General features: G+C 60.4%; 54 protein-coding genes, 5 pseudogenes and 1 riboswitch (1 of these 60 only partly in view). Of the genes and pseudogenes, 35 read left to right on the top strand and 24 right to left on the bottom strand.

Annotated features, from left to right (window positions below; translation table 11 throughout):
* The 3 genes in view from WOC76_RS22100 to WOC76_RS22090 are tightly spaced (at most 11 nt apart) and all read right to left on the bottom strand, a layout consistent with a single transcriptional unit that may run on beyond the window.
* Nucleotides 1-511 carry the 5' portion of a Fe2+-dependent dioxygenase gene (locus WOC76_RS22100; protein ID WP_341431594.1) on the bottom strand. The gene continues 173 nt to the left of window position 1, outside the view, so the window shows 511 of its 684 coding nt (coding positions 1-511); it begins with the start codon at nt 509-511; its stop codon lies beyond the left edge, outside the window.
* 4 nt (nt 512-515) lie between these two features.
* Nucleotides 516-1,196 (bottom strand): Fe2+-dependent dioxygenase, encoded by a 681-nt coding sequence (locus WOC76_RS22095; protein WP_341431593.1) that lies wholly within the window; start codon nt 1,194-1,196, stop codon nt 516-518.
* An 11-nt stretch (nt 1,197-1,207) separates the two neighbouring features.
* Nucleotides 1,208-3,283: a TonB-dependent receptor gene (locus WOC76_RS22090; protein WP_341103400.1), complete on the bottom strand. Its 2,076-nt coding sequence runs from the start codon at nt 3,281-3,283 to the stop codon at nt 1,208-1,210.
* Nucleotides 3,284-3,509: 226 nt separating this feature from the next.
* Here WOC76_RS22090 and WOC76_RS22085 point away from each other — a divergent pair, with 226 nt between their 5' ends.
* Both WOC76_RS22085 and hemP read left to right on the top strand, forming a co-directional pair.
* On the top strand, nt 3,510-3,755 hold the full coding sequence (locus WOC76_RS22085) for a hypothetical protein (RefSeq protein WP_341103397.1): 246 nt from the start codon (nt 3,510-3,512) through the stop codon (nt 3,753-3,755).
* Between the two features lie 1,118 nt (nt 3,756-4,873).
* Nucleotides 4,874-5,137 (top strand): hemin uptake protein HemP, encoded by a 264-nt coding sequence (gene hemP / locus WOC76_RS22080; protein WP_341103395.1) that lies wholly within the window; start codon nt 4,874-4,876, stop codon nt 5,135-5,137.
* 93 nt (nt 5,138-5,230) lie between these two features.
* On the opposite strand, the pseudogene WOC76_RS22075 reads toward hemP, so the two are convergent.
* The 5 genes and pseudogenes from WOC76_RS22075 to kdpF all read right to left on the bottom strand — a co-directional run.
* Nucleotides 5,231-5,767, bottom strand: a pseudogene (locus WOC76_RS22075) (IS481 family transposase); the annotation flags it as partial.
* A gap of 239 nt (nt 5,768-6,006) precedes the next feature.
* Entirely contained in the window at nt 6,007-6,657 is a 651-nt protein-coding gene (gene kdpC / locus WOC76_RS22070; protein ID WP_341103393.1) for a potassium-transporting ATPase subunit KdpC, read from the bottom strand.
* A 9-nt stretch (nt 6,658-6,666) separates the two neighbouring features.
* On the bottom strand, nt 6,667-8,763 hold the full coding sequence (gene kdpB / locus WOC76_RS22065; protein ID WP_341103390.1) for a potassium-transporting ATPase subunit KdpB: 2,097 nt from the start codon (nt 8,761-8,763) through the stop codon (nt 6,667-6,669).
* A 14-nt stretch (nt 8,764-8,777) separates the two neighbouring features.
* Nucleotides 8,778-10,487, bottom strand: a complete 1,710-nt coding sequence (gene kdpA, locus WOC76_RS22060) for a potassium-transporting ATPase subunit KdpA (protein WP_341431592.1) — start codon at nt 10,485-10,487, stop codon at nt 8,778-8,780.
* Nucleotides 10,488-10,520: 33 nt separating this feature from the next.
* Nucleotides 10,521-10,607, bottom strand: coding sequence for a K(+)-transporting ATPase subunit F (gene kdpF, locus WOC76_RS22055; RefSeq protein WP_341103610.1), 87 nt, complete (start codon nt 10,605-10,607; stop codon nt 10,521-10,523).
* A 740-nt stretch (nt 10,608-11,347) separates the two neighbouring features.
* Here kdpF and WOC76_RS22050 point away from each other — a divergent pair.
* Together WOC76_RS22050 and WOC76_RS22045 are read left to right on the top strand one after the other, a co-directional pair.
* Nucleotides 11,348-14,047: a sensor histidine kinase KdpD gene (locus WOC76_RS22050; RefSeq protein ID WP_341431591.1), complete on the top strand. Its 2,700-nt coding sequence runs from the start codon at nt 11,348-11,350 to the stop codon at nt 14,045-14,047.
* Nucleotides 14,044-14,736 (top strand): response regulator, encoded by a 693-nt coding sequence (locus tag WOC76_RS22045; protein WP_341103387.1) that lies wholly within the window; start codon nt 14,044-14,046, stop codon nt 14,734-14,736. The genes WOC76_RS22050 and WOC76_RS22045 overlap by 4 nt, the downstream gene beginning before the upstream one ends.
* 411 nt (nt 14,737-15,147) lie before the next feature.
* On the opposite strand, the gene WOC76_RS22040 is transcribed toward WOC76_RS22045, so the two are convergent.
* The gene (locus WOC76_RS22040) at nt 15,148-15,819 is read right to left on the bottom strand and encodes an IS6 family transposase (protein ID WP_341103384.1); all 672 of its coding nucleotides are present in this window, start codon (nt 15,817-15,819) and stop codon (nt 15,148-15,150) included.
* A 576-nt stretch (nt 15,820-16,395) separates the two neighbouring features.
* Between WOC76_RS22040 and WOC76_RS22035 the strand changes: the two genes are divergently transcribed.
* Nucleotides 16,396-16,614, top strand: a complete 219-nt coding sequence (locus tag WOC76_RS22035) for a hypothetical protein (protein WP_341103382.1) — start codon at nt 16,396-16,398, stop codon at nt 16,612-16,614.
* 233 nt (nt 16,615-16,847) lie between these two features.
* A complete protein-coding gene (locus tag WOC76_RS22030) occupies nt 16,848-17,231 on the top strand; it encodes a hypothetical protein (protein ID WP_341103380.1) in 384 nt (127 codons plus the stop codon).
* Nucleotides 17,232-17,259: 28 nt separating this feature from the next.
* Here WOC76_RS22030 and WOC76_RS22025 read toward each other — a convergent pair whose 3' ends face one another.
* Together WOC76_RS22025 and WOC76_RS22020 are read right to left on the bottom strand one after the other, a co-directional pair.
* The gene (locus tag WOC76_RS22025; protein WP_341103378.1) at nt 17,260-17,979 is read right to left on the bottom strand and encodes a hypothetical protein; all 720 of its coding nucleotides are present in this window, start codon (nt 17,977-17,979) and stop codon (nt 17,260-17,262) included.
* A 162-nt stretch (nt 17,980-18,141) separates the two neighbouring features.
* Nucleotides 18,142-19,591, bottom strand: a pseudogene (locus WOC76_RS22020) (NRAMP family divalent metal transporter).
* A 958-nt stretch (nt 19,592-20,549) separates the two neighbouring features.
* On the opposite strand from WOC76_RS22020, the gene WOC76_RS22015 reads away from it, so the two are divergent.
* The 4 genes from WOC76_RS22015 (at nt 20,550) to WOC76_RS22000 (ending at nt 24,679) form a co-directional block, all read left to right on the top strand.
* Nucleotides 20,550-21,263 (top strand): MgtC/SapB family protein, encoded by a 714-nt coding sequence (locus WOC76_RS22015; protein ID WP_341431590.1) that lies wholly within the window; start codon nt 20,550-20,552, stop codon nt 21,261-21,263.
* A gap of 42 nt (nt 21,264-21,305) precedes the next feature.
* A complete protein-coding gene (locus WOC76_RS22010) occupies nt 21,306-23,402 on the top strand; it encodes a SulP family inorganic anion transporter (RefSeq protein ID WP_341390201.1) in 2,097 nt (698 codons plus the stop codon).
* 198 nt (nt 23,403-23,600) lie between these two features.
* On the top strand, nt 23,601-23,834 hold the full coding sequence (locus tag WOC76_RS22005; RefSeq protein ID WP_341103368.1) for a hypothetical protein: 234 nt from the start codon (nt 23,601-23,603) through the stop codon (nt 23,832-23,834).
* A gap of 488 nt (nt 23,835-24,322) precedes the next feature.
* Entirely contained in the window at nt 24,323-24,679 is a 357-nt protein-coding gene (locus WOC76_RS22000) for a hypothetical protein (protein ID WP_341103366.1), read from the top strand.
* Between the two features lie 386 nt (nt 24,680-25,065).
* On the opposite strand, the gene WOC76_RS21995 is transcribed toward WOC76_RS22000, so the two are convergent.
* Together WOC76_RS21995 and WOC76_RS21990 are read right to left on the bottom strand one after the other, a co-directional pair.
* Nucleotides 25,066-25,404 (bottom strand): hypothetical protein, encoded by a 339-nt coding sequence (locus WOC76_RS21995; RefSeq protein ID WP_445730585.1) that lies wholly within the window; start codon nt 25,402-25,404, stop codon nt 25,066-25,068.
* A 19-nt stretch (nt 25,405-25,423) separates the two neighbouring features.
* Entirely contained in the window at nt 25,424-25,777 is a 354-nt protein-coding gene (locus tag WOC76_RS21990; RefSeq protein ID WP_341103364.1) for a hypothetical protein, read from the bottom strand.
* 219 nt (nt 25,778-25,996) lie between these two features.
* Between WOC76_RS21990 and WOC76_RS21985 the strand changes: the two genes are divergently transcribed.
* Nucleotides 25,997-26,305 carry a hypothetical protein gene (locus WOC76_RS21985; protein ID WP_341103362.1) on the top strand — a complete coding sequence of 103 codons (309 nt, stop codon included), beginning with the start codon at nt 25,997-25,999 and terminating at the stop codon, nt 26,303-26,305.
* A 144-nt stretch (nt 26,306-26,449) separates the two neighbouring features.
* On the opposite strand, the gene WOC76_RS21980 is transcribed toward WOC76_RS21985, so the two are convergent.
* On the bottom strand, nt 26,450-26,659 hold the full coding sequence (locus tag WOC76_RS21980; RefSeq protein WP_341103359.1) for a hypothetical protein: 210 nt from the start codon (nt 26,657-26,659) through the stop codon (nt 26,450-26,452).
* Between the two features lie 177 nt (nt 26,660-26,836).
* On the opposite strand from WOC76_RS21980, the gene WOC76_RS21975 reads away from it, so the two are divergent.
* The 5 genes and pseudogenes from WOC76_RS21975 to WOC76_RS21960 all read left to right on the top strand — a co-directional run bounded on the left by WOC76_RS21975 (nt 26,837) and on the right by WOC76_RS21960 (nt 30,352).
* Nucleotides 26,837-27,043, top strand: a complete 207-nt coding sequence (locus tag WOC76_RS21975; protein WP_341103356.1) for a hypothetical protein — start codon at nt 26,837-26,839, stop codon at nt 27,041-27,043.
* 137 nt (nt 27,044-27,180) lie between these two features.
* Nucleotides 27,181-27,470, top strand: a pseudogene (locus tag WOC76_RS24435) (ArdC-like ssDNA-binding domain-containing protein); the annotation flags it as partial.
* 36 nt (nt 27,471-27,506) lie between these two features.
* Complete coding sequence (locus WOC76_RS21970; RefSeq protein WP_445730590.1) at nt 27,507-28,025, top strand: zincin-like metallopeptidase domain-containing protein; 519 nt, start codon at nt 27,507-27,509, stop codon at nt 28,023-28,025.
* 1,272 nt (nt 28,026-29,297) lie between these two features.
* On the top strand, nt 29,298-29,849 hold the full coding sequence (locus tag WOC76_RS21965; RefSeq protein ID WP_341431589.1) for a hypothetical protein: 552 nt from the start codon (nt 29,298-29,300) through the stop codon (nt 29,847-29,849).
* 305 nt (nt 29,850-30,154) lie between these two features.
* A complete protein-coding gene (locus WOC76_RS21960) occupies nt 30,155-30,352 on the top strand; it encodes a DUF3768 domain-containing protein (protein ID WP_341103350.1) in 198 nt (65 codons plus the stop codon).
* A gap of 85 nt (nt 30,353-30,437) precedes the next feature.
* On the opposite strand, the gene WOC76_RS21955 is transcribed toward WOC76_RS21960, so the two are convergent.
* Complete coding sequence (locus WOC76_RS21955) at nt 30,438-31,529, bottom strand: two-component system sensor histidine kinase NtrB (RefSeq protein WP_341390207.1); 1,092 nt, start codon at nt 31,527-31,529, stop codon at nt 30,438-30,440.
* A gap of 110 nt (nt 31,530-31,639) precedes the next feature.
* Nucleotides 31,640-32,059: a response regulator gene (locus WOC76_RS21950; protein WP_341103347.1), complete on the bottom strand. Its 420-nt coding sequence runs from the start codon at nt 32,057-32,059 to the stop codon at nt 31,640-31,642.
* 295 nt (nt 32,060-32,354) lie between these two features.
* Here WOC76_RS21950 and WOC76_RS21945 point away from each other — a divergent pair.
* Nucleotides 32,355-32,426, top strand: a pseudogene (locus WOC76_RS21945) (multicopper oxidase domain-containing protein); the annotation flags it as partial.
* 41 nt (nt 32,427-32,467) lie between these two features.
* A complete protein-coding gene (locus WOC76_RS21940) occupies nt 32,468-32,638 on the top strand; it encodes a hypothetical protein (RefSeq protein WP_341103344.1) in 171 nt (56 codons plus the stop codon).
* Here the strand turns inward: WOC76_RS21940 and WOC76_RS21935 are convergent.
* The 3 genes from WOC76_RS21935 to WOC76_RS21925 form a co-directional block, all read right to left on the bottom strand.
* Entirely contained in the window at nt 32,580-32,945 is a 366-nt protein-coding gene (locus tag WOC76_RS21935) for a TfoX/Sxy family protein (RefSeq protein ID WP_341103341.1), read from the bottom strand. The two genes, WOC76_RS21940 and WOC76_RS21935, sit on opposite strands and share 59 nt — an antisense overlap.
* Before the next feature lie 291 nt (nt 32,946-33,236).
* Complete coding sequence (locus WOC76_RS21930) at nt 33,237-34,433, bottom strand: adenosylcobinamide amidohydrolase (protein ID WP_341103338.1); 1,197 nt, start codon at nt 34,431-34,433, stop codon at nt 33,237-33,239.
* A gap of 310 nt (nt 34,434-34,743) precedes the next feature.
* Nucleotides 34,744-34,942, bottom strand: a riboswitch (cobalamin riboswitch).
* Nucleotides 34,943-35,240: 298 nt separating this feature from the next.
* Nucleotides 35,241-36,374: a bile acid:sodium symporter family protein gene (locus WOC76_RS21925; RefSeq protein ID WP_341103336.1), complete on the bottom strand. Its 1,134-nt coding sequence runs from the start codon at nt 36,372-36,374 to the stop codon at nt 35,241-35,243.
* Nucleotides 36,375-36,670: 296 nt separating this feature from the next.
* Here WOC76_RS21925 and WOC76_RS21920 point away from each other — a divergent pair, with 296 nt between their 5' ends.
* From WOC76_RS21920 to WOC76_RS21865, 12 genes are all read left to right on the top strand, one after another.
* Nucleotides 36,671-37,867, top strand: coding sequence for a DUF932 domain-containing protein (locus tag WOC76_RS21920; RefSeq protein ID WP_341103335.1), 1,197 nt, complete (start codon nt 36,671-36,673; stop codon nt 37,865-37,867).
* A gap of 166 nt (nt 37,868-38,033) precedes the next feature.
* Complete coding sequence (locus WOC76_RS21915) at nt 38,034-40,172, top strand: ParB/RepB/Spo0J family partition protein (RefSeq protein WP_341103332.1); 2,139 nt, start codon at nt 38,034-38,036, stop codon at nt 40,170-40,172.
* Between the two features lie 70 nt (nt 40,173-40,242).
* The gene (locus tag WOC76_RS21910) at nt 40,243-41,286 is read left to right on the top strand and encodes a DUF7146 domain-containing protein (protein WP_341103329.1); all 1,044 of its coding nucleotides are present in this window, start codon (nt 40,243-40,245) and stop codon (nt 41,284-41,286) included.
* A gap of 333 nt (nt 41,287-41,619) precedes the next feature.
* Nucleotides 41,620-42,558, top strand: a complete 939-nt coding sequence (locus tag WOC76_RS21905) for a DUF2493 domain-containing protein (protein WP_341103327.1) — start codon at nt 41,620-41,622, stop codon at nt 42,556-42,558.
* Nucleotides 42,559-43,552: 994 nt separating this feature from the next.
* Nucleotides 43,553-43,876, top strand: a complete 324-nt coding sequence (locus WOC76_RS21900) for a DUF736 domain-containing protein (protein ID WP_341103323.1) — start codon at nt 43,553-43,555, stop codon at nt 43,874-43,876.
* Nucleotides 43,877-44,369: 493 nt separating this feature from the next.
* Complete coding sequence (locus WOC76_RS21895; protein ID WP_341431588.1) at nt 44,370-45,263, top strand: ParA family protein; 894 nt, start codon at nt 44,370-44,372, stop codon at nt 45,261-45,263.
* 68 nt (nt 45,264-45,331) lie between these two features.
* Nucleotides 45,332-46,246 carry a ParB/RepB/Spo0J family partition protein gene (locus WOC76_RS21890; protein ID WP_341390302.1) on the top strand — a complete coding sequence of 305 codons (915 nt, stop codon included), beginning with the start codon at nt 45,332-45,334 and terminating at the stop codon, nt 46,244-46,246.
* 148 nt (nt 46,247-46,394) lie between these two features.
* Nucleotides 46,395-46,913 carry a plasmid mobilization protein gene (locus WOC76_RS21885; RefSeq protein WP_341103316.1) on the top strand — a complete coding sequence of 173 codons (519 nt, stop codon included), beginning with the start codon at nt 46,395-46,397 and terminating at the stop codon, nt 46,911-46,913.
* Between the two features lie 188 nt (nt 46,914-47,101).
* Nucleotides 47,102-47,986, top strand: coding sequence for a relaxase/mobilization nuclease domain-containing protein (locus WOC76_RS21880; protein WP_341431587.1), 885 nt, complete (start codon nt 47,102-47,104; stop codon nt 47,984-47,986).
* 457 nt (nt 47,987-48,443) lie between these two features.
* Entirely contained in the window at nt 48,444-48,773 is a 330-nt protein-coding gene (locus tag WOC76_RS21875) for a hypothetical protein (RefSeq protein WP_341103312.1), read from the top strand.
* Between the two features lie 684 nt (nt 48,774-49,457).
* The gene (locus tag WOC76_RS21870; protein ID WP_341103311.1) at nt 49,458-50,483 is read left to right on the top strand and encodes a GTPase family protein; all 1,026 of its coding nucleotides are present in this window, start codon (nt 49,458-49,460) and stop codon (nt 50,481-50,483) included.
* 10 nt (nt 50,484-50,493) lie between these two features.
* Nucleotides 50,494-50,685 carry a hypothetical protein gene (locus WOC76_RS21865; protein ID WP_341103310.1) on the top strand — a complete coding sequence of 64 codons (192 nt, stop codon included), beginning with the start codon at nt 50,494-50,496 and terminating at the stop codon, nt 50,683-50,685.
* 191 nt (nt 50,686-50,876) lie between these two features.
* Here WOC76_RS21865 and WOC76_RS21860 read toward each other — a convergent pair whose 3' ends face one another.
* Together WOC76_RS21860 and WOC76_RS21855 are read right to left on the bottom strand one after the other, a co-directional pair.
* Nucleotides 50,877-51,098: a hypothetical protein gene (locus WOC76_RS21860; RefSeq protein ID WP_341103307.1), complete on the bottom strand. Its 222-nt coding sequence runs from the start codon at nt 51,096-51,098 to the stop codon at nt 50,877-50,879.
* A 64-nt stretch (nt 51,099-51,162) separates the two neighbouring features.
* The gene (locus WOC76_RS21855; protein WP_341103304.1) at nt 51,163-51,372 is read right to left on the bottom strand and encodes a hypothetical protein; all 210 of its coding nucleotides are present in this window, start codon (nt 51,370-51,372) and stop codon (nt 51,163-51,165) included.
* A gap of 448 nt (nt 51,373-51,820) precedes the next feature.
* On the opposite strand from WOC76_RS21855, the gene WOC76_RS21850 reads away from it, so the two are divergent.
* From WOC76_RS21850 to WOC76_RS21835, 4 genes are all read left to right on the top strand, one after another.
* Nucleotides 51,821-52,324, top strand: coding sequence for a sulfatase-like hydrolase/transferase (locus WOC76_RS21850; protein WP_341103607.1), 504 nt, complete (start codon nt 51,821-51,823; stop codon nt 52,322-52,324).
* A gap of 32 nt (nt 52,325-52,356) precedes the next feature.
* Nucleotides 52,357-52,722 carry a hypothetical protein gene (locus WOC76_RS21845; protein ID WP_341103302.1) on the top strand — a complete coding sequence of 122 codons (366 nt, stop codon included), beginning with the start codon at nt 52,357-52,359 and terminating at the stop codon, nt 52,720-52,722.
* A 67-nt stretch (nt 52,723-52,789) separates the two neighbouring features.
* Nucleotides 52,790-53,284, top strand: a complete 495-nt coding sequence (locus WOC76_RS21840) for a hypothetical protein (RefSeq protein ID WP_341103301.1) — start codon at nt 52,790-52,792, stop codon at nt 53,282-53,284.
* Nucleotides 53,281-53,880, top strand: coding sequence for a hypothetical protein (locus tag WOC76_RS21835; protein ID WP_341103298.1), 600 nt, complete (start codon nt 53,281-53,283; stop codon nt 53,878-53,880). The genes WOC76_RS21840 and WOC76_RS21835 overlap by 4 nt, the downstream gene beginning before the upstream one ends.
* A gap of 101 nt (nt 53,881-53,981) precedes the next feature.
* On the opposite strand, the gene WOC76_RS21830 is transcribed toward WOC76_RS21835, so the two are convergent.
* Nucleotides 53,982-54,377: a hypothetical protein gene (locus WOC76_RS21830; protein ID WP_341103296.1), complete on the bottom strand. Its 396-nt coding sequence runs from the start codon at nt 54,375-54,377 to the stop codon at nt 53,982-53,984.
* A 281-nt stretch (nt 54,378-54,658) separates the two neighbouring features.
* Here WOC76_RS21830 and WOC76_RS21825 point away from each other — a divergent pair.
* Nucleotides 54,659-54,817 (top strand): annotated as a pseudogene (locus tag WOC76_RS21825) (helix-turn-helix domain-containing protein); the annotation flags it as partial.
* Nucleotides 54,818-54,836: 19 nt separating this feature from the next.
* On the opposite strand, the gene WOC76_RS21820 reads toward WOC76_RS21825, so the two are convergent.
* Nucleotides 54,837-55,856: an LPD7 domain-containing protein gene (locus tag WOC76_RS21820; protein ID WP_341431586.1), complete on the bottom strand. Its 1,020-nt coding sequence runs from the start codon at nt 55,854-55,856 to the stop codon at nt 54,837-54,839.
* The coding region (locus WOC76_RS21815) for a type IV secretory system conjugative DNA transfer family protein (protein WP_341431585.1) at nt 55,840-56,487 on the bottom strand (648 nt) is incomplete at its 5' end. The genes WOC76_RS21815 and WOC76_RS21820, both read right to left, overlap by 17 nt.

Genomic DNA, 56,487 nt, shown 5'->3' with positions numbered 1-56,487 from the left:
CGACGCGTTCACCACGCGTCACTTCTCGGACGAAGTGAAGGCTCGTCGACGGGTAGAGGACGAGATCGCCAGCGGCAAGCTTGACCTCCTGCTGCCCCACGCGGTCCTGAATGACCAGTTCGCCGCCGTCGTAATCCTCCGCTTCAGAAAGAAATAGCGTGCAGGAAAGGTCGGTGCGAATGCGAATCGCCGTGCCCGGAATGCCGCGGATGGCGTTGTCGACGTGAAGACCGAAGTCTTGCCCGACGCCATATCGGTTGAAGAGCGGCGGAAAGATTTTCGCGGGCAAGGCCGCCGATACGAAGTTCGGGCATTGGGCAAGAGCCTGTAAAACATGCTCTCCTAGCTCCCTTGCGGTGGCGCCGTCTTGCGGAAGCTGCAGATTGTTCTTCACGAGCGACGATTGCGAACCGGCCGTGGTCCGCCCATCCTCCCAATCGGACGCCGCCATGGTCTCGCGAAAGAAGGCAACCTGCTGTTTTGTCAGAACCTCGGGGATGCAGATCAGCATGGGCCTACGCTTCTCCCCAAAAGCGGATGAGATTGTGGTAGACGGTCGTCAGCTTACGCAGGTCCGCATCGTCTCCGTCGACGCGGGGAGAGAGGTCCCGTATCGCGGCGTCGAGATCGCAAACGAGGTCGCGTGCTTCATCGGACTTGATCATGCTCTGCAACCAAACGAACGAGGCGAGACGCTCGCCTCGCGTGACGGGAGTCACCATGTTCAGGCTGCCAGCGGAAAAAAGGACAATGTCGCCAGCTTGCGGCTTGAATCTCCTCGACCCGAAAACATCCTCCACGATCAGCTCACCGCCTTCATATTCCGCGGATTCTGTCAACAGTAGCGTCGCCGCAAGATCCACGCGAATCCGGGCCCCCGTCAGGGCGTCGCCGCGCACCGCATTATCGACATGCGGATCGTACCGGTCCCCCACCTCGTAACGTTCAAAAAGCGGAGGAAAGATCCTAAGCGGGATGGCAGCCGAGACGAAAGTGGGGCTTGAGAGAAGCGCCGAAATCACCGCCGCTCCGAGCTGGCGCGACAGGTCAGAATCTGGGGCTAGTTGAATGCTCCGCTTAGCCGACTTGCTCGCTCCCGCCGACGACGCGCCGTCCTCCCACGAGGCGCCCGCGAGCGCGTGGCGCAAGCGCAGGACGTCGGCCTTTCCGAGCGCGGAGGGAACATGAGCGAGCATGGTGAGATCCTCTAGAAATTCACGTGGGCTTCGAGGTAGGCGGCGCGGCCCGGAGCCATTTGCGTGAAGGGAGTCGCCGTCTGGTAGAAGGCGTCATAATATGTGCGGTCGAAGAGATTCATGACGGTCAACTTCAGACCTACATTTTTCGACAGGTTTGCCTCGGCGAACACGTCGAAGCGCCAATAGGAGGGTAGGATCGTTGGAACATTGACGAAGGGGTTTGCGACGGTAGGAGCCGGCCAGCCGGACGAATTTATAACGGTCGCGCCATTCGCAATAAGGTTGTTGCCGCCGTATATTTTCGAGCGGTAAATCGCCTGCCCGCCGATCTCGAGGCCATCCAGATCCAGGCCGATTAGATCCTCGAATTTATACTTCGACAGCAAGCTAAAGGATTCGTGTGCGACATTGGCTAGCTGAAGACCGATATTCGAATAGGCGAAGGAGTTGGTGACCTTCGACTGCATGACGACGAGTCCGCCAATCACGCTCCACCTATCGGTGATATTACCGGCGACCTCAAGATCCGCGCCCTGCACATAATAGGCGGCGTTGCCCGTTGTAATGCCCGAGTTCACCTCGCGGGCGCCGGAAACGTCGGTCCTGAAGAGCGCCGCCGTCGCGAGCAGATGGCCGAAAGCTTGCCATTTCACGCCGATTTCCTTGGCGCGGTTGTATTGCGGCGGGAAAATCTGCACCGCGGTCGTTAAACCACCATAGTTGGCCGCGCCCCCGTCGAGTTCCGCGCCGACTGGATTTGTCGAAGTGGCGTAGGCCGCGTAAAGGCTAACGTCCTTCAGTGGCTTCAGGACAAGACCGCCATTGTAGTTGGTCATGAACGAATGGCTTTTGGCGGTCGTTGTGCCGAAAGTGTCGCGGTTCCAGATATTGTAGTCGTCAAAACGCACCCCGCCGTTCGCCAGGACAATGTCCTGATAATTCGCCGTCTCGATCACATAGCCGGATGAGGTGTTGACGCCGATATTGGTGGCATTTGGGTTGCGATAGGGGTTGCCGAAAAATGGCAGATAGTTACAGGGCAGATAAAGGTTGCAGGTCAGGCGTCCGCCGACGGTTGGAATTCCGTTTAATTCGGAATTCAGACCGGCGTAGGTCGTGCGCGACACCCCCTCCCGGGCGAATTCGACGCCCACAACGCTTTCGTGCTTGATGGGACCGGTATAAAAATTGATGTTTGCTTCGGTCTGATTGTCGAGAACATTCGTAACTTGGTAGCGACTCTGTGCCCCAAGCGTCACGGTTCCTCTGAGGAAGTCTGAGCTCTGCGCAAGCGAACCGATGTAATCGATCACCGAGGTCCCCTGGCGTAGGCGGCTCGTCAGCATCAAATTTTCGCTATAGCGATACTGTGCCACGAACGTGCCGAAATCCTGGGAATACGACTGGCGGTCACGGTTCACGAACCCGTACCACACATAGCGTGGCACGACGCCTTCGGGGTAAGGCCGGTTATAAATGCGATTGTAAGGCACGCCAAAATCAGGCAGGCCATTGAGGTAGACATGGGTGTATTGCGCGGTGAGGGTCAAATTGTCGAGCGGCTTGAAAACAACCGAACCTGCGGCGCCGTTCCGATCGTCGGTGACAAAGTCCCGCCCGGCGACATTTGCATTCTGGAACATGCCATTCGCGCGCACAGCCAGAATCGGACTGATAACCTTGTTAACATCGAGGGTGACGCGCTTCGTCTGGTCCGAAACGCCGCCTGTCGTCTTGAGATCGACGAAATCTGAGATCGTGTTTGCTTGCTTGGTGACGATGTTGATGGCGCCGCCTGTGGTGCCGCGCCCCGCGAATGTCGATCCCGGGCCGCGCAGGATTTCTACCTGCTCGGTGTAGAAATTTTCCCGCACATTGACCCCCGGGTCGCGAATGCCGTCGACGAAAATGTCGTTGCGCGCATCGAAACCTCGGATGAAGAAGCGATCGCCGAAGGCGTTACCGCCTTCGCCCGTGCCGAGCGTGACGCCGGCGGTGCTTCGGCCGATTTCGCGCAAGTTCCAGGCGTTCTTGTCGTCCAGCGCTTCCCTCGTCAGCACAGTCACCGTGCGCGGCTGGTTCAAAATCGGCTGCGTGAATTTGTTCGACGCGAGCCGGACTGCCCGATACGGCGCGACCGGATCCGCATAAGGGTCTGCTTCCGCCTGGATGAAAAGCGGGACGCTCGGCGCGCTCGCGATTCCCTGGCCGCCCGGTCCGCCAGCGGTTGCCGCGCTCGCCGAAGTGGCGCCAGCGCTGTGTTGCCCCGCCGACGAATTTATCTGCGCCGTATGGTGAGCAGGCTGCGGCTTGGCGACCGCGACGGGCGTCGGTTTCGGCTTCAAAGGCGAGACCGGGCGAGGCTTCTCGCGCGGCGCATCGACTTTGACCGGCGGCAGGGTCGTCGACGAGTCTTGGGCGAGGGCGACAGTCGAACTGAGAATTGCGGCCACGCCCAGTGCGGTAGCCGCCGATCCATCCCGGGCCGTGCTCGGTAGCCGCAAAGTTCTTAGGGAAATCGGGGATTTGATCGAGATCGGAACACGTCTCACCTGAGTTCTCCTGCCATGCAGACTTTGCTACGCTGCTGGCTGGCTAGGCGAGTCGCCGTGGCTGGCTTGCTGATCGCTTCAATAAGTCGTGTTTAGAATCCGCTTGTGCGCACACTCAAGAAGAAAGTCGAGTTTGAAAGTTAGAAGACTTCCATGTGTGTGGCGGTGCAGACAGCAAAGTAAAGTCCTAAAGCGAAGATCAGCAAGGGGGGAATGAACTGTTTCCTACAAGGAAGCCCACTGCAAACCTGGAAGGCTTCCAATCAAGATCGCCCCCGGTTAGCCCCTGGTTGACGGGTCGCTGGCATCGTTGGATCTCTCACGGAGGATCAACTGTGGCTCTTTCGATCCGATCTTGCCGACGACGCGGAGAGGACCTTACGCTGGCCGTGCCGGTCGGCGCCTTCATTGACGCGCGAAGCGGCTGCGCTGATACTTTAGGCCCAAGGGTCGCCGACAAGCGGCGGCGCGTCAACTTGGGTGTCCAAATGATTCCTCTTACAGCTACGAGCATAAGTGTTTGCATGATCACCTTCATTGCTGGCGCGCTTGCAACGCCATACAATGCCGGCCGGAAGGTCGTGGGCCAGCCCCAATGCCAGGCTAGCGAGCGTGGTTATTCCGCCACTTGCGCGACTGGACCGACTGGCGAAAAGAAGCCAATCATGGAAGTGCCCGGCAGCGTCACGGTCTTACCTCACCGAGCGCTGAATGACCTGAGTCCGACGTCGATTAGTCGGGCTCTGAGAAGCGCCGCCGGCATCAACGGCTCCGGACGGTAACGAGGCTTTGACTCGGGTCTACGTCGCCGATAGCGTTCTGCTGGAAGGCAGGTTCGACGGCTTCGCTGATATTCTCGCGCTCTCTCATTTCGCTTCATCCGTTCTAATTTCGACGTCGCGGTCGGCTTCAATAGCGCGATCGTTGCGGGCTTCGCCTCAGGCAATCTGGCGCCGATCGCCTCGCGTTTCTCCACAATAGCGCGACGATTGCAGTGCTGCTACGCGCGCTTTTCGCTGCGCGCTGATAGCGTGCGCATCCAAATTTCAATAAGATATTTAAATCCGATTCCTTTTTCCCGGTCTTGCCTGGATCCGCTGCAGAATTGGAACGATTTGAAAATTGCTCGACTTCCAATCAACGCTATTAGGTGTTGACGATGCGACTGACTTGCTTCAGCGTGCCGGTAAAGCGAGACGAGAGGCAATGTCAGAAACACAGGACGAAGAACTGCCCGCCTTACCAGCTGGGTCGCCGGAGTTTCTCCCGAGAGAATATGTTGCACGCGAACTCATCGCGGACGCCGTAGAGGCAATCATTTTCCATGATGGAGAGCGGTATCGTCTGCGTATCACAACCAAGAACAAACTCATCCTGACGAAGTGACTTGGACGCGGCGCTGCCCTTCCGATCGCAAGAAAATGACACAGAATGTATGACGCAGCGCAAGAGGCCTTTGATCGGCCTTGATCAACGCGACAGGAAATCGGCAGCGATCCGCGTCGTGGCCTTCTCGTGCAGCTCGACGAAGGCAAATTTCGACGTGCGGTCGATCGACACTAACATGTAGAGTTTGCCTTCGGCCGTGCGAACTTCGGCGATGTCGATATGGAAATAGCTGATTGGATAGGCTTTGAACTTCCGCTTGGCGGAAACCTCGCCCTCGACATTGGGCAACCGTGAAATGCCGTGGCGCTGGAAGCAGCGATGCAGCGACGAACGCGTCAGATGCGGAAGCGTCGCCTGAAGCGCATAGAGGCAGTCGTCCAAAGGCGGCAGCGTGTGACGGCGGAAGGCGACAATGATTGCCTCCTCCTCGATCATCAGAACCGTCGATTCGGCCTCTTTCGGCGCGGTCCGTTCATCGCAAACCGAGGCCCGCTTCTTCCATTTGGCGATCGTCTTCTGGTTGACGCCATACCGCTTGGCGAGGGCTCTCAGGCTCTCTTGACTATGTTGTATCGCTCGACGCACCGCCTCTGTCGTGCGGGCGCTCCCGTGGAGAACCTGGCCCATAGCGCATCCTTCCAGCCGCTGGATAAGATTGCACCACCAAACCCCGGGATCAAACATCTAGCGCCTGCCGCCCCGTCGTCGCGTTGATTGTTTCATGTGCGCAAGATTCCAGAGCCGGCCTTAAAGGCGATGGATTCCTGGTTCGTTGTCGATGACGAGAATCCACGGCTGACTTGCAAGTTTTCTCTTCCGGCTGTCAAACTCGTTCGAGTTGGGAGCGGAAAAGGCCCTCGAGCGACCTAATCACTGGGACCTTCGGAGTTTTTCCGCCTGCGTGTCATCGAGATCGAACAGTGTACGCCGTCCAGGGCCAGGTTCAGCTGCAGCACATTTACGCGCGGCTCTCCGATGACGCCGGCGACGCGCGCTTCCGTGTATTCCTCGACGAGGAGGCGCACCTTCTGTTCTGGCAGATCGCGCGCTTTCGCGACAGAAGGAACCTGAGCCAACGCATATTGCGGCGAAATGTGCGGATCGAGACCGGAGGCGGAGGTCGTCACCGCGTCCGCTGCGACCACGTCGATGCGCCCTGCCGCGAACTCTGCCTCGATCGATGCATTCACCCGGTCAACTAGCTTCTTCGAGGTTGGGCCAAGGTTGGAGCCCATAGAATTCGACGCATTGTAAGGCGCGTCGATGATCTTCGCGGGGTCCGCCGGATCCGGGCCGGTCGTTGCCGAAGGACGCCCATGGAAATAGCGATCGGAGAGGAAGTTCTGACCGATCAGGCTCGAGCCGATGACGGCGCCATCACGCTCAATGAGGCTCCCATTAGCCTTTCCCAACATCGTCAGCTGAGCGATGCCGGTAATCGCGAGGGGGTAAGCAAGTCCCGTGAGGGCAGTGAACAAAACGATCATGACGATCGCGGGTCGAATTTGTGAGAGCATGATCGATCCTCACGCAAGATGCAGGAAGGAGACGGCCACATCGATCACCTTGATTCCGATGAAGGGCACGATGACGCCGCCGAGACCGTAGATGAGGAGGTTGCGGCGCAAGAGCTTCGCAGCGCCGACCGGACGATAGGCGACCCCTTTCAGGGCCAGGGGGATCAACGCGATGATAATCAGTGCGTTGAAGATCACCGCGGACAGGATCGCCGACTGCGGCGACGCGAGCTTCATGATGTTGATGGCCTCAAGCTCCGGATAGGTGACGACGAACAGCGCCGGAATAATCGCGAAATATTTCGCGACGTCATTGGCGATGGAAAAGGTCGTCAGAGATCCGCGCGTCATCAGCAGCTGTTTGCCGATTTCGACGATCTCGATGAGCTTGGTCGGATCGCTGTCGAGATCGACCATGTTTCCGGCCTCGCGCGCCGCCTGCGTCCCCGTCTGCATGGCGACGCCGACGTCCGCCTGCGCGAGGGCCGGGGCATCGTTGGTGCCGTCGCCGCACATGGCGATCAGACGGCCGCCCTGCTGCTCCTTTCGGATATAGGCGAGCTTGTCCTCGGGCGTGGCCTGAGCAATGAAGTCGTCGACGCCGGCTTCGCCGGCGATGGCCGCGGCCGTGACCGGATTGTCGCCCGTGACCATTACGGTCTTGATGCCCATGGCGCGCAAGGCGGCGAAACGCGCCTTGATGTCCGGCTTGATAATGTCCTTGAGATGCACGACGCCGAGCAGCCGTCCGTTTTCCGACACGGCGAGAGGCGTGCCGCCGGCGCGGGAGATACGATCGACAGTACGGGTGAAGTCCTCCGGGACGTGCGCGCGGTCCAGAACGTCGTTGGCTGCGCCCGCCATCTCCGACTGGCCAATGGTCTGCTTCACAACCGCGTCGACAGCGCCTTTTCGCAGCGAGCGGCCGAGAAGATCGACCCCGGAAATCCGCGTGTGCGCCGAAAAGGGCACAACCCGCGCGTCTGCGGCAAGAGTCGGCGCGGGCAATGCATAGCGGCTCTTCGCCAAACCGACGATGGAGCGGCCCTCAGGAGTTTCGTCGGCAAGCGACGCAAGCATCACGGCTTCAGCCAGAGTATATTCCGACACGCCGCCGACCGGGATGAATTCATCCGCCATGCGGTTGCCGAAGGTGATCGTCCCGGTCTTGTCGAGCAGCAGCGTGTCGACGTCGCCCGCCGCCTCGACGGCGCGGCCGGAGGTGGCGATGACGTTGAACCGGATGAGCCGGTCCATGCCGGCGATGCCGATCGCGGACAGCAGGCCGCCGATGGTCGTCGGGATCAGGCAGACGAGCAGGGCGATGAGCACGCTGAGGGTCAGCGTCGTCCCGGAATAGGCGGCGAGCGGCCACAGGGTCACGCAGACGATGAGAAAGATGATCGTCAAGCCGGACAGCAGGATCGAAAGGGCGAGCTCATTGGGGGTCTTCTGGCGCTGCGCGCCCTCCACGAGAGCGATCATGCGATCGATGAAGGTTGATCCGGGCGCGGCGGTGATCTTGACCCTGATCCAGTCGGAAAGCACGGTCGTGCCGCCGGTGACGGCCGAGCGGTCGCCGCCGGCCTCGCGAATCACAGGCGCGGACTCGCCGGTTATCGCGGATTCATTCACGGAGGCCACGCCCTCGATGATCTCGCCGTCGCCGGGGATCAGGTCGCCAGGCTCGACAAGGACGATGTCGCCGACCCTTAAATCGAGCGCGGATACGCCCTCGACGACGTCCCTCATGCCGCTTTTGCCCTCGGGATCGACCAGGCGCTTCGCATGCGTGTCGGTCCGGGTCTTGCGCAGCGCGTCGGCTTGCGCCTTACCGCGCCCTTCGGCGACAGCTTCGGCAAAATTGGCGAAAAGCCCCGTGAACCACAGCCAGGCCGCAATCTGCCCCGTGAACAGAGCGGCTCCATTCCCGGCGGCGACATCGCGGATGAAAATCAGGGTGACGACCACTGACACCACTTCGGTGACGAAGATCACCGGATTGCGCGCCAATTGGCGTGGATCGAGTTTTCTGAACGCGTCGATGGACGCGCGCTGGATAATTGCCCGATCGAAGAGGCCGGGAGCGGCGACTTTCGAAGACATGAGTGTCGACTCCGTTAAAAGACCTTGCCTGCATCCATCGCGAAATGTTCGACGATGGGTCCGAGCGCGAGCGCCGGAAAATATTGCAGAAGGTAGAGGATGAAGATCACGCCGATGAGCAGGCCGACGAACAGTGGACCATGCGTCGGGAAGGCGCCGGCGGAGGGAGCCGCCTTCTTCTTCGCCGCAAAGGATCCCGCCATCGCCAGCACCGGGACGACAAAGGCGAAGCGACCGAGCAGCATGGCAATGCCGAGCGTGGTGTTGTACCACGGCGTATTGCCAGTGAGGCCCGCGAACGCGGAGCCATTATTATCGTTCGTCGACGCAAAAGCGTAGAGGATCTCCGACAAGCCGTGCGGACCGGCGTTGTTCAGGCTGGCAAGGCCGGTCTGCAACATCACTGACGCGGCGGAAAAGCCGAGCACCGTGATCGGATAGATGAGGACGGCAAGCATCGCGAGCTTGATTTCGCGGGCTTCGATCTTTTTGCCCAGATACTCCGGCGTGCGCCCGACCATCAGGCCGCCGACGAAGACGGCGACGACCGCCAGGACCAGGAAGCCATAAAGACCGGCGCCAACGCCACCAGGGGCAATGCTGCCCATCAGCATGTTGAACATGGGCACCAGACCGCCGAAAGGCATGAAGGAGTCATGCATTGAATTGACGGCGCCGGTGCTCGTTCCGGTGGTCGCAGCGGCGAAGAGGGCGCTGGTGGCGACGCCGAAGCGGACCTCCTTGCCTTCCATATTGCCGGGAGACGGATCGACGCCAATCGCGGTCAGCAACGGATTCCCGGCGCCTTCGGCCCAATAGGCGATGAAGACGCCCGCGACCAGGACAATCCCCATGGTGATGGCGATGGCGCGGCCCTGCCGAAAGTCGAGCACGGCTCGCCCGAACGCAAACACAGTCGCGAAGGGGATGACCAGAAGCGCCCAGATCTCGAGCAGATTGGACCAGGCGTTCGGGTTCTCAAACGGATGCGCTGAGTTGGCGTTGAAGAAGCCGCCGCCATTGGTGCCGAGCTCCTTGATCGCCTCCTGGCTCGCCATGGGACCGAGGGCGATCACCTGTTTGGCGCCTTCGAGGGTCGTGGCTTCCACCGATCCGGTCAGCGTCTGCGGGACGCCGAGCGCGACGAGGAGAAGAGCCATTACGATGGAGAGGGGGAGCAGCACATACAGCGTCGATCGCGTCAGATCGACCCAGAAATTGCCGACAGTTGGTGATTCCGCGCGCGAAAATCCCCGCACCAGCGCAAAGGCCATGGCGAGGCCAGTCGCGGCGGACAGAAAATTGTGAACCGTCAACCCGAGCATCTGGCTGAGATGGCTCATGGTCGATTCGCCGCTGTAATTCTGCCAGTTCGTGTTGGTGAGAAAACTAACAGAGGTGTTGAAGGCGAGATCAGACGGCACGCCGCTGAACCCTTGAGGATTCAGAGGCAAGTACCCCTGCAAGCGCTGTATGGAATAAAGAGACACGAAACCTGCGATGCTAAAGGCGAGCATCGCCATTGCATAGGCGAGCCAACCCTGTTCGCGCGACGGGTCGACCCCGGAAAACTTGTAAAAGATGCGCTCCACCGGGGCGAGGATTGGCGACAAGAAGGTACGTTCGCCCCCAAGCACGCGCGCGATATAAGCGCTGAGCGGGATCGCCGCCGCGATGACGGCCGCGAGCACAAGGGCGATTTGCGCCCAACCGACGAAAGTCATGGATTTGATCTCGGGCAAGCCCGAGCCTTCTGATTAGAACTTTTCCGGATGAAGCAGGCTGTAGACGAGGTAAGCGCCGAGCAACAAGGCGACGCACAGGCCGATGATCGGTTCCGACACGGCGAAACTCCTTTAAAGCCGCCCGCAGGCACGGGCGTAGGCGCCCATGATGATCAAGATGACGACGCCAAGGGCGAGGTAGATAAGGTCAAGCATGTTTGGCTCCGCTTGGAAAATCGCTTCACTATGGGCGTAAAGTCCGTAAGCAGGCCATACTGAATCTGGCAGTTTGGCATAAAGGTTTCATAAAGACGGTCCCGGAGAGCTCCCGGGGAGATCGGCTGAATGACGCTTGGCGGTGAAACGGAACAAAAGCGCCAAAGCGCGCTATTTTTCGAAATGGTTGTGCCGCTTTTGCGCTCGTCTCGCCCGCAGTTCATCGCGAATATTTAGGGTCGCGATAAAGCAGATTGTGGCGAGGCCTAAGATATATATTCCGGTCATGTATTCCTCCTTCACCGCATCCGGCCGGCCCACAAGATAACGCCGAGCAGAACCCCAACCGTGAAGGCTGGCAGCGCCACAGAGTGAGGCTCGAACATGTGTGCTTTTTCCTCTTCGACGGATCGACGCGAATATGGATTGGGGGGCCGTCAAGAAGCTATTCGAATGTTGTGTCCTTGGCGTAGGGGCTCAATTAGGGGCGCGGGAGTTCCTGCTGGAAGCTCGCAAAAAATCCTTTTGTCCTTTTCCATTTTACGCTTGCCATAGTCGTGGCCGCGTACCTTTTATTGGTCTATTCTCCCGGGTTCGAGCGTCTTCTCAGCAGGTTCGCATCGAGCAATTCGAGGCAAGAAAAAATGGCCGAACCAGAGACAGACTTTGATCGGCGGCCCGACCCGGAGGCGCTCCTTGCGCTCGCCGAGCAGGAAAGGTCGGGCAGACTCTGCGTCTTTCTCGGCGCGGCCCCCGGCGTCGGCAAAACCTACGCCATGCTCCGTCGGGCGCGCGCGGCTCGAGACGAAGGAATGGATATCGTCATCGGACTTGCCGAAACCCACGGCCGTCGCGAAACGGAAGAATTGATGGCCGGTCTCGAGGTTTTGCCCAGGCGCAAGGTTGACTATCGCGGCCGGACGATCGAGGAATTCGATATCGACGCAGCGCTGGCCCGCAAGCCGCAATTGATCATTGTCGATGAACTGGCGCATACGAACGCCCCGGATAGCCGGCACCCCAAGCGCTGGCAAGATGTTGACGAACTGCTCCGCGCTGGCGTCAACGTCTGGACAGCCCTCAACATCCAACATTTGGAGAGCCTGGCGGACGTTGTTTCAAAGATCACCGGCATTTCAGTTCGCGAGACGGTTCCCGATCGTGTTCTGCATCAAGCGGCGGATGTCGTTCTAGTGGATATTACGCCCGACGAACTTCTCCAGAGATTGAAGGAAGGAAAGGTCTACGTCCCTGAGACCGCCCAGCGGGCCCTTCAAAACTTTTTCACCCCACGAAACCTCACCGCTTTGCGTGAACTGGCGTTACGTCGAACGGCGGATCGGGTCGACGACCAAATGGTCGACTTTCTCCGCCAGGGCGCGATTGAAGGGCCTTGGGCGACGACTGAACGCCTACTGGTTTGCGTGGGAGCAGATAGCTCCTCTCAGAAGGTCGTGAGGGCCGCGGCCCGGCTGGCGACCGGACTGAACGCGCCATGGGTCGCGCTTCACGTCGCGAGGTCAGGCAACGACGAACAGAGTGCGGAGACCGTCAAAAAAATTTATGACGCCTTGCACCTCGCCGAACAACTCGGCGCCCAAATCGAACGCCTCACGGGAAGCGATCTCGCCGGTGAGGTGCTGAAATACGCGCATCGGGAAAACATCACGCAGATTGTCATCGGCCGCTCCCGCGCAAGCCTCTTTGGCCGACTCTTTGGTTGGTCTTTGACAGACGAGATTGTAAGGCGTTCCGAGGACGTGGCCGTCCAGGTTGTGATGGGGGCCGAGCGTAAGCGAGTTGCCGAAAGACCAGGCTGGCTTCGGCTGGGAGATGGCCATTACTGGCCGGGAGCGACGGCAGCCCTTTTTTCAGTCGCGCTTACGGTTGCCATCGGCTATCTGCTGGATCGTTGGCTAAGCCTTCCAAACCTCTCGGTCATATTTCTCGTTCCGGTCGTGCTCTGCGCCGCGTGGTTTGGATTGTGGCCCGCGATTACGGCTTCGGTCCTTGCGTTTTTAGCCTGCGACTTCTTTTTCATCGATCCGCGATACCAGTTTACAATCCGAGATCCTTCCGAATTCCTGGCGCTGGTCGTCTTTTTGATTGTCGCTTTCGTCACGGGAATGCTTGCGAGTAGAGTTCGCGAGTACTCCAATTTTATGCGCACTCGCGCAGAAACCGCGCAATCCTTATTTGAATTTTCGCGTAACCTTTCCGGGGCGTCGAATCTCGACGAGGTGCTGTGGGCCGCGGTTGGCCAGATCCAAAAAACTTTGGACGCACGCTGTGTCGTCCTTCTCGTTCCGAATGATGGCGAGCTCACGCTTTCTGCGGCGTGGCCGCCTCTGGACGAACTGGATGCGGGAGAAACAAGCGCCGCCCGCTGGGTCCTTGAGAAATGCGAACCAGCTGGGTGGAGTACCGGGACGCTGCCAAACGTTCGCTTTCAATTTCGACCGCTCTCCACCTCACGGGGCGTGCTAGCTGTCGCGGGCGTTGAGTTCAAGAAAGCAGATGAACCCTTATCCGCTCAGCAGGAAGGGACGTTGACCACTTTGCTCGAACAGACGGCGATCGCGCTCGATCGCTCCATGCTCGTTGGGGAGGCTGTCAAGGCCGCAGCGTTGGAGGAGAACGAAAAACTGCGTATGACTCTCCTTTCGTCCTTGTCTCACGATCTGCGGACGCCGTTGACGTCGATCACCGGCGCTGTGACGAGTCTCAGACAGCTCGGCGAAAAAATGAGCGCTTTTGACCGCCAGGATCTACTGGCGTCAATCGAAGAAGAAGCTGGACGGCTGTCTCGCTTCATCTCCAATCTCATCGAGATGTCTCGGATCGAAGCGGGCGCCATCGCGCCTCGCCGGGAATTCATTGAGGTCGGCGACGCCGTCAAGACCGCCGTCGAACGAAGCCGAAAGGCGTTTCCGGAGTTAAAGGTGTCAGCAAGCTTGTCGCAAGATCTTCCGCTCATAAAGGGGGATGTCAATCTCTTGAGCAATGTTCTCTTCAATCTGCTGGACAACGCCAATAAATATGGGGATGGGACCGTGGCCGTGTACGCCCGGCGCGAGGGCGCGGATCTCGTCGTCTCGGTGACGGACGAAGGGCAGGGCGTCAAACCAAGCGATCTCGAGCGGATCTTTGAGAAGTTTTATCGGGGCGGGAGGGTAGACGGCCGCAAGGCAGGAACGGGCCTCGGTCTTTCGATCTGTCGGGGATTGGTCGAAGCGATGGGCGGAAAGATTGCCGCCCAAAGCCCCGCCGTCCGAAGACGCGGAACCCGCATCGTCATGAGGTTTCCCATTCCGCAGCAGCCGGGACAAGGCGGATCAGCATGAGCAACATTCGAATTCTCGTCGTTGACGACGAGCCTCAGATTCATCGCGTTCTTAAGCCGGCTTTGACAGCATGCGGCTACGACGTCCTGGAGGCCTTAACGGGTCGGCAAGCCCTGAAAATGATCGCTGCGTCCGCGCCGGACGCCGTTATACTGGATCTGGGATTGCCAGACATCGACGGCAGGGAGGTGCTCACTCAAGCCCGAACCTTCTCAAAGACGCCAATCCTGATCCTCTCGGCAAGGGATCGAGAGAGCGAAAAGATCGCTGCATTGGATGCGGGGGCCGACGATTACGTTGAGAAGCCCTTCGGGATCGGCGAACTTTTGGCGCGACTGCGAGCAGCCCTTCGTCATACCTTGCAGGGCAAGGCGGAGGTTACAAGGATTGAGAGCGGCGCACTATGTGTCAATCTCTCCGACCACACTGTCACTAAGAATGGCAAGCCTGTGAAATTGACGCCAAAGGAATATGACGTTCTCACAACATTGGCTCGCCACGCGGGACGGCTACTCACCCATCGACAAATTCTCACCGCAGTTTGGGGGCCCGCGCACCAGGAGGATACCCAATACCTGCGCGTTTTCATCGGGCAATTGCGCGGAAAAGTCGAAGATCACGCCGCCGTCCCGCAGATAATTGTAACAGAGCCTGGCGTCGGTTACCGTTTCGTAAAAGTGACCAACTAGGCGCCTGGCGTTGAAAGAAAGTGCATTCAGCCACCATCCAGTCATCGGTGCCCTCGTGTCGCGGCAAGAGCAGCATCAAGCAAAGGACGCGCTATATCATTAAAGATGCGGTGAAAAAGTTCCCGTGGTATAGGCCCATTCTGGTTATCGGACAGCGATGCGTCGACCGTACGGCTGACCGTGCGTGCGATCGCTTTTCGGCTGCCTACTTCGAGCTTCGCGCTGAGAGGTTCTTTCTTAGCGATGACAAAGCATCCTTGTTGGGCAAGTTTATCATCAACAGTTATCGCGTCGATTGTCTCGGCTAGGCACAAAACGGCGAGACGACGCGTGAAGCTGCGATGCTCTCGAGAGGGTTCTGTCGCAAATTTTGCCCGAGGGCGAGATTTCTGGCAGCAGGGTTTTCGAGGCTTACGCCGCGAGAGCGTAGAACTGCTTCGCTGGGCGCACGTAGCCCGTCGTTTGCAACTGCCCCTTTCGGATCATGTGCATGAGCTCGACGCCGGCGAGCGTCGCCGCGGCCGAGCGAAAGGACTTGAACCCGAGAGACGGCCGCGTCACCCGCTTGATCGCTCGGTGGTCCTGTTCGACGATGTTGTTGAGATACTTCCTTCGCCGGATTTTGATATCCGCCTTGTGCTCCGCGTTGTAACTCTCGATTGCCGCGGTGTTGGCGCCGCTCTTATCGATCGTGATCTTCGTCGGTGCGCCGTTTTGATCGATCGCTCGGCGCAGAAACCGCAACGCCGCTTTGCGATCCCGCTTGGCCGTCAGCAGAAAGTCCACCGTGGCGCCCGCTTTATCGACGGCCCGATAGAGATATTCCCAGGTTCCCTTGATCTTCACATAGGTCTCATCCAGCCTCCAGCTGGAGCCGACCGGACGCTTGCAGGAACGGAACTGACGGTCCAGCTCGGGCGCGTATTTGACGACCCAGCGATTGAGCGTCGAATGGTCGACCTCGACCCCGCGCTCTTCCATCATCTCCTCAAGCTGTCGGTAGCTAATCGGGTAGGCGACATACCAGCGTACGCCCCACAAGATCACGTCACGCTCAAAATGACTGCCCTTGAAATCGACCATCGTGCAATACGTCCGCCTCGCTCCCCGCCAGCATAACCCAAGCCAGCCCCCCCGAGTAAAAATTTGCGACAGAACCACCACTCGATGTTCGCCCGCTCCGCCGCAAATTAAGAGCTGCGCGCGAGCTGGGCTGAAAGTCGCGAAGGAATAATGGTTTCCCTATCAGGACATTGTGAACCTGCGATGGCGTCGCGAGCACAATCATTTAAAAATTCAATCGAGTTGCAGTGAAACACGTTGAACTGCCCTACAGCGACCTGAAACGTTCGAATGGGAGGCCACATGAGACGAAGTTTCGGCCTTTTGGTGCTTTGAGCGGGGTCGCCGCTCCCGAAGACGCTTCCTGGAGGCTGTTGCTCAAGGGGCTTAATAACCAACTATCCACCTGAGTCTTGCGGATCTCGACGCGCTGCCACGTGTTAAAATCAACGCGCGGCGGCTTGGGGCCGTGCATGTGTTCGAGGGCGCGCTGCTCGGCGACGTGCTAACGAAAATCGGCGTTCCCTCTGGCAAGGCGATCCGTGGCGTGGACTTTGCCGATATGTCAATCCTCGAAGCCCCGACGGCTATAAAGTTGTGCTCGATCTCGCGGGTACCGATCCAATGATGCGCCGGGAGCGTGTCGTCGTGGCGGATCGCGTAGACGGCACCTCATTAGATCCCGCCCAAGGGCCGTTCGAACTCATTGTCGAGGGCGATCTACGGCCGGCACGGGCGGTTCATTCTGTATCAGCAATCCGCCTGAACCCCTGCGATGAACAGGAAGAGGAAGAGAACCTCTTTGGAGAGATTTAGGAAACGGTATGCTGCGGCCGTCGCTGGCAATTTGCGAAGGCATCCACGCTACAAACAGATGGCGCGGAAGCGACGTTGGGGGCGAGAAACCCAACCGCGAGCGACGGCGGCCGCCGGCGAAACGCAAATTCAGATTCTGTTCAGTAGAAATGGAAAATTCTGAGGTAGGCCATGGTTGAGCCCTATTGCGAGTGGAAACAGGCCGTCTGGTTCGGTCGAACAGGAAAAGGCACATGAAGAAAAAAGCAGCTGGCCTTGTAAGCGCGATCTCGGCTTTGGCCCCGGTCGCCGCCGTGCCTGCGCCGACGACCGGCGCGCTTACTGATCTGATGGCGCCAAGCTCATACGGCGAGCTTCTGCAGCCCATACCTGACGCAAGCCGGCTTTTGAACGAGGCTATGGCCGCAGAGCCAGCCCCCGATCCGCAAGTGCAGAGGGTTCAATATTACGGCGACCCCTATTACTACCCTCAGTACAACTACTATTACGGGCGGCGCTGGCGGTACCATCATCATCACCATAATAACTATGGTTGGGGACAAGGCTGGGGTCCTTACTACCACCACCACCACCATCATCACCATCATCATCACGACTATTATTGGCGACCCTATTGAAGCGCCTTGCGCGGACTACGCTCGCGGTTCAATCTTCGGCGGCGGTTCGCGCAGCGCCATGTATGTGGCGGTAAGTTCCATCGAAAACCGTGTTTGTCGTCGAAAGCCAGTGCGAGTCTGCCCCGAGCGTCTCTCTACTGGCGTAAATGCGCCGCGACTGCAGCTCCCGCTCCGCCGCCTCCTCCTCCGTCATCGGAACAAGTTCGAAATCTGGGTCGGCGGGGATCATCGAAAACTGTGCTATTGGCGTCCGCTGACGAAAGACATGAGCGTGTCCCTCCGCCGGTGACTTGAAGACGATAAAATAGAGCATCGGCCACCATTCGCGGATGAGCGCCGGCACAGCGATGGGCGTTGTTCCGCTTGCGTCCGTATAGAAGCTTGGATGGGTTTCAACCTTGACCGCAAACCCTGGTTCGGGCTTTAGGTCGAGGAGGATTTGGTAGGTGTAGTATTCGTCGCCGAAGTTCCTGAACGGCGGCCAGCTTCGGCCGGGCGCCGGCGGCGGGCCGAAATCGCCCCGAAACGTCAAGCGGCCGCCGTCCCGGCGGACTTCAAGTTCATTTTCGTACGGATAGAATACCTCGATTCCATATTTGGCGGCTTCTGAAAACGGAATGCAGTGCCAAGGTTGTTCCCGCGATCCGTCAGCCCGGCGCTCGGGACTTCCCGCCCAGCCAGGGATCTCGAGTTTCGTGCGGCGGGGGCGCAGATCGTCGCCGCTCATTCGATATTTCAGTTTACGCACTTCAGCCTCCTTGTGCGAAGAGGCGGACAATAGGCTGGAAAAAGGGTGAAATTCGGATGGATTTTCCGGCACAAGGTCAGGCGCGTTCATCAAGATAGTATCGGAACGAGCCTTGAGTAATCTGATGCGATTTTGGCGAGCCTCTCCGTCGCGGTGATTAATTTAGGCCCTGAAGGCGAGCATGACGATCCGCGCAAGAACCAGCCCGACCGCAGCGACGAGGTAGATTCGCAATGCGGCCATCCAGGCTCGACTGGCGACGGAAAGCTTGGCGGGCGGCAGTTCATCCAATGGCGGCATCCGCCAGGATTCGCATGTGTGGATCCTCACGGCGCTCTTGCGCTTGCGGCGCCCCCCGCCGCCAAGAGCCTTGGTCGCAAAGGCCGCAAGCACCGTCACGACGCCGCCGCCTATGAGCATAGACACTATCACGGGCTCGTCAGTTGCCTGCGGAAACAGCACCGACACCGTCAAGATGATCGACAACAGGACAAGAACCGCGATGACCGCCCCAGTGAAAAGGTTCATCCCGCGCGTATTCACCCAAGGCCCCAGCACCGCCTTATCGTTGCAGAGCAACAACAAAAAAACGGTCGCGCTTGGCAAAAGCACCCCCGCGAGCGTCTGCACAGCGTTCGTCAGCAGCCCCAGTGGCGTCCCGGGGGTGAGGACAAGCCCAGCGGAAACTGCAACCAGCGCGAAATAGACGCCGTAGAAGCCCTTTGCTTCAGCGGGCTTGCGGTGCAGCGAGTGATTCAGCGACAGCACGTCCCCGAAGCGATACCGCCGACGCGCCGATAATGCTTGCGTCGAGCAACGCCAACGCAAATAGCGCGCCAGGCAAGCGCCCCGCATAGTGATCGAGCCCAGTCGCGACGTCGCCAGCGTCGACGAAGCGCCCGGCTTCCGGAGTTCCCGCGAAAGCCGCTGAGGTCACCGCCACGATCACCGTCGCGCCGATCAGCACCAGGATGATCCCGAGCCAAAGGTCGATCTTTTCGTAGCTGATGAAGCGCGGGGTGATGCGCTTGTCGATGACATAGCTTTGCTGGAAAAACAGCTGCCAAGGGGCAATCGTCGTCCCTACGATCGCGATAATCAGCAGCATGACCTCGTTCAGCTTCGCGCCTTTGGGAAGCTGCACGACGAGCATATTGCGGGCGATCTCGGTCAAGGGCGGATGAACCATCAGAAAGACCGGGACGAGGAGAAGGCTCCCCGCGCAAAGAGCCAGCGCGAAACGCTCGAAGCGGCGAAAGTCTCCCGTGCTGACCGCGCCCATGATCACCGCGGCTGAGATGGCGACGCCGAACTCCTTGGAAACGCCCAGGTAAGAGAGAGCGAAGGAGACGCCAATGAACTCCGTGACGATCGTGAGCGCGTTGAGCAGGACGAGATCAAGGACGCTGAAGGTGCCCCAGAACTTACCAAAACGTTCCAGGATCAACCGCGCATGGCCGACGCCTGTCACGGCGCCGAGGCGCAGGACCATCTCCTGATTCACGTAAAGGACCGGGACGAGCAGCAGGAGCGTCCACAGAAGCGTGGTTCCGTAATTCTGACCGGCCTGGGTGTAGGTCCCGAATGCGCCCGCATCATTATCGCCGACCATGACGATCAGGCCGGGGTCGAGGATGGCAAGCAAAGTCTGCCATCGGCGCTTCCAGGTCCCGTAATGGCCCTGATCCTCAGGCGAGATCGTGCCGGGGGCGCCGCGAATCTGACCCCCATGCGCTTCGTTCAGAACGGCGCTGCGTGTCGTCTCGGAAGGTTTGAGATGCAACGTCATGGCTCGCCTCTTTTCGGGCACGGGGCGAGCTTTTGAAGGCCGTGACCTTCAACTTGCGCGCGCCCGCGCTCTTGAGACCGGTGTGATTTGCAATAGGGGGCATGGCGCGCCCATCGGCGGGTCTTTGAACGCGCCAGTGGGCCTGCTCGGGCCGTCGCTATGCATGAGGTATTCCCTTTACGCCGCCATCTGGAAGGCTGGGGGAGGTTCCCCGGCGACCGCCGCCGGGGAGTTCCCCTCTTCCGTTGGCCGGCGCCAGGTGCAGACCAGGCGGCCTGTTTCTGGATCGGGCGTCCAGACGCTGATCAACCGCTCGCGGCGCCCGACTCTGTCCCGCTCAGCGGCACAGTGCGCCGAGGCGGCGGTTGGCCGCGCCGGGCGTGGCGCAAAGAAAGTCGTTATGAGCTTGTTCATCGCTCATCTCCTTAGCCGGTTAGGTCCGCGGCCCGGAGCATGAGCGGCAGGCAGGAGCTAGGCTCTCGCGTCGCCTCTCACGCAGCCTGAGAGGCCGCGCGTGGGTTCGATTTCGAATGGCGTCAAGCGCGCGAACATCGCCGCGAGCGGGTCGCCGAAGCTGCTACAGCCCATGTGTCTTTCGTTGGTTCCCGACGCCGCTGGCGGCGAAAGTCGCCGGCGTCTTTGGTTGAAATCGTCCTTGTTCAGTCGCTTGTCAAGCGGAAACAAAGGGTCCCGCAGGCGCCTTAAAAACTTGTAATCTTGGGACAGACACGAAGGTCGGGTTCAAGCTAACCCAGATCCGTCTCGTGTTTTGGAGGGCGTTATGGCCGCTCTGTTGCACTGGGATCCCGATGAGTTCCTCAACACATTTTTGTCCCTCTTCGTTGCCCTGCTGCTTGGCGCGATTATCGGCGCCGAGCGCCAGTATCGCCAGCGCAATGCGGGTTTGAGAACGAATGCGCTCGTCGCTCTGGGAGCCTCGGCCTTCGTCGATCTTGGCATGCGGTTGACCGGCAACGAGGGCGCGACGCGGGTCCTCGCTTACGTGGCTTCCGGCGTCGGCTTCCTGGGCGCCGGCGTCATTCTGAAGGAGGGCGCGAATATTCGGGGTTTGAACACGGCCGCTACGCTTTGGTGTTCGGCCGTGACGGGGGGATACGCCGGCGCCGACCATGAAGTGGAAGCGATCCTGCTCGCTTTGTTCGTCCTTGCCGGAAACACATTCCTGCGCCCCTTGGTCGCCTTCATAGAACGGCGGCCGATCGACGCAAGCGCAACCGAAGCGACCTTTGAGGTGCGTCTGGCGGTCTCCGAGTGGGAGCGCGATGCAGTTCGCGACCTGCTCTACGAAAAGCTCGAAGCGGCAGGTTACCCTGTTCGGCGAATCGAGGAATTCGAACGCGAAGGCGGATTGGAGTTGGTTGCAACCCTTTCGCCAACGAGTGTCGTGGCCGATGAACTCGATGCGGTTCTTCGCGACCTTGAACAGAGCGCGGAGATCAGCCACGCTGCGTGGTCGAGCCGTGCAAGCGACTGATCCTTCCGCCCCCGTCTGGCCCAAACCGGAAATGGACTGACTGTGCACAGACTTCCAGGAATGTTCCGCGGCGTCGACTGGCGGAGCGACCTCGTCGCGGGTTTTACGCTCGCCGCGGTCGCTGTTCCCGAACAGATGGGCAATGCCCGGCTGGCGGGCTTTCCACCCCATGTGGGCTTCATCGCATTCATCGCGGGATCGCTGGCCTTTTCCATTTTCGGGTCGAGCCGGACTGTCTCCGTTGGCGCGGACTCGACCATCGCGCCGATTTTTGCCGGCGCGCTGGCGCTGCTCGCCGTCTCTGGAACGCCGCATTACGCCGCGCTCGCCGGCCTTCTCGCGCTCCTTGTTGGGGGGACGCTGATCTCGGCCTCTCTGCTGCGCGCGGGCTGGATTTCGGATCTTTTATCGATTCCCGTGCTCACCGGCTTCCTGGCCGGCGTCTCCGTTCATATCGCATTGTCGCAAGCCCCTGCCTTCCTCGGCCTGCCGCCGGTCGAGGGCGGCGTGCCGGCGCGGATCCTTGCGCTTGCGCATGGGGTGAGCCGCCTTAACGGGCCGACGACCCTCCTTGCCGTCCTCTGTCTCGTCCTCATCGTCGCGACGGAGCGGATGAATCCCCGTATCCCCGGCGCGCTCATCGGTTTGGTCGGCGCCGGCTGGGCAGTCGAGCATTTTGACTTGACTGCGAAAGGCGTGGGGGTACTTGGCGATATTTCCCATGCTGCGCCGCATATAGAGGTTCCGGCCTTCAGCCCGGACGATGTGACGCATGTTTTCGGACTCGCCGTCATCGTCTCGCTCGTCGTGATGGTGCAGACAGCTGCGACGTCACGAGCTTTCCCTGCGAAGGGCGTTGCGCCCGACATAGACCGTGACTTCCTTGGGGTCGGCGCCGGTAGCGTGCTCGCGGGCGTGTGCGGAGCCTTTCCCCTCAACGCCAGCCCGCCGCGCACAGCGCTCGTCGTCGAGTGCGGCGGGGCGAGCAAGTTATGTGGCGTTTTCGCCGCCGTGATCGTGGCCGCCATCCTGTTCTATGGCGACGCCCTTATCGCGAAAGCGCCGACTGCGGCGCTCGCCGCCGTGCTGATGTTTATCGCTGGCCGCATTTTCCGCTGGCGTGACATGATCGCAATCTTCCGCGCAACGCGCACTGAGTTCGGACTCGTGGTCGTCACGATGCTGACTGTAACGTTGCTGCCGCTGCAGACGGGAGTCGGGCTCGCGATCATCCTGTCGCTGCTTCACAGCATGTGGATTACGACTCGGACGCGGATGGTGGAGCTCGAGCGGATCCCCGGCACGACCATCTGGTGGCCGAGAAGCGCGGGCTCCATGGGCGAGCGCGTACGAGGCGTATTGGTCGTTGCGTTCCAGGCGCCGCTGTCCTTTATCAACATGGAGCTCTTTCGCCATGACCTGGCGACAGCGGTTGCGACCGCCGGCAGTGGTCTCAAGCTGGTTGTGGTCGAAGCGAATAGCGTTGCAGAAATCGATTATTCAGCGGCGCTCATGGTGCGTGAAGAGATCGCAAACTGTCACCGGCGCGGCGTCGACTTTGCGATTGCGCGGCTCGAGTCGGTGCGCGCACAGGACGCATTTGACCGGTTTGGCGTCAAGGACGCCCTTGGAGCCGATCGCCTCTATCACAGCGTTGAAGAGGCGATTCGGGCGCTCGATCCAAGCCTGCCGTCGGCGCCGCAAAGGAGTCGAGCGAACGCCCTGGTTTCTCGCCTCGAGCATGCAGAAGTGCCGCCAGAACCTTCTCCACCAAATCTCTCATCACGGCATGGGGAGACGTCCGCGCGATCGGGCACGAACGCCAGGATGCCTTCGAGAAATGCGTCGATAACGGCTTTTCTCATAGCTGGCGCGCTGTTTTGCGCCATCGCCTATGCAATTTATGCCGGATGGAACGCGCGACCGATACAACACGAAGACACGCGGCCCTCCACGCAAGCCCCGACGGCGCTACCGGAACTGGACCGTGCTAGGGAGCAAAGCCCCTCCGCATCGCCCGCCACTCCCGGCCCCACGCCCGGACCTGAAATCCCCGCTCCCATTGCATCACCGCCCTCTGTGAAGCCGGCCCCGGCGCATCCGACGGCACATATAAAGAAGCCGGCAAAGATCCGTTGAATGCGCCCGGGCCGCTTCGGCAGCCACGGTCATTTTGGATGCGAGGGAGACATTCCTATCGTCGAGTGTGAAGGAGTGGCCTTCGAGCTGCGCCACACATGGAAGTGACAGCGCCTTGTTCTATTCATCTCCAGTTCAAACCATTCCTTCTAAGAAAGTCACGAGGCCAGGTTCGGTTATGGCCACTGGAGGTTCGCAATGAATATACGCCTACTTACTCTCGCATTTGGTTTTGCTGCCGCCATGACGCTCGGCTCGGCTATTTCTATGTCGCAGGCTCGCGCTGAAAGCGCAACCAAACCGGAAAATATCAAGGCGGAAACCGCGAAGTCGGAAATGAGCGAAACTCACAAAGAGCATGGCAAGCACGAGAAAGCGCACCACGAGAAAAAGGAAGGCTTGGAAGCAGGCGAGTCTAAAGAAGTCAAGTAACCTGCCTGAATTTCGAAGGCGCAGGAGACGGGCGAGCCCCGCTCCCGCGCCCGCTTATTGATGGGATTTCACTTGACCGATGCGCGGTCGCAATCTCACCTAATCTCACCTCGTCCCAATTGCGTGTGCCAAAAGCGTGCCTTGATTAACGTCGTGACCGATGGGTTTTGAATGGGGTTCTTCTCTCAGCGACAGAGTCTCGGGGCTGGCGTCGTTGGGGAATGCTCAGCTAGCCGCGATGCCCGCGGAAACCCCGCCAGCCCAGCGACTATCGCCCTCGAAACGTCCAAGCCGCAATTCGTACTTCGGCCCCTGCTAATCATGACCGACGCCAGTTTAGTTTATCAATCGCGCCAGTTTGTGTGTCTTTGGGAAACGGCTTCATGGCTCGCAGCCTGCGCCCGCGCTCCCTTCACCTCCCATTCAGGTTCGCTGGCGCTCAATAGGGGCGTTGATGAGGTTCTCGCTTCATGAGGGAATCGATGAGGATGCTTCGCAGATCCATCACCGCCGCTGCGATTGGCGCCCTGCTGGCTGGAACAACGACAACCACGCCAGCCTCGGCCTGGTATTATGGCAACAACAACGGCGCTGCGATCGCGGGCGCGATCATCGGCGGCATGGCGCTCGGCGCTGCTGTTGGCGCTTTGGCGAGCCAGCCTAGCTACACGTCCCACTACGGCTACGGCTCTCACTACGGCTATGGAGCTGGCTTCGGCAATGGTTATGGCTATGGGTATGCGCCTTATCGATCTGCCCCGGCCTATGGTTACGGGGTCGGCTATGGATATGGTTATGGCTACCCTCGCCACCATCACGTCGACTATTACGATTACGACGACTGAGACGAGGTAATTGAACGAGATATGTGCGCCCCTTATCCCCTCCCGAAAACAAGGCGCGCAAAGCGAGAGTCGTTCACATCTGCGTGAGCGGCTCTCGCTCTCTTTTCTTCGGAAAACCTTTTGGCGAGCAATCCGGAGCTGCCGGAGACAGTCGAGGCGCGGCGGATTTCAGCCGCACGCCTGCTAGCCCCCATTCATCGGGATCGCAGTCGAACGATGGCGGCGACCGTAAGACGCCTTGGATGATCGGGCCCTCCACAAGCCGTTCTCCTTCTTGGTCAGGACTCGGGACCGCGCAGCAATGGCATGCCTCGCAGAGCATCCACGGCGTCGGAGGTACGAGACTTCCGGGATTAGAGGATCGCGGGGAGGGGAATGCGCCCTTCTCAATCCGTCTCCACCACGCGCTCGGGGCTCGTCTCCACGGGCAGGTCGCGGCCTAGGCGCTCCTGAACGCGCCAGATCCACCAGGCGAGGAGCGCGCCCGGTAGCCCCATAAGCGATGTGCCGACGAAAAAGGACGCGAAGCCTGTCTCTTTGATGATAAAACCCGAAGTGCCGGCAAGCAGGCTGCCCGGCAAGGCGCAGACCGAGGTGAGCAATGCGTATTGGCTTGTCGCAAATTCGGTCAAGACCAGGGACGGCGCGTAATCGAAGCGTTCGTGCAGAATTCTCTCTGCCGGCACGCCGCCCACAAGCAGCGCATCCGTTGCGATCTCCATCACAGGCTAAAATTTTTCCGCCTCAATCGTTGTCGTCGTCATCATCATCCCAACGGCGGTGCCACACTGGACGAGCATAGTATCCGCCGCCTTGCCACGCAGGATAGCCGCCATATCCAGAGCCTCGCGAGCCATAACCGTTCCAGCTACCGCCCCAGCCGTTGTACCCGCATCCGTAGCCGCCACCCCAGTCGTTCTGCTGGCACTGTCCCCAGCCATCCACGTGCCAACCTAGCCCGCATGTCCAGTCAGCGCGCTGTATGCTGTTGGGAGTCGTCCCGGCATCGACGGGCATTGCGATCGAGGCCTCAGCCATTGCGATTGCGCCGCCAACGGCCAGCGCGAACAGGCAACCAAATTTCAATGTCGTTTTCATCGGACCTCTCCCCGATGGATCCATGAACAAGCATGAGGAGGTTGCTCCCCTGTCTCTGAACAGCCGTTGAATGAGTCCGCGGATCGAAAACATGGAGGCCGCGACCCTCCCATCTTGATCCGTTTGGCGGCCTTATGCCGTTAGTGCCTTGTTCAGAAACTTGCGCATCCACTCAAGCGAGCTTCTGGCGTTTTGGGACTGGGGCTACGGGGACATCCAATGAAAAAGACCATCTTCATTACGGTGGCGGGGGCCGCCGCCTTCCTTCTTTCAGGTTGTTACTCCCCTGGCGAGCGCGCGGTTGGCGGAGGATTCATAGGCGGCCTTGGGGGTGCCGGGATTGGCGCAGCCGTCTCCGGCGGGTCGACTACCGGCACGCTTGCAGGAGCGGCGATCGGCGCGGCGTCAGGCGCCGCGCTGGGTGCGGCGACCGCTCCCTCCTATCCACCACCTCCTCCCCCACCCCCTGCTTGTGCTCAGTGGGGCTGGGACAATTACGGCCGTCAAGTATGCGTCGCCTATTACTGACCGCAGGCAATCCGGCTTATAAACTCAGGCAATGAAAGTGGCGGTCTGTCAACACCAGGCCGTCAGCCTGTAACGGCTATCGAAGAGTCGTTCTTCCATCTCGGAGCGCTTGGACGCAAGTGTCCTCACGCACGCGGACGCCAGCTATGCCCGACTTTCCGGGAGCACACGATTCCAGATCCATGCGCCAGTGTAGCCGATTACATAGCCGAATGCGGCCGTTAGCACGACAAGCGTCGCGGCAGCGGCCAGATTGAACGGCCCAATCACGATATTCAGTTGGATCATATGCGACCACAGGATGAAATTATAAAGTGTTTGTCCGACTCCTGTCGCGACGAGGATCGACCACACGAGATGCCATCCCCCAAGCTATGCCGCGCCGACTCGTCCGACTTTGTTCTTGTCCGCCATGATCCGATTCCCCTTCGATATGATTTGCTAGCGAATAGCAGCCAAATGGCCACGTCGACGGTTTCCAGAGATGACCAGCCTACTTTATACTCTGAAGCCGATCCGAAAGGTAATGACATGAGCATCGAAGTGGTCGTCTTCTTTCTCCTCCTCATCGACGCCGTCGGCGCGAACCTCATGGTCTACTTCGGGCGTGACTGGTACTTGCAGCACTTTCGTACAATGTCACGGTGGTTCCCGCCAGCGGAAGGCTGGGCGCTCTATTACCTTGCGCTAGTGCTGTGGGTCGGTTCACTCCTACACCGCGCCGGCGCACTCTTCTAACCGGCGCGCAAGAAAGTTCACCCTCGGTACGCGCTACAATACATTGAGGCCTCCCCCTCTCTATTCGACGCACGGTTCCGCGCGTCGATAGCGAGGAGGAGCGTAACAATGATACGTTTATTGACACGGAGGCGGCCATGAACATAGCCGCCGTCTACGAGAACGTCACAAAGTCCATCATCGCCGAACTCGATCAAGGAACCGCACCCTGGGGCAAGCCGTGGAAAAGCGGCAAGAGCGTCGGCATCATGCCGGCCAACGCGATCACCGGACATCACTATCGCGGCATCAATGTCCCCATCTTGTGGCACGGATCCACGGCTTCGCTACCAACGCCTGGCTCACCTTCAAACAGGCGCTCGACGCCGGCGGCCATGTAAAGAAGGGCGAGAAAGGCACGCAGATCGTCTTCACGAAGCACATCAGCGTGACTGACGATGACGACGGGGCGCGACAGATTTCCATGCTGCGCGCCTTCACCGTCTTCAATGTCGCGCGAGTCGAAGGCATCGAGGCGCTCCTGGCGACGCCGGAGCCGCCACCGCCTGGAGCAACCGACGGCTTTGTATCGGCAACTGGCGCAGACATCCGCCACGGCGGCGATTGCGTCTGCTATGTCCTCTCTCGGGATTTCATAGCCCTACCGAATCCGAGCGATTTTGCGTCCCCCGAGCACTTCGATGCGACGAAGCTGCATGAGCTCGTCGACTGGAGCGGCAACGAGACGCGCCTCAAGCGCGACCTGAAGAATCGCTTCGGGACGAAGGCATATGCGGCCGAGGAGCTCGTTGCCGAACTGGGTGCAGCGTTTCTGTGCGCTCATCTCGGGGTGCAGGGGCAACTCCGCCATGCCGAGTACATCGCCAGCTGGTTGTCGCTTTTGAAGGAGGACGGCCGTGCGATCTTCACCGCCGCATCAAAGGCGAGCGCCGCAGCCGACTACGTGCGCTCGTTCTCAGAAAAAGTAGACGAGGCGGCATGAACAAGCGACCCGCCTATAAAACCGCGAGCCCGCATCTCCTGCGGGCTCGCTTTTTTGTGGTACGCACAATACGCGACGCAGACACTCATACGTTACATAGCTCTCCGACAATTCGCCTCAGATAATGAGCGAACGGCGGGTCGACAATCAGGGTCGAAGCGGCGCGTTGGATACGTAGCAGGTTTCCAGCCAATTATTCGCTGGATTCGCGCTTCCGGATGTTTGGAAAGGAACAACCGGAGCACGAGAACGAGATCAGCAGCATACTTCGGTGCGCCTAAATCAATTGCCGCCCGAATGTCCGAGACAATCATCTTGCGCACCGCGGCAGGGCCACGCCACAGATTCGAAAGGTAGCTTGAAAGCAGGGATCGATGCCTCGCTGAGAGCACAGCACCCGTGAAGAGCTCGCATGTTTCGAGTGCTGCGAACTCTGCGCATTCTTCGAGAGTAATCATGGGAATGACTCCTCCACGGCCGCCCACAGCGACCATATTTCGTCGTTTGGTTTTGTGCTGGCCCCGCACTGCTCGATGTTTGCCTGCTTCGCCACAAACAAGAGCTGCGCGCGAGCGTGGCGGAGAGCCGTCCGAGGAATGCATCTTCCCTATCAGAACATTGTGAACCTGCGATGGCGTCAGTCGCACGAAGTCATTAAGAAAATTTAATCACGCTCCGATGGAACTCTTTGTTCTACCGTCCCGCTCGCGGCGCTACCGGCGCCGACGCGCGTTCGCCACGCACTCCGCGCAGACAAACGAGCGCACGCGGACTCCTCGCGCCGCACTGCCGACATACCAGCCGCCGACGGACGGCCGATTCGAGGCCGTCCGCTCCATGTTACTCAATCAACGCGAGCACATCGACCTGGGATAGTCGCCGACAGTTCCGGCACTCGAACGCCAAACTCCCACGCTCGACAACAATCCGCAGCGTCCATCGATCAACCGGCACCTTGTTACTCTCGATGATCGACATAAGCGACATATTGCATGTTCTGCATTTGTTCGCAAGAGCGCTTGTAAGGCGCAAACCATAATGGTAGCGTTCAAGTTACGCGAGCGAGGCGGTCGCTTCCATTCGTGGAGGCGGCCGCCTCTCACTTTTTGCGGAGCCCGGCCCCGATCACTCGGCGCTTCCTTTTCCTGAGCGATGCGCCAGGAATGTTTACCTTTCAGGCCGACAACAACCCCAGGTAATCTTCTTCGCCAGGCTTACGGCGCCGCCAGTCGGCGGATTACGCTCCACGCCTCCTGTCCACGGAGCACCATGATGGCAAAGGGAAAACGCGCGGTCGTCGAGATCGAGTTCGGCTCCGGATACTCAGAGCAATCACACGGCACTGAGGGACGAGGAGCCGAGGAGGTGCGGACAGCGGGGAGCAATGAATATCTGCGCCGGCACGAGGAACGGCTTGCATTGTGCACCGACCTCGCAGTTCACGCGCAAGCGCTATCCGAAGAAGTGATCTTAGAACATTCCAGCAAGAGACGCTTCGACGAGAGCCGGCGCAATCTGGATTGGAGCATCGCTACTGCCCGGCACGACTTCTTCAAGATAGTCACATCCCCTGTTGTCGCGCTCGCTATCATCCATGACGCCGCGAAATACCTCGCGCCAGTGGTAGAGGCGTGTGGCGTCACCATCACGGCCGGGAAAAAATCCATTCACGTCGGGAGGGTCGAGGAAATCGACGAGGGTATCGCAGTCATCGAATCGCTCACCGAGACGTTGCCTGAAAAGCCGCCGACGAAGAAGAAAGCGGTTACAAAGAAGGAAGCCAAGGGAGAGAAATCGAAGAAGCCCGCGAAGAAGAAGAACTGATCGGCCCGCGCGCACAGAATACTCCCACGCCCTGGGCCGCCCCGTCATCGCCGCATTGTCGCGGCCGCCGCGCGCCGCCAAGGGCTGCGCTCGTTGACCGCGCGCTTGTCGGCACGCGCCTGCTGCGGCATCTTCCGGGACGACCCCGGAAGTGGTCGACTTACCGACTCTCACCCACTTTCGTATGAGCGCCATCGCTGAGCTCAACGACACCTTCCGTCGCACGGGGTCTGGGCGGAACGGTTATCGTCACGTCAGGGATCGCAGCGCTTCCCGAGGAAGCGCAGGGCCGCATTCTTGTCCAGGTGGCGACATTCGACACCTTCACGGAGGACAACGACCCGTACGGCGAACACGACTTCGGCAGCTTCGATTTCGGCGAAAAGACGATTTTCTGGAAAATCGACTGTTGCGACCGATATCTCAGCCATGCGTCCCCCAATCCGACGAACCCTGTCGTGACGACACGCGTGCTGCCCGTCATGCTCGCTGAGGAGTACTGACCGTCTCTCCCCTTCCGACCTGAGTCGCGAGACTCAGGTTCAGGGGCTCGAACCCACCCGACGGATGCGCGCGGTCTCAGAAGTATTATGCGCGCGTCACGGGCAGCACGAAGCTGAATATGGTTCCTCCGCTGGGACTATCTTCGGCCCAGAGCTTTCCGTTATGGTCTTCGATGATCGAACGCGAAATCGACAGGCCGACGCCGAGCCCCTGCGGTTTGGTCGTCGTAAACGGTTTGAACAATCTCGATCTGACGGCTTCCGCCAAGCCGCATCCCGTATCGACCACATCGACACGGATCATGTTTCCTTCAATAGACCGGGTCGCCACGATCATCTCGCGCTGCTGACAGCCGTGCATCGCTTCGATTGCGTTGCGCTTGAGATTGACCACAACCTGCTGGATTTGGACCTTGTTAATCACGACCAGGTCGTCTCTTGCATCGAGGCGCACCGTGGTCGCCACTCCCGCCTCTTTCGCGATGGCGTCGGTAAATTCACAGGCGGTGCGAACGACGTCGTTGAGATGTTGCGGCGTCTTGTCGATCGCGCCGTGGGTCATGAACTGGCGCACGTTGTCGACGATATCGGAGACGCGGAATACCTGCTCGGTAATCTTCGTTATTACCTCATCGCCTATGTCCGCGGGGACGTGCTGCTCCTTGAGACGTCGGCTTAGGATATTGAGATAGGCAGTGATCACCGCCAATGGCTGTTTCAGTTCATGCGCCAGTCCAACCGTCATGTGCTCCATGAGGTCGAGTCGGTCGGCATGGAGTTCTCGCAGATGCGCTTCAAATCTGCGCCGCTCGCTCAAGTCGTGGATGAAGCCGATAAAGAAGCGGCGGCCGTCGACTTGTATCTCGGCGACGCCGAGATCGATCGGAAAGAGGGAGCCGTCCTTGCGTCGTCCCTCGACCTGTCGGCCGATGCCGATGATCTTCGCCTCTCCGGTCGTGAGATAGTTCCGCAGATACGTCGCGTGCTCGCGTCGATACGGCTCCGGCATGAGCACGGCGACGCTCTGGCCAATTACCTCCTCGGGCGCACAGCCGAACAGCTTGCTTGCCGCCTGGTTGAAGGAGAGGATGCGCCCGCTCTCGTCGATCGAGACAATGCCATCCAGCGCGCCGTTGACGACAGCGGCTAAAAAGGCGGCATCCTTACTCATCGTCATTGGCGGCTCAATCTGCGCGTGCAGACCTCGAAGCCAGCGCGGCCATAGTTGTCGCGCCCAAGCTTAAGGCGATGGGAGCAGCTTCTTCCATGTCTCGGTTGCGCGCAAGCTCAAACGGGATACTGCTGAGCCGGACAGGCGCACGCGCGAAGCTTAGGACAGTCACATCGCCGGGATAGCGCCTGTTCGATCGTCACCTTAACGGCCGTTTCGCGATATGGCTTTGTGATCACGAATGCCGATTCCCTCATTGAGGTCGGCACCAAGTGCGCGCAGCCCGTGATGAAAATGACAGCGGCGACTTGTTCCTGAAGGATCTGTTCCACTGCCCGTGCGCCCGAGCTGCCGTCAGCGAGCCGCATGTCGCTCAAGACAAGACTAACGGAAGCGAGCTTCGCAAGAGCGACCGCTTCGGCGCTCGTCTTCGCCACGCCAATTACGTGAAGCCCCAGCTCTTCCACGATATACGTGAGGTCCGCTGCGATCATCGGTTCGTCCTCGATGATGAGGACATTCGCCTGAGTGCCCATATCGCCTGCCCCGGCGCACCCATCTTCAAATAGTCTTCCCAAAAAAAGCCTCCATCCATTCCAGCAGAGTACATAGCGCGTCAGCCTACTATTCTCGACGCTGCCAAGCCAAACATCGATTATGCCTGTAGCGCAGCGGCGCGCGAACATCGTTTTCTAATCTGTCATCAATCTACGAGCCGGCACTCTCTCCCCTTCCCACTCACCCACAGCGCATCGAGCGGGTTCAACCTGCGCAGCGTCTCCCCTTCGATGAACAGGAACAGTTCGCTCCCCTTTCCATGACTTCAAGGGTCGCTTCATATATCACTGCCACAACCTCGAGCATGAGGGCATGGGCATGATGCGGGAGTTTTCGGTGGAGTAAACGGGCCTCGTAAATGCAGTCTCTCCAGATCAGGAGTAGCGATGACACGCCCCCTTTCGGGCGCCCGCTCCGCCGCGGACGGCTCACCCTTCGTCCTCTACGGCATGCCGATCACCTATGTGATCGACCGGCAAGGACGCCCCGCCGGCTACATCACCGGCGAGGTCGACTGGACGTCGCAGGAGGCGCTTTCTTTGCTCGGGGCTTTTTGACCGGAGCCGGCAACTCGACCGTCGAAATCCGGATCAGATCCGCGAGCCACTCGTGGTCGTCCCATCCCTCCGGCGAGATGACGAAGCAGGGCTTCGCTCCCTTGTAGGGCGCGCCCTCGGTGACGTCGCCGATGAAGTCCCGTCCCCCAGCAGTCTGCTTCACGAAAAGCTGGTCATCCCAGACGAGGGCGACCATTTTCCCGTCGCAGTAGATCCCGTATTCCCCGAACATCTTCCGCGCGGAGACCACGCCCGCCTTCGCCATCTGCTCGACGATGTAGTCCAGGGTGCTTTGTCGAGACGACATGACGACTCCTGCCCCCGGGCCTCCATGACTTGAGCGGAAGCTTTCGTCGCGACCCAGGCACAACATGACGCTGCTTCGAGTTGCTTGCGCTTTGATCGCCCCTGGCAAAACGGGAAGAGCATTAAATCAAATGCGGTGAATCCGATCTTTGCTGCCTGCCGTTGGCCGAGAGTCATTCCCCGAAACGGTCGCCCAGCCGCGCCGCGTCCATAAGCCCCACCCCGTCGGTTCGACAGGAAAAGGCAGAAATCGATACTATACTTGTGCACGCGGAACTTCGGAGATGCCCCGCTATTCGGCTGATCCGGACGTTGTCACGACGTTGTCAAGGCGCATGAGGGTTTTGTCCCATTTGTCGATAAATCCCATAGCAAGCGCGGTCGCCACGAGCGTTGCAAGATTGCTGGGCTCATAAATTCCGGAGGTGCTGGCTAGTTGATTACAATAATCCGTATACCGTTCCGTTCGTCCGGCGACAGCAATTGCGATGTGGGCCCCGTGTCGGCAGGCGATATCGGGCCAACAGGCTTGTGGCAACAAACCCCAGGACAGCTGGTCGTGAAGATGAACAAGAGCTGCAACCGCTGCTACAGTTAATGGGTCGCGGTCCAGATCGTGGTCGTTTTGCCGGGCCAGCGCCGCTATTGCAGCCGGCAAGCGTCGACTTATCTCTTCGAACAAAGTGTCCGGCTGGCAGCCGAAGCGTTCGAGCAATCGGGCGCAGGAAGATTGACGGATTGGCGTGAGACCGTTTTGCAAAGCGAGCGTGTCTTTGACGGCGCGATGGACCGTACGGCCGATTAATTCTCCGAGCTTACTGTGATGTCCTGCTGAGGTTAGCTCGAGCGGTCCATCGGCGGGTGCCATCACGGCAATCTGATCGGTGCCAGTTCCCGTGGCGATCTGTGATGATTGCCGCGAGGGCGCCGACAACTCCTGCAACAAGGCCGTTTTGGCCTCCGTTGCGGTCATCACCGCGCGAACGAGCGCGCCATCCGACACAGGCGTGTTGATGACCAGCATAACGTTGATTGTTCCATGTTGGTCGGGCCCAATAGGGCCGAAGCGCTCGAAAACTCCGCTGAACTCATAATAGGACGACGGATCGCCAGCGCGGGCCGCATTCCCGTCGACGCCGCCGGTCGCGATCGCCGCCACGGCAAGGTCGCGAAATTGCTCTTCAGCGATGCAAAGATTATTCATATTCGCCGCGGTGCCGAGCCCTGCAGCAGTGGCGGCGGCAAGATCGTGTTCGGTCAATAGGAGGGAGTCGTATATTGCGGGGTGGCGGTGAGCCTTCATGAGTTGGTGCATCTCGTGCCCCATGGCTTCACAGCATTGATGATTGAACACGATATCGAGGTCATCGGCGAGACCTCCGTTTGAGGCGGAGGTCGAGAGCACCTTGAAGGGACGGCGAAACCGTAGGCTGACAAACTTGTCATCCCGGTGCAGCTCAACGGATTCGAAAAACGTCTTCAACAGCATCACGATCTCTTACAGCTTGTCATTGATGCACCGGTTTTCTGCAACTGCGAGGAACCGCGGTCAATTGGCGCTTCGCGCGTTTGCTCGATCGAAGGCCGCCTAGACACCGGCCTCCGAGCTTCCCCGCGGGGCGCGCGGGCGCCTTTGCCCCTGAAATAGCTCGAGATGGCCGTTTTTGTCGAAATCGAACGCCGCCTGCGTCATGCGATGCCCCGCTCGCGTTGAGGACAGGACATGGGAAGCGGCTAGCGCCGTCCTGCGACTTCACGCGTGCAGAACCCGCAAGCGGCCTCCGGGCGCCCCGCCCGTGGACGATTCTGCGTTCGCGGCAGGTCTCCTGGCTTGTGGGTCGCTGCGGGATCATCCTTCCCGGCGCTTTCGCGCCAGTGGCTTTTTGATCGCGCTCGCCGCTTACAGTTGCGGGGGCAGCCCCGGATTCGCCTTGCGGCTCACCGGATTCCCTCTTAGCTCCGGACGCGAGTCCAGAGACCGTGAACGACAATATCTAGAGGTAAATGTCGGGGGAATGTCAATACCTAGGGATGTCCGTTCTCAATTAAACGACCTTTTATACGCACGCCCGCGCCTTGATCAGCAGGATCACACCTGGTCGGGGACGAGAATGTCGCCGGGTCGAAGTGAACGCCGGCGAAGCTAACGCGCAAATTGCCGTTTCCTTGCCGCGCCGCGGTTTTGCGCGGTCGTGACGCCCAGCGCTTTCACGCCAATGTCGAGCGCGGCAAGCGCGCGGGAGTCGCGCACATAACCCTCGCGCGCGACGATCTGGCGACACGCTGTCCAGGCGGATCAATCATGAAACTTAAATGTCAGAAGCTTGTCGACGAGCGAAGCGAAGAAGTGCTGCACTAGGTTGTAGATGATCACCGGAATCATCACCGCCGGATGGTCGGATAGCGCGAGTGAAGCCAGGACAAGGCCCGCACCGTTATTGTTCATGCCGAGCCCGAACATTAATGACGCGGCGCCGGCGCGGTCGGCGCGAAAGCTCTGCGCAATCAGATAGCCGGCTGCAAACATGGCTGCGCAAAGTAAGCACACGATGGCTAGAATCGCTCCGAGGAAGTCCAGGTCGGGCTCTGAGATGAGTTTCGGCAGGCTCAACGCGGCGTTCGAGTAATTGAGCAAGATCAGTACGATCGAGTTCGTGAGCTTCAGATAGGGCGAGATCGAGGCAGCCGCCGTCTCTCCCAACAGCCGATGACCGGCAATGCCGAGCAGGGACGGGAGGATGACCCAGGCCCCAAGGAATGCGCCCGCGCCATTGCTCGCAAGTTCGTGCAAGTCCTCAGAATAGTCTCCTGCGGCCAGAAATGCGACTGAGTGGAGGACGATCGGTGTCAACACAGGGCTGAGCAGCGTGGTCAATAGGACGAGGCCAAGACTCAAGGCAAGATTGCCGTTTGCGTTCTGCGCCCAGGCTGTCGACGCCCCAGCGATCGGCATGGCGGCAATGAGCGCGAGGCCTGTTAATATTTGCTGAACCTCCTCGGAGTTGTGCCAGAATTTCATCGTGATGCTGACCGCAGTGATGAAGGCAAGGGGAGCGAACAGGTTTCCCGCAACGCCGGCGGCCAGGAGACGCGGATACCGTGCGACTGTCCCGAGATCCTTGCTCCTGGCGCCCAAGCCGGCGTTCAGCAGGAGGAACGCCAGCATCGCGGGCGGGAGTGAAAGAGCGATCCTCGATGGACCCAGCGCGATTGATCCGAATTCGGCGCTGCGAATTGAGAGGCCGAGCCCGGGAAAAAACGCCGCGGCGACGTAGGACAAGAGGATCAACCAGATGAAGTAAGAATGGATCGCGTGCTGGATCGATGTCATGCGCTTCGCGAGTAAAACTCCCGTAGCCGTCCGCAGGTTCAAGTTCAACAATCCGCTCCTCGTCTCAATAGCAATTGCGCTATGCATCTCAAAATACATGAGCAACCGCCGCGGAGCGAGAGCATAGCATTTATCTTTGGATGCGTCAGGCGGGTATTTTCTCTGCCGGAGAGTAGCCAGGCAAGCCCAGAACCCCGCCCTAACCCTTTCTGCAGGAGATCGCGTTGACAAGCCAAGATAACCCCACGCGATTGATCCGATACGAAGTAGGCGGCGAGGCATGTGAACACTTGCCGATCAGGGAGAGTAGCAAGGCTGGAGAGTTAGAGTATGGAGGGGATTTTCATGACGGGTAAGGCGGGAGAGAGGCTCCCGCGCCCGTGGTGGAGACGAACATGAATCAGGTGGAGATTTTGGGATCAGCCCGCGGTCGTGAAAGCGGCTACAAGGTGGACGCAAGCCGCGGCGAGCGTATTGGCCGCGTGTCGTCAGAGTGGTTTTCCAGGCCTTCGGATGAGCGATACCTCTCTCTATCGGATCTGTTCGCCGCCGTGCGCGGCCGGACTGAGCGCAGCCGCACAAGGACAATCGAGAGCGCCGCAATCCGAGTGGAAGCCAGCCGCGACGACTCCGAACGACTTTCACTTTCGCTGCCCGGTTCCGACAGTCCGGTCGCCATGACCCACTGGAGCTTCGGCCAGCTCGCGAGCCTCATCGGCGCCCCGGCGGCTTACCTTCGACAGCTCCCCGCGCCGCTCGCCGGAATCAATCTCCAATATGGCCTCACCACACACCACGCCGAGCAGATCAAGACGCTCGAGATCGAAAGCGGTCGCGTCGAGCTGCGCGCGGTGACCGGTCCAGACTATGGGCGGATTTACGACCATGAGCTCGTCTCCGCCGTGCAGCGCATCGCCGGCGACGGCGTCGGCGACACGCGCTGGAAAGTGCCGGGCGTGCTCGACTGGTCGACCAGAATCTACAATCCGAATGCGGATGTCACCGAGGAGACGACGACGCTCTACGCCTCGGACCGCGATGTCTTTCTCTTTCTCGTCGACGATCTCAATCCGATCGAGGCCGGCCGTCTTCCCGACGGCTCGCCTGATCTGTTTTTTCGCGGCTTCTACTGTTGGAATTCAGAGGTGGGCGCGAAGACGCTCGGCATCGCCAGCTTTTATCTGCGCGCCGTGTGTCAAAACCGCAATCTCTGGGGCGTCGAGGACTTCGAGGAAACCACCATCCGCCACTCCAAATACGCAGCCGCACGCTTTGCGCATGAGGCGACGCCGGCGTTGGCGCGTTTCGCCGATTCTTCGCCCCTACCCTTCGTCAACGGAGTGAAGGCGGCGCGGCAACGGATCGTGGCCCGCAACGACGACGACCGCACGGAATTCTTGCGCAAGCGCGGGTTCTCGAAAGCGGAGACGACAAAAATCATCCAGACCGTCCTAACCGAGGAAGGCCGCAAGCCGGAAAGCGTCTTCGATTTCGTGCAGGGCATCACGGCTGTGGCGCGCGGAAAAAGCCACCAGGACGCGCGGCTGGATTTCGAGGGGCGCGCCAAGAAGCTCTTCGATCGCGCCCAGTGATATTTGCTGTTGCGGCAGAGCACGCAGCCTGCAGCTGTCTCGGCGGCTCCTTGTCCGATTGAGTTTTTGCGGCGTCGTCCTCAAAGTTAGAGGGCGGCGCTGCGCTTCGTGACGGGGTGGAGCTCGAGAAGGAGGTTCTCGGGCGCCCGTCGCGGAGTTAAAGACTATGACCAAGTCGGTGCAGAAAATTCAGTTGAGCGCCTCGCGGGATATTCCGTTCAGCAAGCTCGTGCTATCCCAGTCTAATGTGCGACGGATCAAGGCGGGCGTCTCGATCGAAGAACTCGCGGAAGACATCGCCCGCCGCACACTGCTGCAGAGCATCACCGTGCGGCCGGTGGTCGATGATCAAGGCGCCGAGACCGGCATGTTCGAAATCCCCGCGGGCGGGCGCCGCTACCGCGCGCTCGAGCTTCTGGTGAAGCAGAAGCGTCTCGCCCGCAACGCCCTGATCCCTTGCGTCGTGCGAACAGACGGAATCGCCGAGGAAGACAGTCTTGCCGAAAACGTCCAGCGCGCGCCGCTGCATCCGCTCGATCAGTTCCGCGCGTTCCTGACCCTGCGCGAGAAAGGGAGTAGCGAGGAGGAGATCGCTGCCGCCTTCTTCGTCAGCGTCGCCGTCGTCAAGCAGCGGCTGAGGCTAGCTTCCGTGTCGCCCAAGCTCCTCGATGTCTATGCCGACGACGGCATGACCCTCGACCAGCTGATGGTCTTCACGGTCAATCCCGACCATGAGCGCCAGGAGCAGGTCTGGGAGGCGATCCAGCGCTCCTACAACAAGGAAGCCTATCAGATCCGCCGGCTTCTCACCGAGGACACTGTGCGGGCGTCGGATAAGCGGGGACTGTATGCGGCCGAGGACTACAAGGCCGCTGGCGGTCCCATCATGCGCGACCTCTTCCAAAGCGACGACGGCGGTTGGCTCCAGGACGTTCCGCTGCTGGAACGGCTCGTCGCCGAGAAACTGGCGCGCGACGCCGAGCCCCTTCGGGCGGAGGGCTGGAAATGGGTCGAGACGGCGATCGACTTCCCTTACGGCCACACCTATGGGCTTCGCCATCTTCAAGGCGAACGCCAGCCTTTGACCGAGGAGGAAGCGGCGGCCCGCGAGGCGCTTCGGAACGAAGCCGAACACCTGGAGGCGACCTATTCGGAGTCGGAAGAAATCCCGGAGGACGTCGACGCGCGTCTCGCCGGGATTGAGGCGGCCCTCGAAGCGTTCGAGGATCGCCCGGTTCTCTATGCCCCTGAGGAGATCGCCCGCGCTGGCGTTTTTGTCAGCATCGACGGCGAGGGGCGTCTTCGGGTCGAGCGGGGCTACGTGCGGCCGGAGGACGAGGCGCCAATCGAAGAGCCGGAGACGCCTGAGGTCGTGACCGAGGCGGGGGAAGCCTATGCGATGCGTTCGTCGCTGGCCTCCTCATTCGCACCCGACAATGGCGAAACCGGGCAATCCGGAGTCGTTGCGGACGAGGAGGATGAGGGGTTGAGGCCCCTGCCCGACAAATTGCTCACTGAGTTGACCGCCTATCGCACCCTGGCGCTGCGCGAGGCGGTGGGCAGAGATCCGACGATCGCGTTTCTTGCCGCCCTCCACGCCATTTGCCTGCGGCTATTCTATCGCTATGCCGTGGACACCTGTCTCGAGATCGACGCCAAGAACGTCTCCTTCGGCGCCCAGGCGCCGGGGCTCTCCGACACGCCGCTCGCCGATAAGGTCGACGTCCGCCATCTCGACTGGTCCCGGCAGTTGCCGGCGGAGCCGCAGGACCTGTGGGACGTCTTGGCGACCTTCGACGTTGATACGCGCCAGCGTCTGTTCGCGCATTGCGTCTCGTTGACCCTAAACGCCGTGCACGAGCCCTGGAGCCGCCGCCCGCGGGCGATCGCCCATGCCGACCGTCTCGCCTCGACGCTCTCTCTCGACGTCGTCGCGACGAGCTGGACGCCCACGGTCGACAATTTCCTCGGCCGCGTCACCAAGGCGCGCATCATTCAGGCAGTGCGCGAGGCGAAAGGCGCCGATGTCGCCCGAGGGATCGAGACGCTCAAGAAGGGCGAAATGGCGCGCGAGGCGGAAACGCTTCTGACTGGCGCGGGCTGGCTGCCCGAGCCGCTGCGGACCCCGGGCCATGGGTCGCAGGCCGCATTGGAAGGGAGTTCTCTTTCGGCGCCGGAGGAAGCGGCCGCAGTCGAAGAAGGCGCGGCGGCGGAAGGTGACCCCGCCTTCGACGAAATTGTCTCGTCTGATGAGGATGCCGAGCCGGCGCCGGTCGACGACGCTCAAAGCATCGCCGCCGAGTAGACCTCCAAAAGGTCAACTGCGCATGGGCTCGCCAGAAATGGCGGGCCCTTTTTTTGTTGGAGGCGATTCCATGTCGGGTTCAGTTGCGTCGGATTTGTCGCGCCGCCTTGCGCAGGATGCCGAGGCGGTCTGCCGATACTATTTGTCGAACGGCCGTCGCCATGGCCGTTATTGGATTGTTGGCGACGCCCGCAATACGCCGGGCCGCAGCCTGTTCGTCCGGTTGATGGGTCCGGAGAGCGGCAAGGGCGCCGCCGGGCATTGGACCGATGCGGCCTCGGGCGAATATGGCGACCTCCTTGACGTCATCCGCGAAAGCGTCGGGTTGACTGATTTCTCCGACGTTCTCGACGAAGCGCGGCGATTCCTCAGCCTGCCACGCGCTGATCCACGGCCGAAGCAGAGGCTCGATCGCAGAGAGCGGCCGACAGGCTCTCCGGATTCGGCGCGCCGCCTGTTTGCCATGTCACGGCCGATCGGAGGCACATTGGCGGAGCGCTATTTGCATCATCGGGGGATCGCAACGCCACGGAATCTCGAAAGCCTCCGTTTTCATCCACGCTGCTACTACCGATCCGGGGACGGGTCGGCCCCTGAAACCTGGCCCGCGATGATTGCGGCGGTCACCGACCTCGAGGGCAAGATCACCGGCGTGCATCGCACATGGCTCGACAGGTCGGGGCGCGGCAAGGCGCCGGTCGGCTCCCCACGACGCGCCATGGGGGAACTCCTCGGCAATGGCGTCCGTTTTGGCGCGCCGCTCGACGTTATGGCGGCTGGCGAAGGGATCGAAACCGTGCTCTCGGTTCGATGTCTTCTTCCGGGCATGCCGATGATCGCGGCGCTCTCTTCCGCGCATCTCGCGGCGATCCTGTTCCCCACGGGACTGCGACGCCTCTATGTCCTGCGCGACAACGACCCCGCCGGCGAAAGGGCTTCGGCGAGCCTTATCGACCGCGCGACCGCCGAGGGGATCGAGGCGATCACCCTCACACCCGAACAGGGCGATTTGAACGACGATTTGCGCCGCGCTGGCGAACAAGGGCTGCACGCGGCGCTCAGAGGCCAACTCGCGCCTCAGGACGTTGACAGGTTCATGAGGCTGTCGCCGTGACCGGGTCTTGCGCATGAGCAGGCGCCCAAGACCCGGCCCTCGCGCGACTGTGTCAATCGTCTTTTTTCCTTATCGGAGCCTGCCGCGTCCCGGCCTTCTGAGAGGGCGACCCTTGCGTCGGGCGCGCCGGCTTGGGCAATGGCTGCGGCCGGCTATTTTCCGTCGCGCCCTGCGGGCGCTTTACAGCGCGAGCCAAAATAGCCGGCGCTTCGCCATCCTTCGCTACGCTGCGGCCGGTCGCTGCGCGCCCCGGTGCCAGCCGGTCCCGCCCGCCGCCTTTTGTCGCCACGAAGGCCGCGAGGGTCGCGGCCGATCCGACGAAGGAGAGCGACAATGACGACAAATCACGACAACCAAGGCATCGGGACAAAGCCCGTCGCTTCCTCAACCGAGCGCGTTCTCGCCGAACTTCAACTCTATGGCTATCGGCCCTTCCACGACGAGCCTGACCCCCGGCCGCTGCCCGACGCCTCCGCGATCACCGGCGCCGTCTCCGACATCTTCGACGCCCTCCTCGCGACGTTGACTGACACGCGCCTCGAGCCCGATCTCGAGGAACTGCTCTGGTCGACGGTCAACCTCTTCCACCGGGCGGTCCTTCGCGTCGAGCGCGACCTCGACGACAATGAGCAGGCGCAGCGGCGCAGCCAAAAGGAACAGGACGGCTCGGAAATCCGCTCGGTAGAGCTGGAGCGCCTGATCTGCGAAGGGCAAACGCTGCTCGAACGGCGCGACAGTTTGGAGCTCTTCCGCGACCAGGCCGCCGACGCCTTCGAGTTGCACACTGGCTCATCCTGGCGCCCCCGCACCGGCTCGAAGGTCACCCATCGCTCCTTGACGGCCGCCATGATCGACAGCCGCGATTTTCTCGCCGCCAAGCGCCGCGTCGACTCCGAGCCTCTCCTTCCGGCCGGGCCGCGGATCGCCTTCACCGGAGGGCTCGACTTCAACGACCATCGCGCGATCTGGGATCGCCTGGACAAGGCGCGCGCGAAACATCCCGACATGGTGCTGTTGCACGGCGGTTCGCCTAAGGGAGCGGAGCTCATCGCCTCTTGTTGGGCGAATGCTCGCAAAGTCTCGCAGATCGCGTTTAAGCCGGACTGGGCCCGCTACGCCAAGGCAGCGCCCTTTAAGCGCAACGATCAGATCCTCGAAACGCTCCCCATCGGCGTCATCGTCTTTCCCGGTTCGGGCGTCTCCGCCAATCTTGCCGACAAGGCGCGTAAACTCGGCATCCCGGTGTGGAAGTTCGAGGATGGCGTCGCATGAGCGCCGCCTTCATCTCTATTTCTATCGGCACTTCCTCCTTTCCTTGAAGCGGCTGATCGTTTCCTTGCGCCGTTATAAAAACACAGCAGAATGCGTTCCTTTGGACGCCTCTCCCTCCAACGCAGGAATTGTTTCGTCTTCGCTGCGGCTGCATCAGGCATCAGATTTTTGACGGGCGTCAAAACATCTCTGCTGCGTCGTTATGCGAAATTGCCAGAGCGCCGGCCGTCCCATATTCCTCGCGAATGATTAGAAAGCCCGTTTCAGATGCGCTGATCTTTTCGATGCTAATGACTCGCGTCGGGCGTAGCAGTTTTTTTGACGCCGGCGCCGCTGGCAAAGGACCTCTCAGATTTTCGTCGAAAGGACCACACCGCACGCTCCCATCAGGCGCGGTTGCCTTGCGGGCAAGGCCGATCGGCGCCTGCCATGCCCAGCGTGCCTCCGCGTGCTCTATCGCCCCATGGATCTCCGCCAGAGGTTGAGTGTGCCATGGCCTCGGCAAGTGCGTTGTTGCAAAGCAAAGTTAGCTATCCAAAAAGCCTTCCGCGGCGAATGGCGTAGGCCGCCGAACCAGCGTGGGGTTCCGCAACCGGGCTGGCGCGCCCGCGCGCGAGTTCAATGCGGATGCGATGCGCCGGAACATGCAGCTCCGATCGTCCGGCGTTCCCCGCAGCTTTGGATATCCGTTGATGCGCCAAACTCTCATACCTGTTCGCTGTCCCTGCCCAGGACGACCAAAGCGGCCTCTCTCCTGGCTTCATCTGGCCGAAGGCCGGCTCCGCCTCGATCGCCTGAGACGCAACTGCGTAGAAGCGACTTTCCTCCCCTGACGCCTGCGGCGCCATTCCTCGCGAGACAAGAAAGCCGATTCCCCGCCGTCCTCCGCTTTGCTGCGGCCCTTCGGGTGCGTCGGCGGTCGCCTTCGTCTGCGAAGCGCCATCGAGGCCGCGATGGTCGTGGGCTCGAGACAACTGATCAACAGGAGATCATCATGGCGAACATCGGTTCCTTCAAAAAGTCCGGCAACGAGTTCCAGGGCGAAATCGTCACCCTCAGCGTGCAAGCCCGCGGCGTCCGCATCCTCCCGGAAACGGGCCGCGCCAACGAGAACGCCCCAAGCCACCGTGTATTCGTCGGGCGCGCCGAAATCGGCGCCGCGTGGCCGAAGCGCTCGGCTGAGGGCCGCGATTATCTCTCGCTCAAACTCGACGATCCGAGCTTCACCGCCCCGATCTACGCCAATCTCTTCGACGACGAGGATGGCGACGGCTACAGCCTGATCTGGTCGCGTGGCAGAAAGGCGAGCGGCGAATGATCACGCCGGCCTCCGCCCGCGGCAGCGGGCGGAGGCGCCTTCGCGAGATCGCCGCCACGAAGCTTACTTGGTTCGAGGCTTCGGCGGGCGCACAAACTCAGCTCACGACAGCCAGTAGCTTATCCAGACCAAGAATCTCAGTCGTCGACCGACTCGTTTTAGTGTGCACACGGACGATTGCGTCGGCTCCGACGACTGCGCTGACAATGCAGAGCGTCCTGGGCACGGACGTCATGAGGCCCGGCGTCGAAGCGCGTGACCTGATACCCAGCCGGCCATGCGGATCCACGAATCACTGTAGTTTGGATCATGCCCTCGCCCGTAGCTGCAGAAGCCTCCAATTGGCGACTGCCACGCACGCGCCGGTCGCGATCGACCCGTGGTTTGAACCACGTTGGAAGGAGAGCAAAATGGGCTAGCTACGCGACCAATCTTTTTGTTGTTCCCGATTCCTCTCAAAAAATAGAGGTCAATCCCAACCACGACGTCCCGTGTGAACGAGGATTTATCGGCAAGACCTCACGCCCTGTCTATTGTGACAGGACGACTCCAATCACGAGTCACGTCATTACCCCGGCCGAGGATCGTGGTTCAAACCACCGTTTCGATGATCGCCCAGAGCGGCGTTCCACTCAGGGCGACCAGCCGCATGAAGACAATCGTGATCAACAACCAAAAGGGCGGCGTCGGCAAGACGACACTTGCAGTGCATCTCGCCTGGTATCTAGCGGAAAACGGTCGTCGGGTGGTGATCGTCGATCTCGACGCACAAGGGAACGCGACCGACACGCTCGCGCGCCATGCAGGCAATGCCTCGGCGGCAGAGTTGTTCAGGCCCTCGGCGCGGATCGGCGCCAGCGCCGGCCTGACGCTTGCGCCAGCAGACACCTCATTGACCGATGTCGATCGCGGCGACGCCTCCACGATACTGACTCTGAGACAGAACCTCTTAGCGGCGGGCGAACATTTTGACGCATGCGTCATCGACACGCCGCCGTCTCTCGGGCTGCGCAGCGTCGCCGCGCTTGTCGCCGCCACGCATGTTGTCTCCCCAATTTATCTCGAGGATTACTCGGTCAAAGGCGTGAAGGGATTGCTGCAAACCTTCCTTGGAGTCCAACAGCGATACGGGCGATCCGACGCAACGTTTCTCGGCCTTCTTCCGTCACTCTTTAACACCAAGTCGCCGCGGCAGCGCGCGCACCTCGAACAGCTCCTGCGCGATGCCGGCAAATACGTGTTTCCCGGCCACATCGTGGCGCGCGACGGCTATGCGGAGGCGGTCGCCGAGCGGGCGCCGGTGTGGGCGCTAAAGCGGCGCTCGGCCCAGGAGGCTGGCCGGGAAATTCGGGCGGTGTTGGCCAACATCGCCGAGCGTCTGGGTTGAGGTCCGAATAGATGGCTCTCGATCTCAGTTTCAAGGATCTCGTCGACGCGGCCGCTGAGGGCGCCGGCATGGCCGGCCGCCCTCTCCTCCTTCCGATCTCCCAGATCGAGGAAGACAGTGGGCAGCCAAGGCGCACCTTCGACCAAGATGAGCTTGCCCAACTCGCGGACTCGATCCGGCGCGTGGGCATCTTGCAGCCCATTGTGGTCCGGCCCGGCGAGATTTCGGGGCGTTACCTGATCATCATGGGCGCGCGCCGATACCGCGCAGCGCGGCTCGCCGGCCTCGACGCCGTTCCCGCGATCGTCCAAGAGGGAAGCGCGTCCGATCGCTACGCGCAGGTTATCGAAAACATCCAGCGTGATGACCTTGCGGCCGCCGAGATCGCCGCCTTCATCCTGGAGCAACTCAACGCGGGAGAGAAACAGGCTGACATTGCGCGCAAACTCGGCAAGCCTCGGGATTGGGTGTCACGTTTTGCCGTCCTTCCGAAAATGCCGGGCTTCCTGCAAGAGAAGCTCCACACCTCCTCGATCCGCGCTGTCTACGAGCTTTACCAGGCCTGGCGCGTCCGGCCGGACGCCGTCGAGCGCTTGTGCTTAGCGCAGGATGGCTTCACTGACGCGCAAGCACGCGGCGTCGCGCGCGAGATGCGTGACCCGGCATTTGCGCCTGCTATGGAATCGTCAGTGCAACCTGAATGCGCCGATGCGATCCTCAAGAACGCTCCCGTGAACGATGCGCCGGCGGCACAGGACGCTCGGGGCTCGAGCTCATCACGTACGCGCAGCCCGAGCGACGCCCGCCGGGGCAAATCCCCCGTTTCGATCCTGGTGCAGCATGACGGTCGCGGAGGTCGCTTGCTCACCGATCGGCCAGCGAACAAAGGCAGCCGTTTTGCGGCCGTGCGCTTTTTTGAAACTGGCGAGACCGAAGAGGTTCCAGTCTCCGAGCTACGCATCGAGGAGATCGCGTCATGTTGAGGATCAGTTTGACGTCGCCACCAGGCGCACTTTTCTCTAAACATTGCTCCTATCGACCGCTGACCGAAAAGAGATCGCTTCAAGTTGTTCTAGTGCAGGATAGGCTTTGCGCCAGCGATGTAATACATCCGGGTTCGGGAGGCGGCCGTTGGCCTTGATCTCGCTCCGCATCCCCGACGACGTAGCGGCGCGGTTGGCGGCTCTTGCCGCGACAGAGGGCGGCAAATCGGCGCTCTTGCGCCGCCTCATCACTGAGGCGCTCGACGTGCGCACGGCAGGCGCCGCTCCCTTGCCCATTGGCAGGCCCGAAAAGGTCACTTTGCGATTCCGAGAGAGCGAAATGCGGCGGCTTGCCGAAGTGGCGCATCAACGCGGTATGACGCGGACAGGCTGGATCGTGGCCCTCGTTCGCGCGCAATTGGGTTCGTCTGTGCAGCTTTCGCCCGACGAACGTGACGCGCTGCGCGCTGTTGCTCGCGAACTCAATAGGCTCGGGGCGAACATCGACCAGATTGCGCGTGCGGCGAATGCTCGGAACGCGCGATACGAGGAGTTCCCACCGAGCTTATCCGAAATTCGCGAAGTGTCCCTTCTCGTCGAACGCACTCTCAACGAGCTGCGGCGCGCGTTCAACGATAATGCCTCATATTGGAAGGGGGGCCGATGAGCCGGCGTCGGCCTCCGCAGGAGCCGGGCGCGGTCCCCGAGCCGCCTCTGATCTCTTACGTCTGGCAGGCGCCCATCCGGCGGCCGCGGCCTGCAGAGTGGGACCTCCCCGATGGCGCCGCGCCGGGTCGGCTGACGCCGCCGATGCGCGCCAAATTAGAGCGCATCGTTCGGCGCGTCCCGGAGGTTATGGTCAAGATCACCGGCCGCACGAAGAGCGTGGAGCACCTCAAGTCGCATCTCGAATATGTTACCCGCAACGGCGAACTCGCCGGTGAAACGGAGCAGGGCGCGCTATTGGCGGGGCGAGTCGGCTTGAAGGACTTGCAAAGCCGGTGGACGGACGACGCCGTTCTGGACGACAGACGTCGCCGCGACGGATCACTTTCGATTAACATCATTCTCTCGATGCCGCCTGGGACCGACCCTATCGGTGTGAAAGATGCGGCCCGGGCGTTCGCCGTCGACACTTTCGGCGGCAACCATGATTTCGTATTCGTGCAACATCTTGAGGACAAACATCCTCATGTTCATTTGAGCGTTCGATCCCTCGGCTACAACGGCAAGCGGCTCAATCCCCGGAAAGCCGATCTTCAAGTCTGGCGAGAGCGATTTGCCGAGGAGCTCCGGCTCCGCGGAATTGCGGCAGAGGCGACGGCCCGGCGCACGCGCGGCCGGGTGCGCAAAGCAGACCGCGGGACGGTGCTCGCTCTCCGCAAGCGCGAGATCGTGCCTTATGTCGATCGGCGTGCGCGGGAAGAGGTTATTCGCAATGCCCGAGACGGCATTGGTCAGGACCATCGCTGGGAGCAGCAAATACGTTCGCGGCAGGCGACGATCCGCCAATGTTACCTCGATCACGCCTCGGAACTCGAACGCTCAGGGCAAGTTTCCGATCTCGCCTTCGCGGAGCAGATCCGTGAGTTCGTGAAAGACATGCCGACGATTGAGACAAGACGGCACGGGCTAGAAAAGGAATTGGCTGAGTTCGCTGAGAGCCGTCGGAAGGATCGGCCGCATGTCATTGGGTCTACCCGAGGCCCGGACGCCGAAAAGGATGAAAAGGTGCGCTGAGTGAAGCGCCGGGATTGGCCTCTGCTAGCTGGCGATGAAACATTCGCCGTGCGCTTTGTCGTGCAGCGAGCTGAGTTCAGCCTGTGGGTTAGGAGTCGCCACCGAACCAATCTTCGGATGCAGGTCGACGCGCGTCATGGCCGACGCGTGAAAAGCCCGGACCGGGAGGAGGCGCGAGGTCCGGGCTGGAGGTTGCGCCGCAGAGGGAGGCGAATGCGGCTGCTGTCAGCAAGTGGACGCCCGGGTCGTTAACAAAGAGTTAATGCGAACCTATCGCTGCGACGTGATATACAGATGACCAAACAGCGGATGGTTTCGACCTGACGCAGGAGACGCCCGCGACCGTGGATGTATCGGCGCGGATTGCTTTTTCGCGGTTAAGATCACTCCAGCGCGGTTGTAACGGGCGCTTGGGGGAATCCATATCTCATGTGTGGGGGGTCAAAGGAGAGAAACTATGTTTCGTAAAATCGCAATCACAGCCGCAATCGTAACGGCGGTTGCCCTGCCTGCAACAGAAGCCATGGCTTGGTATCGCGGGGGCGGCTATGGGCATCGCGGCGGCTATGGGCATCGCGGCGGTTATGGGTATCGCGGTGGCTACGCGTATCGCGGCGGTTACGGGTATCGCGGCGGGTATTATCGATCCGGCTACGGTGTCGGCGCGGCAGCGGCGGGCGCAGCATTGGGATTAGGAGCGGCAGCAGCGGGTGCGGCTGCAGCCGGGGCCTATGGCGGCAATTCATGCTACGTCTGGAACGGCTACAATTGGGTTTGGACGTGTTGACCTAGAAGTTCGAGAAATTTGCCCGAGCCAACAGCGGGCGATCTTACAAGAAGCGCCCCTGACCGCGGATGAACCGGCAGGGGCGTTTTTATTTGAGGGCGTTGGGTTGGAGATCGGCTACCGGAGATGATCGACGAACGTCCAGGTAACCACAAAGACAAGAATGACCAACCCTACCGCAATCGAGGTAGTGAGACGCGCTCTGCAAAATATTTGGTTGCGCATTGCGATAGCCGAAAGAAAGGCACGACCTGGGCTACCGGACTGGAAAAGGGGATCCCTGGGAAAGGTTACCCAGAACGAGATTTCGGGCGGCGCTGCGGCTTCGTCCTGCGGATGCTCGGACCCATCCCCCTCCTGCAATGGGCGCCAGGACAGCCGATCCTGACCGGCTATCCGGCGGTGGGGCTTCTGATGGGCGAATTGCTCCGGGGCTTGAAACCCGCGATAGAAACGCTCCGGGTGATACTCGCAGCGCGTCGAGACTTGCGGCGAGCGACGCCTCGGCCGCTTCGTAGCGCGACGCAGGGTCGACGATGGCGTCGCCAAGGGCTTCTTCGAAGACCGTACACGACCGTCCCGAGACGCCTTTCTTGGCGTCGGGGTCAATCCCGTTAACTCTTCGTTAACCGCAGGAAAGCAACTTTAGAGTCAGTCCTATCTGAAACGCGAAGGTGTAATCGCATGAATCCGAACCTCTCCAATTTCCTGCGGAAATTTGAGGAACATGTGGGATTGCGCCTGCAGTCAATAAGAGACCTGATTTCTTTAGAACAAAAGAAACCGCTCTCTGCAGCGATATTTGGTCAGACGGGATGCGGCAAATCTTCACTGACGAATGCTATCTTCGGGACACATTTCGACGTCGACGATGTGAAGCCCTGCACAAAGTTGCCGCAAGCGCATCACGGTCACGATTCAAAGGGGCATCGCATCACTTTTTGGGACCTACCTGGCATAGGCGAATCCGCGGAAGCGGACTCGCAGTATCTCGATATGTATGCCGATTACGCCGCGAAATGCGACGTAGTTTTGTGGGCATTTCAGGCAGATACTCGCACGATGACTTGCGACTCCTCCGCGCTGAACGCCATAGTGGAAAAACTCGGGCCTGATAAGAAATCCGCCTTTTTAAATCGCTTGTCTGTAGTGGTGACAAAGGCTGACGTGATCTCACCAACGCCTTGGATTTTTGCAAAAAACAGAGGTAACGCAACTGTCGCCGCAAGTAGAGAAACCGAGGAAATGCTCGATAAAAAGGCCACTTACTTCTACGACGGCTTACTTGGCGTTCACCAAGCGGACGTAATCCATAGAACATATGTGACTTCGGAGATCAGACACCTGACGGGCCTCTTCCCGGATTTCTGGCTCGATGATTCCGAAGCCTTCCTCTGCCACAAAGGAACATTGGACAACGCGAGCTATACGCAACTGGTGGACGCATACCCAGAGGCACGGGACGAGCTATCTCGACTTCGCGAACAGTCCAGGGCCGTATGCTGCTCGGCGAGGTATGGGTTCAACCTCAATGCGGTAAAGGCAAAAATCGCTCAGAAAACTACGGGAAAGTCGGTGTTGCGGCTCAGTCAATCTGTCTCGACTGCAAGCAGCGCCTTTTCTTGGTCCAAGGTCAAAGCCCTTGGCTTGCCAGTCTTTTTCGATCAAGAAAAGAATGAACTGATCTTTGATGTCGAAACGGTTGAGTGAGAGGCGAAGCATGGATAAACAAGAAATCATGCAGCGCGTTTCGAGTCGGATCGAACAGGATGAAGACTTTGCCATCCAGTTAAACGCGGCTATTGAAAGGGGAACATGGGAAATCGTGGCCGATCTAATCGCGAAGGTAGTAGGATTTGTTATTACTAAGACGAGCGAAAATTTGCATTCGCTGAAAGAATCGCTCCGATAAGGCAGTTACTCAGGTTGTCGTCGCAATGATGACACCCCATGGGTGCGCCAGCGTCGCGCGTCTCGACGCAGCTTTAAGCGCTCGCCCGCGGCTCGATCAGCGTCGAATCGACATCACCCAAGACCGGTTGGTTTGCCACGGGATACACAATCCGTTCCCGGGGCAGTGATGTAGCAGGCAACGAAAGGGCGTCACCTCAGTTGCGCGAGCCGCGGGAGGCCGTAGGCAAGGGGCGCAATGATCCCAGCGCCCCAGACGCCGATAACGAGGCCGAGCGCCCAACTGGCGGCCGGCAGGCGATCGAGCGCGTTGCGATTATCTGTGGCGAGGCGGGCCACGCGAATGAAGCGACGCGCGTGGGGGGCGACGAGGATGGCGATTAAGTAGAGCCCGAAATACGCCGGCGACGCCATTTCGAATCGAGCTGCCATGCGATTAGCGGCGTCGCGGTCGATGTTGTAACCGTTGGAGGCGGCGTCAGCCGGCCAGAATGGCGTCGGCGAGCTCAATGGCCCGGATCAGGGCGGCTTCAATTAGTTCCAGCGGCTTGCGCGCCGCTGCATCCGTGACCGTCCGGCACGCTTCGACGAAGCTGTCTGGAACATTATCAGGCAGCGCCTCTAGGGCGCTCACGCGGTAATCGAGTTGGTGAAACAGGGCGAATATGGGGTCTTGTGCGTAGCTCATGTGTGGACACCATAACACGCGTGCGCGTCCGACTGCACCTTTTATCTATGCGGGCCAGGGATTGATTTATATCGGCGTCATTAAGCCGCGGACGCTCGATAGGCGCTATCGCATTTATCATTTTTCCAGTCGGTCAAGTTTAAGTATTGTTGTATAATTCTCGTCAAATCCTAGCGTGTTTTGTGATCGAACCGGATAGAGCAGATGTTAACCCGTGGATTTCTCCTACTATTTGCCTGTGCCTTCATTCTGGCGAGCACACCGCAGGCGGCAGGTGAAACTAATGACAGCGCGAAGGGGAAGTCACCATCGGTCGCCACCGGTCCCCTCGCCATCATCTGCCTCCAGCGACGGCTCGATCCTACCATTTCCGCCGACCCCATCGGCCAGCATGGCGAAGCCGAGGCTTCAGGATTCGACGATGAAATGGCGGATCTAGCAGAGCCATCTGCCGAAGGATGCGCCCAACATCGTCATTATCCTTCTCGATGACGTTGGCTTCGGCCTTCCGGATACCTATGGTGGGCCGATCCACACGCCGAACCTTTGGCGTATTGCGGCGTCGGGGATCAGCTATAACGCCTTCCACACCACCTCGATCTGCTCGCCGACCCGCGCCGCCTTGCTTACGGGGCGCAATCACCAACGCGTCGGTTCGGGCATGATCGCCGAGCGGGCGATGGACTGGGACGGCTATACGGGCGTCATCCCGCGCACCTCCGCGACGCTGGCGCGGGTGCTGGGCCACCACGGCTACAAGACCGCCGCCTTCGGCAAATGGCACAATACACCAGCCACCGAGACCACGGCGATGGGTCCGTTCACGCGCTGGCCTACGGGAGAGGCGGTCGGCTTTGACTATTTCTATGGCTTCCTCGCCGGCGAGACGTCGCAGTGGGAGCCGCGACTCTTCGAAAATTTCAATCCGGTCGAACCCCCGCATATCACCTGAGCGAAGACCTCGCTGACAAGACGGTCGCCTGGATGAAGCGTCATCGGGCCTTCGCGCCGGACAAGCCGTTCTTCATCTATTGGGTGCCGGGCGCCGCGCATGGGCCGCACCACATCTTCAAGGAGTGGGCCGACCGCTACAAGGGCAAGTTCGACGACGGCTGGGACGCCTTCCGTCCCCGCATCTTCGAGCGGCAGAAGCAGTTGGGCTGGATCCCGGCCGACGCCAAACTGACGCCCCGACCCGAGACGCTCAGATCGGCGCGCGCGACAATACGATCATCTTCTATATCTGGGGCGATAATGGCTCCAGCGCAGAGGGACAAAAGGGGAGTGTCAGCGAACTCCTGGCGCAGAACAATATCTCGAACACGATCGAACAGCAGCTCGCGGCGCTAAACGAAATCGGGGGACTGGAGGCGCTGGGCGGGCCAAAGGTCGACAACATGTATCATGCAGGCTGGGCTTGGCCGGCGACACACCTTTCCGCTACACGAAGCTCGTCGCGTCGAATTTCGGCGGCACGCGCAATCCACTCGCCGTTTCCTGGCCCGCGCGTATCAAGCCGGACACGACGCCGCGGTCTCAGTTCCACCATGTCAATGACGTCGCGCCAACGATCTACGACATATTGGGGATCAAGGCCCCCAGGCAGGTCGACGGCTTCGCGCAGGATCAGTTTGACGGCGTCAGCATGTTCTACACCTTCGCCGACGCGAAGGCGCCATCGCAAAAGCACACGCAATATTTCGAGAATAACGGCAGCCGCGGCGTTTATCACGACGGCTGGTTCGCGGGGACATTCGGCCCGCGGGTTCCGTGGGACACGGCGGCGTCCGCCGCGAAACTTAAGGACTGGGATTCGGACAGGGACGTGTGGGAGCTTTACGACCTGTCCAAGGATTTCATGGAAGCCGAGAATGTCGCCGACAGGGAGCCGCGCGCCGCCTCGCTGACATGAAGCGGCTCTTTCTGGAGGAGGCGCAGAAAAACAAGGTGTTTCCCATCGGCGCGTCGCTATGGTCGCGCCTGCATCCCGAGGACCGCGTGTCGACGCCCTATACGAGCTGGCGCTTCGACGGCAACACGGTCCGCATGACCGAATTCGCCGCGCCGGGGCTCGGACGGCAATCCAACCACGTCGTGATCGATGCGGAATTCGGCCCCAAGGCGTCGGGCGTGCTCTATGCGCTCGGCGGCGCGAGCGGCGGCCTAACGCTCTACATGGACGCCGGTCATCTCGTCTACGAGTACAACATGATGGTGATCGAGCGTTACACCGGCCACATGAAGGACCAGATCCCGGTGGGCAAGCACAGGATCGAGGTGACGACGACCGTGCCGAAGCCGGGCGCGCCGGCCGCTGTCCTCGTGGCGGTGGATGGGACGCCGGTGGTCAATGTCGTCGTCGCTCGCGCCGTGCCGGGCGCCTTCACGGCAAGCGAGACGCTAGACGTCGGAGCAGATCTCGGATCGCCGGTGTCGCTCGCTTACTTTGACCGTCGCCCCTTCGTCTTCGACGGCAAGATCAACAGCATCACCGTGGATCTGAAATGAGAGACGTTTAGAAGACTGGCGCACCCGAACTCAGATTTTGCCGGTAGAGATCTGCTCTTGGCGCAAAGAAGTCGAAGGCATGCACGGAAATATAGCAAAGGTTACCCTTGGCCGTGAAAGCCCGTGTCATTGCTTTTTTCGGACCCTGCTTCCAAGGAGCTCTGTGCGCCTTTCTCCACTCCCGGGATGTAGCCAAGTTCCTCATCCAAGGCGGCTAGGGTGCGATATGCCAAATCGAGGGCAGCCGTTGCTCCGCTCAAGGCTGCTCGGATTTCATTCAGTCTGGAAATGGCTGCCTGGCCGGCAGCGGTTACTTCCGGCTTCAGACCTGAAACGTCGACTTGCGCCTTCGAGATTTCCGCACGGTGCAGCCTCTTGAAAACTTCCTCGCGCGCCGCCGTTTCTTCCTGTTCAAGTTTCTCCGCCTCAGCGAGCGCTTCGCGGTAGCATTGCAGGGCTTCGATGGCTTTCCTCTCGAGATCGGCCTTTTCGCTCATGCTCACGTCTCAGCCAGATTGAAGGATCTCATTAGATTTAGTTCGGGTTTAGGAAACTTTAACAGCCGGGACCGCCCGTCAGTCGGTCTCTGAATATCCCAAAATGGGATAATTCCAAAACCGGATTATCGCACGGGCTCACTACTCTCGAGCCCGTCTTGCATCGATGTCCAAAACGCTTCGATCGCCTCGCCAGCGCCAGCTATTGGCATTGCTAGGTCGAGGCCCGGCGCGCGACCGGGCTTACCCAAGCGCAAGTTGCTGAACGGCTCGGAAAATCGCAATCCTTCGTGGCGAAAGTCGAAGGCGGAGAGCGGCGTCTCGATGTCATTGAATTCATCGATCTCGCCTGCGCCTTGCAGGTCCCCGCAGCCCAGCTGATTGAGCGGTTGCAGCCAAAGATCGGGCCCAAGCGCGCTTCTCGGCGAAGCAAGGAATAGCGGTATTCTGAACCGTGTGTCACCTTTCCCGCTGACGCGTTCTTTCCCGGACGTCTTCGAGGGTTGGGTCGGCCTCACTTCGCTCGCTTTGATGTCGATCGTGTTTGGCCGCGGTCTCTCGGAGTACCGCTCTCTCGAATGAGCGCCCTTGTTCCAAGTGCTGAGCGACCCGCTCTCGTGCCGCCGTCAGGATTCTTTCACGCGCTTGCGGATCGTGAGGCAGGGCGCGTTCGAGAGCTTTCTCAACGATCACGAGTTGGGACTGCGCCGCGACGAGGTCGGCATCTCGCGCCGCCGCCTGCCCATCTGCGGCGCGAAATTCTTCCGCTCGCGCCCGCCATCGACCTTGCGATAGCTGGCTCCGAAAGGCGCTCGGCTGGCCATTGGCGGCGTCGATCGCTGTGACCTTGTTCAGGGCTTTATCGGCAGTCTTGCGAGAATGAAACGGATCGCCACGCTTCGCTTTGTTCGCATTCGAACGGTCCCGGGAGTCGAGGGGGCGTCGATTGGCGCCTTTCCGCGCCCCGCGACGGTGAGCCAGCGCCTGCCGGTCGAGGTCGGTCGGCTCATAGCCTTTGGCGTCCATGCCGCGGGCGCTTGCCTCCAACCAGGCTTCGCGGCGGAACTCCACCGAGCCCCGAAGGTAGACAACCTTCCAGGCACGATGTTCCGCGACCGCCAGCATGTCGTGGACGACTTGCGTTGAGGCGAGGCGCGTCGTGAGCCGGTCTTGCGTGGCCTTGAAAGCGAGATATTCGCCGCGCTCATCGGCATAGATGTGCGCTTCGAAAGGCGCCCCCTCCTTCGTCCGATCGCTCGCGACCACGTAATATTTGCGGCGCACGCCATCAGGAAAGCCGTCCTCCTGCGCCTTCGCGCCTGCGGTTCTTTGTGAAAGGGCCGCGTCGCGCGCCGCCTCTGCAATAGAATCGCGTGTCTCAACGGCCTTTCCCGCCGCGGCTCCCCCCCGGGCGTGGTCCCCGGCGTCTGCGCCCCGCTCAATGGTAAAGTCGCCTTGTGCGTCAGCCGTGTCGCTCATGTCGCTCCCCTCTCGGCGCGCGGCTTGAGCGCCGCGCGGGCTCGATCGCTTGGCTGTCGATGTAATTGAGCGTCCAGGCCTTCAATTCCTCCTCGGTGAGCCCCTCGAGATCGATGTCGACGTCGCCAAAGTCGAAAGTGGCGTCCGCGGGAATGGTCGACGGATTGGCGATCTCTTCGTCGCTCAAGGGCCGTGTCTGAAACACGGCGCGCAGCTCGGCGACCTCGGAACGAAGCTCCCTGATCTCGGCGTCGAGCACCGCCGTGGAGCGACCCTTGGGGAGTTCGAGAGCAGGAGCCGGCAGCACGCGCGCGAGGAAGGCCTTGTCGTTGTAATAGACGATTTTGTCGGCGACGATCGGCGGAACGCCGGCCATCAAGAGAATCGCCTTCGATTTCGGCAAGAGCTTTAATTCCTGGGGGAGCATCAAGGCGCGGCGCTGCTCGGAGACGGTCTCGCTGGTCGCCCGCATCGCGAGACCCCTTGGTCCGCTGCGGCTCGAGGCTTTTACCGTGTCATAGCCGATGCGCTCGGAGAGCTCGTTCGCGACGTCCTGTTCCTTCTGCGCGAACACGACCTCGACGGCGTGGTTGGTCATGATGTTCTTGGCGAGATCGGGCCCATAGATCGC

This window comes from Methylocystis sp. IM3 (assembly GCF_038070105.1).
Classification (GTDB): domain Bacteria; phylum Pseudomonadota; class Alphaproteobacteria; order Rhizobiales; family Beijerinckiaceae; genus Methylocystis.
The sequence above is the reverse complement of the archived record's forward strand: the minus strand, read 5'-3'. Positions and strand labels throughout refer to the sequence as shown.

Bases quoted from the DNA above. Each gene is read 5' to 3' on its own strand.
- kdpB (WP_341103390.1), bottom strand. From the start codon at position 8,763: ATGTCTTCGAAAGTCGCCGCTCCCGGCCTCTTCGATCGGGCAATTATC.
- WOC76_RS21965 (WP_341431589.1), top strand. From the start codon at position 29,298: ATGGCAAAGGGAAAACGCGCGGTCGTCGAGATCGAGTTCGGCTCCGGA.
- kdpA (WP_341431592.1), bottom strand. From the start codon at position 10,487: ATGACTTTCGTCGGTTGGGCGCAAATCGCCCTTGTGCTCGCGGCCGTC.
- WOC76_RS22015 (WP_341431590.1), top strand. From the start codon at position 20,550: ATGGCCGCTCTGTTGCACTGGGATCCCGATGAGTTCCTCAACACATTT.
- WOC76_RS22095 (WP_341431593.1), bottom strand. From the start codon at position 1,196: ATGCTCGCTCATGTTCCCTCCGCGCTCGGAAAGGCCGACGTCCTGCGC.
- WOC76_RS21890 (WP_341390302.1), top strand. From the start codon at position 45,332: ATGGCCGGCCGCCCTCTCCTCCTTCCGATCTCCCAGATCGAGGAAGAC.
- WOC76_RS22005 (WP_341103368.1), top strand. From the start codon at position 23,601: ATGAATATACGCCTACTTACTCTCGCATTTGGTTTTGCTGCCGCCATG.
- WOC76_RS21870 (WP_341103311.1), top strand. From the start codon at position 49,458: ATGAATCCGAACCTCTCCAATTTCCTGCGGAAATTTGAGGAACATGTG.
- WOC76_RS22000 (WP_341103366.1), top strand. From the start codon at position 24,323: ATGCTTCGCAGATCCATCACCGCCGCTGCGATTGGCGCCCTGCTGGCT.
- WOC76_RS21990 (WP_341103364.1), bottom strand. From the start codon at position 25,777: ATGAAAACGACATTGAAATTTGGTTGCCTGTTCGCGCTGGCCGTTGGC.
- WOC76_RS21935 (WP_341103341.1), bottom strand. From the start codon at position 32,945: ATGTCGTCTCGACAAAGCACCCTGGACTACATCGTCGAGCAGATGGCG.
- WOC76_RS22045 (WP_341103387.1), top strand. From the start codon at position 14,044: ATGAGCAACATTCGAATTCTCGTCGTTGACGACGAGCCTCAGATTCAT.
- WOC76_RS22040 (WP_341103384.1), bottom strand. From the start codon at position 15,819: ATGGTCGATTTCAAGGGCAGTCATTTTGAGCGTGACGTGATCTTGTGG.
- WOC76_RS21925 (WP_341103336.1), bottom strand. From the start codon at position 36,374: ATGTATTTTGAGATGCATAGCGCAATTGCTATTGAGACGAGGAGCGGA.
- WOC76_RS21920 (WP_341103335.1), top strand. From the start codon at position 36,671: ATGAATCAGGTGGAGATTTTGGGATCAGCCCGCGGTCGTGAAAGCGGC.
- WOC76_RS21955 (WP_341390207.1), bottom strand. From the start codon at position 31,529: ATGACGATGAGTAAGGATGCCGCCTTTTTAGCCGCTGTCGTCAACGGC.
- WOC76_RS21865 (WP_341103310.1), top strand. From the start codon at position 50,494: ATGGATAAACAAGAAATCATGCAGCGCGTTTCGAGTCGGATCGAACAG.
- WOC76_RS21970 (WP_445730590.1), top strand. From the start codon at position 27,507: ATGCTGCGCGCCTTCACCGTCTTCAATGTCGCGCGAGTCGAAGGCATC.
- WOC76_RS21855 (WP_341103304.1), bottom strand. From the start codon at position 51,372: ATGAGCTACGCACAAGACCCCATATTCGCCCTGTTTCACCAACTCGAT.
- WOC76_RS21835 (WP_341103298.1), top strand. From the start codon at position 53,281: ATGAAGCGGCTCTTTCTGGAGGAGGCGCAGAAAAACAAGGTGTTTCCC.
- WOC76_RS21880 (WP_341431587.1), top strand. From the start codon at position 47,102: ATGGTCAAGATCACCGGCCGCACGAAGAGCGTGGAGCACCTCAAGTCG.
- WOC76_RS21900 (WP_341103323.1), top strand. From the start codon at position 43,553: ATGGCGAACATCGGTTCCTTCAAAAAGTCCGGCAACGAGTTCCAGGGC.
- WOC76_RS21985 (WP_341103362.1), top strand. From the start codon at position 25,997: ATGAAAAAGACCATCTTCATTACGGTGGCGGGGGCCGCCGCCTTCCTT.
- WOC76_RS21940 (WP_341103344.1), top strand. From the start codon at position 32,468: ATGACACGCCCCCTTTCGGGCGCCCGCTCCGCCGCGGACGGCTCACCC.
- WOC76_RS21845 (WP_341103302.1), top strand. From the start codon at position 52,357: ATGAAGCGTCATCGGGCCTTCGCGCCGGACAAGCCGTTCTTCATCTAT.
- WOC76_RS21905 (WP_341103327.1), top strand. From the start codon at position 41,620: ATGACGACAAATCACGACAACCAAGGCATCGGGACAAAGCCCGTCGCT.
- WOC76_RS22050 (WP_341431591.1), top strand. From the start codon at position 11,348: ATGGCCGAACCAGAGACAGACTTTGATCGGCGGCCCGACCCGGAGGCG.
- WOC76_RS21830 (WP_341103296.1), bottom strand. From the start codon at position 54,377: ATGAGCGAAAAGGCCGATCTCGAGAGGAAAGCCATCGAAGCCCTGCAA.
- kdpC (WP_341103393.1), bottom strand. From the start codon at position 6,657: ATGCTCTCACAAATTCGACCCGCGATCGTCATGATCGTTTTGTTCACT.
- WOC76_RS21975 (WP_341103356.1), top strand. From the start codon at position 26,837: ATGAGCATCGAAGTGGTCGTCTTCTTTCTCCTCCTCATCGACGCCGTC.
- WOC76_RS21930 (WP_341103338.1), bottom strand. From the start codon at position 34,433: ATGCTGTTGAAGACGTTTTTCGAATCCGTTGAGCTGCACCGGGATGAC.
- WOC76_RS22030 (WP_341103380.1), top strand. From the start codon at position 16,848: ATGAAGAAAAAAGCAGCTGGCCTTGTAAGCGCGATCTCGGCTTTGGCC.
- WOC76_RS21875 (WP_341103312.1), top strand. From the start codon at position 48,444: ATGTTTCGTAAAATCGCAATCACAGCCGCAATCGTAACGGCGGTTGCC.
- WOC76_RS21910 (WP_341103329.1), top strand. From the start codon at position 40,243: ATGTCGGGTTCAGTTGCGTCGGATTTGTCGCGCCGCCTTGCGCAGGAT.
- WOC76_RS21950 (WP_341103347.1), bottom strand. From the start codon at position 32,059: ATGGGCACTCAGGCGAATGTCCTCATCATCGAGGACGAACCGATGATC.
- WOC76_RS21820 (WP_341431586.1), bottom strand. From the start codon at position 55,856: ATGAGCGACACGGCTGACGCACAAGGCGACTTTACCATTGAGCGGGGC.
- WOC76_RS21860 (WP_341103307.1), bottom strand. From the start codon at position 51,098: ATGGCGTCGCCGGCGTATTTCGGGCTCTACTTAATCGCCATCCTCGTC.
- WOC76_RS21915 (WP_341103332.1), top strand. From the start codon at position 38,034: ATGACCAAGTCGGTGCAGAAAATTCAGTTGAGCGCCTCGCGGGATATT.